Source organism: Streptomyces sp. NPDC048560, from assembly GCF_040650955.1.
Lineage (GTDB): Bacteria > Actinomycetota > Actinomycetes > Streptomycetales > Streptomycetaceae > Streptomyces.
In genome coordinates, this window is the sequence record NZ_JBEZIJ010000001.1 from 170,654 (window position 1) to 228,324 (window position 57,671).

The following is a 57,671-nucleotide window of genomic DNA, read 5'->3' on the forward strand; positions in this document are numbered from 1 at the left end:
CTCCAGGGAAGTCTTCTTAACTAGTAGACAGACAGTGCGTTTCTCGCCATCGCCCCATAGGGTGCGTTGGCGCGGCCCCACTGGGATCGGCGACCGGCATTCGGAGGAGGAAACGTGGCAGCACCCACAGGCGGACACCCATATGAGGGTGGCCAGCGGGTACCGGGTGAGCACGACGACAACCGTTTCAATTTCCCCTCCGCGCCCAGCAGACAGGGTGCGCAACAGCCTTATCAGCCGCAGCAGCCCTATCAGCAGCCGCAGGGCGCGCAGGGGTCCGACTGGCCCCAGCAGGGCTCGGACTGGCCGCAGCAGGGTTCGTGGCCGCAACAGCCCCAGCAGCCGTACGAATCGCCCCAGGCATCCCGTATTCAGCCGGTGCAGCCCCGGCGGGCCGCAGCCCCCGCGCCCGCGGCACACAATCCGCTGGTCCGTCCGTACGCCATGACAGGTGGCCGGACCCGGCCGCGTTACCAGCTCGCCATCGAAGCGCTGGTGAGCACCACGGCCGATCCGTCGCGGCTCCAGGGGCAGTTGCCCGAGCATCAGCGGATCTGCCGGCTCTGCGTGGAGATCAAGTCGGTGGCCGAGGTCTCGGCCCTTCTCTCGATCCCGCTCGGCGTTGCCCGGATTCTCGTCGCCGACCTGGCAGAGGCCGGACTCGTCGCTATCCATCAGCCCGGCGGCGACGAGTCCGCCGGCGGCCAACCTGACGTGACACTGCTCGAAAGGGTGCTCAGTGGACTTCGCAAGCTCTAGCGGCGGAGCGGCCCGCTCAACTACCTCGGCGAAGATCGTGGTGGCAGGGGGCTTCGGCGTGGGTAAGACCACGTTTGTCGGTGCCGTTTCGGAGATCAATCCGCTGCGCACCGAAGCCGTGATGACGTCCGCGTCCGCGGGCATCGACGACCTCACCCACACCGGGGACAAGACCACCACCACGGTGGCCATGGACTTCGGACGCATCACCCTGGACCAGGACCTGATCCTGTACCTCTTCGGCACCCCCGGACAGGACCGCTTCTGGTTCATGTGGGACGACCTCGTACGCGGCGCCATCGGCGCCGTCGTCCTCGTCGACACCCGCCGCCTCGCCGACTGCTTCCCCGCGGTCGACTACTTCGAGAACAGCGGCCTCCCCTTCGTCATCGCCCTCAACGGCTTCGACGGACACCAGCCCTACACCCCGGACGAGGTGCGCGAGGCCCTGCAGATCGGGCCGGACACCCCGATCCTGACCACGGACGCCCGCCACCGCGCGGACGCCAAGAGCGCGCTCATCACGCTGGTCGAGCACGCCCTCATGGCTCGCCTGCGCTGACGGTCCCGGTACGACGAAAGGCCCCGCACTCCGGAAGGAGTGCGGGGCCTTTCGCGCGCCCTGCGCGGGCGCCGGGTCGTTCTCAGCCCTGCCAGCTGTGCGGGGCGCGGAAGCCGGGCGTGCGCTCCAGACGGCGCCATCCGGCGGAGCTGCGGCCCCGGTGGGCGGCAGCGGTGGGCTGGGAGGCCGCGCGGGCGAGCAGGACGGCTGTGATGGCCGCAAGCTCCTCGGGGTCGGCGAGACCCTTCTCGACGCGCAGCACGGACTCGGCGGGAGTGATGCTCATGGGTGTGTCTCCGTCTTCTCGGCAGGATGGCGCCGGCTGGTGCGGGGGTGACCCGCGTTCGGCCGCGCTACTGCGGCGGGTTGCCGTGCTTACGGGACGGCAGATCCGCGTGCTTGTTGCGGAGCATGGCGAGCGAGGCGATCAGGATCTCGCGCGTCTCGGCGGGGTCGATGACGTCGTCGACCAGACCGCGCTCCGCGGCGTAGTACGGGTGCATGAGCTCGGCCTTGTACTCCTTGACCATGCGGGCCCGCATGGCTTCGGAGTCCTCGGCCTCCGCGATCTGGCGGCGGAAGATGACGTTGGCAGCGCCCTCCGCACCCATGACCGCGATCTCGTTGGTGGGCCACGCGTAGGTGAGGTCGGCGCCGATGGACTGCGAGTCCATGACGATGTACGCGCCGCCGTACGCCTTGCGCAGGATCAGGCTGATCCTCGGCACGGTGGCGTTGCAGTACGCGTAGAGCAGCTTCGCGCCGTGCCGGATGATGCCACCATGCTCCTGGTCGACGCCCGGGAGGAAGCCGGGTACGTCCAGCAGAGTGACGATCGGGATGTTGAAGGCGTCACACATCTGGACGAAACGAGCCGCCTTCTCGGAGGCCTCGATGTCCAGGACGCCCGCCATGGCCAGCGGCTGGTTGGCGACGATGCCGACCACCTGACCGTCGAGGCGGGCCAGCGCGCAGATGATGTTGCGGGCCCAGCGCTCGTGGATCTCCAGGTAGTCGCCGTCGTCGACGAGCTCCTCGATGACCTTGTGCATGTCGTACGGGCGGTTGCCGTCGGCCGGGACCAGGTCGAGCAGGGTGTCGCCGCGCCGGTCGGCCGGGTCGTCGCTCGTCGCCGTGGGCGGGTTCTCGCGGTTGTTGGAGGGCAGCATCCCGATCAGGTAGCGGACCTCGGCGATGCAGGTCTCCTCGTCGTCGTACGCGAAGTGCGCGACGCCCGAGGTCTCGGCGTGCACGTCCGCGCCACCGAGTCCGTTCTGGGTGATCTCCTCGCCGGTGACCGCCTTGACGACGTCCGGTCCGGTGATGAACATCTGCGAGGTCTCGCGGACCATGAAGACGAAGTCGGTGAGGGCGGGGCTGTAGGCCGCGCCGCCCGCGCAGGGGCCGAGCATCACGCTGATCTGCGGGATGACACCGGACGCGCGGGTGTTGCGCTGGAAGATGCCGCCGTATCCGGCGAGGGCGGAGACGCCCTCCTGGATACGGGCGCCGGCGCCGTCGTTCAGGGAGACCAGCGGAGCCCCGGCCGAGATGGCCATGTCCATGATCTTGTGGATCTTCGTGGCGTGGGCCTCGCCCAGCGCCCCGCCGAAGATCCGGAAGTCGTGGGCGTACACGAAGACCGTGCGGCCGTCGACGGTGCCCCAGCCGGTGATGACGCCGTCGGTGTACGGCTTCTTCGCCTCCAGGCCGAACCCGGTCGCCCGGTGCCTGCGCAGCTGCTCGACCTCCTTGAACGAACCCTCGTCGAGCAGCAGCGCGATGCGCTCGTGGGCGGTCAGCTTGCCCTTGGCGTGCTGGGCCTCGGTCGCGCGCTCACTCGGTCCCCGCCGGGCCTGCTCACGCAGGGCCAGCAGTTCGGCCACCCGGCCACGCGTGTCGCTCGGCTCGCTCGGGATCTCGTCCACAACGGTCATGTACTGAACCCTACGAAGCCCACCGCGCAAATCGTGCCGTCCGCTCCGTACAGTCTCCTGACCGGTTTCCTGGTGGGCCTCGACAGAACCCGAATGCCATGCAGCCGTTCCACCAGCTCACGGCCCTCCCGCTTTGTGGAGGGCCGACAAAGCCGGGAAAGTGGCGAGGGGCACACCGGGTGCCGGGCGTTTTAGGGAAACCCCACGGCACGGGCGCGGGACCGTGGCCCACGCCCGTGCCTGCGCACGGGTCAGCTGCCGCAGTGGAAGCGGGCGCCGCCCCAGTCCGCGTGGTCGTTCCCGTTGCCGTCGCCGCCGTCGCCGACGACGAGGTCGACGTACTTGGCACCGGTGACGTCGGCCGTCACCGTCCACGCGGCGTCGGTCGCGCGCAGTACGGGCGACCTCACCTTCTCCGTGCCGTCGGCCTCGACGGAGAACTGTACGGAACCGCGCGTCGGCTGCGCGTCGTCCACTCCCACCTCGGCGGTGAAGGAGGTGCACTTTCCGCCGAGGTAGTAGCGGACCTCCGCCGGGGCGTGGGTGCCGAGGCCCTTGGCGTAGGAGACTCCGCCGATCTTCAGCGGGGATCCGTCGCCGGTCCCGGTCTCACCGTTGGAGAGATCGCGCTCGACCGGCCCCCAGCCGTTCTCCGAGGCCGTCCAGTCCAGGTCACTGGCCCAGCTGTCCGCGGTGGGCGGCGGCGGCAGGGTCCGTACGGAGGTCTGCGCACCGAGCTCCCTGCCCGCTCCGCCCGCGGTGTACGTCACCCGCGAGCCCAGCGTGTAGGTCCGGTACGCGGCGTCGACCGGCGGGGTGACCCGCCAGCTGCCGGTGACCTCGGCGCCCGTGGCGACCGAATCGAAGGTGACGGGGCCCGCGGGCTCCGCCTGCCAGCCGTCGGGCAGCGTCAGCGCCATCTCGACGCCGGCCGCCGCGGTCGCCTCGTGGTTGGTGAACGTGGCGGCGACCGTGTTGGCGACGCCGGGCTCGAGCGTCCCGGCCTGCGCCGCGACGGTGAGCGTGCCGCACGCGGCCTGCTCGCCGGCCGGGGCGGGGCCGAGGTCGGTCACGGTGAAGCCGTCGAGCACGAAGTCGGCGCCGTCGGGTGCTCCACCGCGCTTGCGCAGGCCGGTCCAGGTGTCTCCGCAGCCCGCCGTGACGGTCTCGTCGAAGTGGGCGGTGGTGCGCTGCTGTCCGATGGCCGTGGTCCGCGTCTCGACGGAGTCGGGGTCGCCGCCCGCGTCGATCCGGTCGTAGCCCTCGACCCACTCGTAGGCCCCGGCATGGCTGGACTGGTAGTCGTACTCGATCCGGTAGCGCCGGCCGTCGGTCATCGGAACGGTCCAGGGAGCGGTCCGGTAGACGAGACCGGTGTTCTCCTCATGGGCCTTGAGTGACTCCTTGCCGCCCAGCACGTCGTCTACGGCCTTGCCGTTCCAGCCGGCCTGGGTGTACGGCGCGTGGAGCTGGGAGATGCTCGTGCGGGGGTCGGTGGAACCGCCCGCGTCACCCTTGAGGAAGGGGCCCCAGCCCTGGTCGACGTCCTCGAAGTCCTCGTACACGACGGTGCCGTCCCGGGTGGCCGGGGCGTTGGCGACGAGCCGTACGTCATCGGCCCGTACCGTCGCCGTGCCGCCCCTCGCCGCTTCGATGCGAAGCGTGGTGCGCCCGCTCGGCGGGGCGGTGAAGTTCACCTTGGCCCGCTGGAAGTAGCTGCCGTGCCAGTCCGACGCGGCCACCTGGTCCCGGGCTGTGGAGCGCTGCACGGTGACGGACTTCCCGCCGGCCGAGAGGGTGGTGGGCCGGCTCATGCCCGGTTCGACCTCGATGAGCGCGGAGGCGGTGTAGCGCCTGCCGGGCCGCAGACCCTCGATGTTCTGCGAGAGCGCCGCCGTGCCCGTGCCGGAGAGCTTCGCGCTGTTGCGGCCCTGGCCGTCGGTGTGACGGGCGGCGGTGCCGGTCTTCGACCAGGTGTCGAGCCCGTCGTCGTTGAAGCCCGGGTCGGCGACCGGGCCGCCCTCGCCCCACCGGGGGGCGGCGGGCTCCGGCGCCGCGCTCGGGTAGAGGACGTACGGCCGGCCGGCCGTGGCCTTCAGCGTGATCCTCCCGTCCACCGGGCGCACGGTGCCGGTCTTACTCCGGCCGTTGTCGGTGAGCTCGTAGACGGTGTACGCGCCGGTCGAGGGCACCGCCCAACTGCTCGTACCACCGGCCTTGCTGTAGTGGTAGAGCTTCTTGCCTCCGTCCCACGGCAGCAGGTAGTCCGTACCGCTGAGGACCTTGCGGCCGTCCGAGTAGAACGTCCGCCTGCCGTCCTCGACCGTGCCCCGGACCCCTCCGGTGAAGGTGATGTCTCCGGCCGCCTTGTCCCAGCGGATGATCCGCTGCTGCTGGAGGTACTTGGCGGGCAGGTTCTTCTGCCAGATGTTGTCGTAGAAGGTGTTCCAGTCCGTCTCGCCGGTCCAGCCCTCGAACTCCTCGATCGCCGTCTGGCCGAGGACCGGGTCGTTGTTCCAGACGTCCTTCTCGCCGTTGCGGATGAACCGGATGATCTGCGAGTTGAGGCCCTTGTTCGTGGCGCCGCCGTAGCTCAGGTCGTTGGCCCAGTGCGACCACAGCGAGGCGCGCTCGAACTTGTCGGCCCACTCGGTGCCGACGTTCCAGCCCTGCTTCCGCACGGCCTGCATGGTCTTGTCGGCGATCCAGCCGTGCGAGTAGTACACGTCGATGTAGAGCAGGCTGAGATTGCTGTCGGTCTCGTCGCGCAACTGCTGGAAGCGCCGGGCGAGATCACCGCTGTTGATGTCGCGGCGCTGGTCGATGTAGTAGCTCTGGTTGAGCCAGTTCCAGCCGGGCCTGGTCTTGTCGACGAGCTGCTCGTCGAACGCGTTCGCCTCGGGGTAGGACTCGGTGGCGTTGACGTGGACCCCGAACGCGGCGCCCCACCGCTTGCCCTGCCTGAGCAGCGTGTTGAGGTCCTTCAGCCCGCCGGCGCGCTTGTTGTAGTTGCCGCCGTAGTCCGGGTGCGCCGAGTCGTGCCCCTCGGAGCCGTACCCCTTCAGGACGGCCATCTGGCCGAGCCCGTCGGTGGCCAGCGAGATCCGCTTGACGTCGTCGAGCGTCCGGAGGAAAAGATGCGTAGCCTGGCTGGCGAAGTTGAACGGGATGTGGGTGATGACCCGGTCCGCGGTCTCCTCGCCGCCCGGCGCGGTGACGCCGATGGAGCGGAAGGCGACGGCGCCGTCCTGCCAGTCCACGGTGTCGTCGCCGTTGGCGTCGGGTGTGACGACGACCTTCGCCCACGGCAGATCCGCGCCGCTCTCGGGCTCCGGCGCACCGGCGCCCCGGTAGGTCCACTGCCCCGACCAGACGCCGACCCGGACGCTGCCGTCCGCCGCCTTGCGCGCCTGGTGCCAGAAGCGGGCGTCGTCGCCGCCGGTGGCCCCGGAGGGCTTGTCGTAGGAGGAGTTGGACTCGACGGCCGCGGCGAGCTTCCCGGTGTTGACGAGGGCGTACGCGGCGCCCACCGGCGTGGTGTCGGCCGCGCTCCCGGCGGTGACCTCGGCGAAGACGTCCGCGGTCTTCGTGGAGTCCGGGTCGAGGCGGGTGAACGCGGTGGCGGCCCCGTCGTCCGTGGAACCGACGGAGACCAGGTCGTGGCCGGGTATGTCGATGGTGCCGACGCGGAAGGCCTCGGTGTCGCGCACGGCGGTCACCTTGAAGGTGGTGGCGCGGCCGGAGACCTCGATGGAGGCGTCGATCTCGACGCCCGGCAGGTCGGGGAAGGCGAGCGTGTAGCGGGCGGCCGCGGCGGTGACCTCGGGGGCGCCCTTGAGCCGGACCGTGCGGGCGGCTCCGTTGAGGGTGACCTCGGTGACCGGCCGGGTGCTGCCGGCCAGCTGCTCGCCGCCGGCCTTGTCGGTGTACGACAGGACGCGCGGGAAGTCGTCGGCCACGGCGACCGACAGCTGCGCCGATGCGATGACGGCGGAGCCGGTGGCGTCGGCCGCGTCGGCGGCGGCGGGTGGGGAAGCGGCGGCTACCGCGGGGATGCTGGTCCCCACGAGCGCCAGGACGGCTGCTGAGGCGGCGGCTACAGCGCCCGCCGAAGTGAATCTTCGCGACATGTGGACTGAGTAGCCCTCCCGTCCGGACACCGTCAACGGAGGACGGCGCCGAGGGACTTACCAGTCCAACAACCGCTCTCCTTTAGTCCAAGTGGGGTGGGAGCGGGGTGGGGCCGAGCCGCGTTCGGTTCCTGTTCACCACGCGCAGGCGATTGAGGACAGGGCGTTACCAAATACCGTCTGTGGGCGCTGAGTTGTGAAGACATCCGAATTCTGAGAGCGCTCTCAGCCGTAACTCTTGACGCTCCGGCCGAGCATCGTGAGAGTAGTGCGCACCGCAGACGCCCCCACCGTGCCGGCCCCTCGAAACCCATGTCCGTCTGCGGCCCCCCACCGCTGGGAGAACCCCGTGATTTCACGCAGACTGTTCCTGTCGGGCGCCGCCGCGTCCGCGACCGCGCTCACCTATCCCCTCTGGGGAACCAGCCTGAGCCCGCGAGCCTCCGCCGCACCGGCGACCTGCGAACTGGCCCTGGAGAACCGCTCCCTGCCGGGCACCGTGAACGCGTACGTGACCGGCCACGAGCAGGGCACCGACCGCTGGGTGCTGCTGCGGGCCGACGGCAGCGTCTACCGCCCCGACTCCCCCGCAGCTCCGCAGACGCCGCTGCCGGTCGACTGCGCCATCCCGCTGAAGGGCGCGGGCGCGGGCCCGGTGGTTCTGACGCTTCCCCAGATGTACGGAGCGCGGGTCTACTTCGTGCGCGACGACAAGCTGGACTTCTTCCTCAACCCGGGTCCCTCGCTGGTCGAGCCGGCCTTCTCCACTCCCGCAGACCCCAACTACGGGCGGACCTGGTCGTTCTGCGAGTTCACCTTCAACCCGCAGCAGCTGTACGCGAACATCAGCTACGTCGACCTGGTGACCGCGCTGCCGATCGGCCTCAGTCTCCAGGGCGACGGCACGCACCTCGTCGCCCCCCTCCCGGACGGCGCCGTGCAGCGGATCGCCGACGACCTCACCGCGCAGGCCGCCTCCGACGGGCAGCCCTGGGACAAGCTGGTCACGCGGGGGCAGGACGGCAAGGTCCTGCGGGTCGTGTCGCCGCAGAACCTGATGGCGCCGTTCTTCGACCGGCCGGACGAGATGCCGTTCCGGGACCTGTTCACGGCGCAGATCGACGAGGTCTGGGCGAAGTACCGCTCGACCGATCTCAGGATCGACCTCCAGGGCGGCCGCGGCGCCCTGGCGGGGCGGGTCAGCGGTGACACGCTGACCTTCGAGGGCGGCCACACCTTCGCCCGGCCCACATCGAAGGACATCTTCACCTGCAACCACGGGCCTTTCACGAACAACCCGGGGGACTCCGACGACAAGAAGGCGCTGCTGGCCAGGATCGCGGCGGGCTTCAACCGCTCGATCATGCTCAGCCACCCGCAGCAGCCGAACGGCACCACGGTGGCGGACTACTACAGGGGCCCGGTGACCAACCACTGGTCGCGGGTCGTCCACGCGAACGCGCCGATCGGCTACGCCTTCCCCTACGACGACGTACGCCCGGACGGCGAGCCGGACGTGTCGGGCGCCGCGCACGACGGCAACCCGAGGCGCTTCACGGTGACCGTCGGGTCCTGACCCGCCCGCCCTCCCCGCGATGGTGCCCCCGTCCCGCCGGACGGGGGCACCTCCGCGTACGGCTCAGCAGCCGCCGCAGTTGTAGTACGTCACGTCCCAGTGGTTGCCCTCGTCCGCGTAGATGTTGCCGGAACCGGACTTGTACTGGGGAGCGCCGTCTCCGCGCAGACCTATGTAGCTGAAGACGCCGTGGACGTAGTTGTTGAGGCAGGTGGACTTGGAGAAGTCGAGCTTGTAGCCGTTCCAGTGCGAGTACGTGCCACCGGCGTGCCCGGTCTCGGTGCCGCCGGTGATGTTCAGCGCGCAGCCCGTGGCGCTCTTGAGGGTCTGGGCGCCCTGGGCGCTGGCCAGATTGAGCTGCTCGAACGACGTACAGGTGGAGACGTTCCGGTTGGAACAGCCGCCCGACGACGACCAGGTGATGTTGGAGGAGCGGAACATCGAGGTCGCCGTGGAGTGGCTGATCTTGGTGACGGCGAAGGCGTCGGTCGCACCTGTGACGACGCCGACGCCGGGGGCGAAGAAGGCGCCGAGTACGAGGGCCAGGGCGGTCAGGGCGGAGCGGAGCGTGGGGCGGTAGGACACGGGGGATTCCTCCTGCTCATGACAAATCAAAGTGAGGCGGCGGTACTGGCGGAGCAGGGAGATAGTGCCCGAGTTCTACGCGCGTCCGCCAGAGGGCGACGCGTGCGCCCGCGGCCGGAAGGGTGAATTCCGGACCGGCCTGGACCCTTGATGTTGAACTTTTAACTAGATTGGTCTACAGTCAATCTCGTTGAAGGTTAAACAACCATTCGACATCCGCTCGATCACGTCCCCCGAGGAGGAGCCATGGCTCTGTTCAACCGCAAGAACACCACCGCCCCCACCACCACCGCCACGCTCGCTGTGGACCCCGCACTGGCCGCTCTGACCGGCGACTACGTGATCGACCCGGCCCACAGCAGCATCGGATTCACCGTGCGCCACGCCATGGTCACCAACGTGCGCGGCTCCTTCGGTGAGCACGAGGGCACCCTGAAGCTGGACGGCGCGAACCCCTCGAACTCCGCGGCCTCGATCGACGTCACGATCGCCAGCATCGACACCGGCATCGCCGACCGCGACGGCCACCTGGTCAGCGGCGACTTCTTCGACGCCGAGGCGTTCCCGCTCATGTCCTTCCGTTCCACGGGCGCCGAGCAGCTCGGTGGCGACACGTACCGCGTCACCGGCGACCTCACCATCAAGGACGTCACGCGCCCGCTCTCCATCGACCTGGAGTTCAACGGCTCCGCCACCGACGTCTACGGCAACGAGCGCGTCGGCTTCGAGGGCGGCACGGACATCCTGCGGTCCGACTGGGGCCTGACCTGGAACGCGGCCCTGGAGACCGGCGGTGTGATGGTCAGCGACAAGGTGAAGCTGAACTTCGACATCTCCGCGATCAAGGCCGCTCCGCAGGCCTGATCCTCCCGGGGGCACCGCACGACCGAGCGCGCCCGCCTCCGCTCCCCACCGGGAGCGGGGCGGGCGCTCGTCGTGTGCGGTCCTCAGCGCCTGTACGCGGCCACCGCACCGCGGATGTCGTCGGCGATCAGGTCCGCGTTGATGGCCGCCGCCGCCTTCAGCCCGGCGCTCGCGGCACCGATGACCTGTTCCATCAGGTTGGCGACATTTCCGGCCACCCAGACCCCGGGGACGTCCGTGGCCCCGGACGGATCGGCGGCGACGTACGTGCCGACCACGTGCCCCGCGGCCTCCTGCTCGGTCGTCGCGAGCCCCAGGCTCCGCAGCACCTCCGACCGCGCCGTGAAGCGGGGCTGGACGACGACCGCCTCGCGGGCGATCACCCGCCCGCCGGCCAGGCGCACGCCGGTGAGCCGGTCACCGGTCACCTCCAGCCCGGCCACCTCCCCCTCCACGACAGCGATGCCCCGGGCGGCGAGCTGCTCGTTCTCCTCGTCGGCCGGTGCGGGTGCGGTGTGCCGGAAGAGCGTGACGTCCTCGCTCCACTGCCGCCACATCAGCGCCTGGTGCACGGCCATCGGGCTGACGGCGATGATGCCGATCGGGCGGTCCGCGACCTCCCAGCCGTGGCAGTACGGGCAGTGCAGCACCTCGCGGCCCCACCGTTCGGCCAGGCCCGGAACCGGGGGGAGCTCGTCGACCAGGCCGGTGGTCACCAGGAGCCGGCGGGCCACGACTGCGGTCCCGTCCTCCCGTACGACCCTGAAGCCCTCCCCTTCGCCGAGCTTCTCGGCGGACACCACCGTGCCCTCGGTGATCTCGGCGCCGTATCCGGCCGCCTCGGCCCGTCCGACGGCAAGGAGCTCCGAGGGCGGGGTGCCTTCGCGGCCCAGGTAGTTGTGCACGTGGGTGGCCGGCGCGTTGCGCGGCTCGCCCCCGTCGATCACCAGCACCGAGCGCCTCGCCCGGGAAAGGGCCACCGCCCCGCTCAGGCCGGCCGCTCCGCCGCCCACCACCACCACGTCGTACCGCCGCGCGTCGTCGTCCATACGAAACACCTCCATGACCCGGATGGTGCGGGAGGTCGGCCGCGGTGACAAGTTTGATTGCCGTATCGGCAAATACTCAGGAGTGGCTTGATCTAGTCGTCGGCTGTCGCGCCGATTGCCTGCTCCGACCAGATGACCTTGCCCGTGGGGGTGTACCGGGTGCCCCAGCGTTCGGCGAACTGCGCGACGAGGAAGAGTCCCCGCCCGCCCTCGTCGGTCGCCGCCGCGTAGCGCAGGTGCGGAGAGGTGCTGCTGGTGTCGGAGACCTCGCAGATGACGCTCCGGTCGTACAGCAGCCGCACCCGGATCGGTCCGGAGCCGTAGCGGATGGCGTTGGTGACCAGCTCGCTGAGGATGAGCTCGGTGACGAAGGCCTCCTCGTCCAGCCCTCGCTCGCCGAGCCAGCGGGCCACCTCCCTGCGCACCCCGGCGACCGCCGAGGGTTCGGGTGCCACGTCGAAATGCGCGACCCGGTCCGGATCCAGCCGGCGGGAGCGGGCCACCAGGAGGGCCACGTCGTCGGTGGGGCGGATGGGCAGGAGGGCGTCGATCACGTCGTCGCAGGTCTCCTCCGGCGTCCGGTCCCGGTGGGCGAGAGCCGTGCGCAGGATGTCGAGGCCGACGTCGAAGTCCCGGTCACGGCGTTCGACCAGGCCGTCGGTGTACAGGACCAGACGGCTTCCCTCGGGCACGGTGAACTCGGCCGACTCGAAGGGCATTCCGCCGATGCCGAGCGGCGGGCCCGTCGGCGTCCCGGGGAACTCCACCGTTCCGTCGGGCAGGACCAGCGCCGGCCCGGGGTGGCCCGCCCTGGCCATGCAGCACTTCCCCGAGACCCCGTCGTAGATCGCGTACAGACAGGTCGCCCCGGCGATCCCCACGTCGGAGCCGTCGTCCGTGCCGTCCTGGTCCATCCGGGCGACGAGCTCGTCGAGGTGGCCGAGGAGTTCGTCGGGCGGCAGGTCCAGCGTCGAGAAGTTGTGGACCGTGGTGCGGAGCCTGCCCATCGTGGCCGCCGCGTGCAGCCCGTGACCGACGACGTCGCCGACGACCAGGGCGACCCTGGCTCCGGACAGCGGGATCACGTCGAACCAGTCGCCGCCCACCCCCGCCTGGGCCGGGAGATAGCGGTAGGCCACGTCGAGGGCGCTCTGCTCGGGCACGCTCCTGGGCAGCAGGCTGCGCTGGAGTGCGACGGCGAGCTCGTGCTCGCGGGTGTAGCGGCGGGCGTTGTCGATGCTGACGGCCGCCCGTGCCACCAGTTCCTCGGCGAAGGAGAGGTCGTCCGCGTCGAAGGGCTCGGGATTCCCCGCGCGCCAGAAGTTCGCCATGCCGAGGATGACACCGCGCGCGTGCAGGGGGACGGAGATGAGCGAGTGGATGCCGTACGCCAGGACCTTCGCCCCGCTGTCGGGATCCCGCTGCCGCCAGCGTGACGCCGCGGAGAGGTCGGCCTCCATCCAGGTGTGTCCGGTGCTCGTGCCGAAGGCCCCGGCCGTGGTGGGCATGAAGGCCACGGCCTGGCCGACGGGGTAGAGCGGGTGATCGGGGTCGACGCCCGCGATGGCGGTGCGCCGCATCTCCAGCACGTCGCCCTTCGGCGGTGGCGGCTCCTCGCCGTGCAGGACGGCGTCGGCCAGGTCGACCGAGGCGAAGTCGGCGAATCCCGGTGTCGCCACCTCCGTCAGCTCCTCGGCCGTCCTGGTGACGTCGAGCGTGGTGCCGATCCGCTCCCCCGCCTCGTACAGGAGCAGCAGGCGCTCGCGTACCTGTTCCGCCGTGCCGGTGACGGCGCGCAGCTCGGTGGTGTCGCGGAGGGTGGCGACGGTACTGGAGGGTTCGCCCTGCGGGTCGGTGGGACGGAGGTTGACGGCCAGCAGCCGGTTGCCGGACCGCCGCACCTCGTCGGTGACGCGGCCGCCGGATGCCAGGAGTTCGGCGGTGCCGCCGTCCAGGCCGAGCTCGGTCACGAGGCGGCCCTCGGCGCCCGGAGGGAGGTCGAGGAGCCGGCGGGCCTCGTCGTTGGCGAGCTGCAGCCGGCCGTCGGCCCCGACGATGAGCACTCCCTCGCGTACCGCGTGGAGCACCGCGTCGTGGTGCTCGTACATCCGTGTCATCCCGGCCGGTCCGAGCCCGTGCGTCTGCCTGCCCAGGCGCCGGCTGACCAGCGCGGCGGCGCCCGCGGCGAGGACGAGTGCCACCACCGAGGCGCCGATGCTGAAGGGCAGGCTCCGGTCCGCCAGGTGCTCCACCGAGTCCACCGTGATGCCGACGGACACCAGCCCGGCGACCGATCCGTCCGACCGGACAACGGGCACCACGGAGGTGACCGCGAGACCGCTGGCCGCCTTGAAGGTCATGGTGAACGGCTCACCCTCCAGGGCCTGGCGGTACGGACCGATGATGCGCTCACCGATCAGCCGGGGCTCGGGGTGCGTGATCCGGATGGCGCGGCGGTCGGAGACGACCACGTAGTCGACATCGGCCTTCTCCCGCACCTGCTCGGTGAGCGGCTGGAGCTCGGCCGTGGGGTCGGGTCCGTCCATGGCCGCCACGATGCCCGGCGCGTGGGCGAAGGTCTCGGCGACGCCGAGCGTGTGGAGGCGGGCCTCCTGCATGGTGTCGCGCCGCCCCTGGACCACCAGCGCGACGGCCGCGGCCGCGACGAGGAGCACGACGAGCCCCAGCATGAGACAGAAGACCTGCCCGGCGACCGTGCGCACGCTGAACAGCGCCCGAAGGCCACCTCCCGGGGGGCGGTCCGCCCTGCCGGTGGTGCCTGCCCGGGCCCGCTCGGCCTGGGCCGCGCCCCCGTCACTGGGCCGATGAGGCCGCCGGACGGGGCGACGGAACCACGCCCGGAATCGACCGGAACCCCACATATAGTCAGGTTTAGCATGGATCACTGCGTTCCGACCGGCGCTTCCGGCCGCGCCGGGGACGCGCGAGCCCGGCGCGGCCGGAAGCGCCGGCCGGAACCAGGCGGCTCTAGAACCCGCCCCCGTCGAACCCTCCGCCCCCGAACCCTCCGCCGTCGCCGAAGCCGCCGAAGTCCGACGAGCTGAAGTCGGAGCCGGAGACGTCGCCGCCGCTCCATTCACCGCCGGAGCCCGCGCCGAAGTCCCCACCGCCGTACTCACCGGCGTACGCGGGGGTCGAGAGCATCGAGCCGAGCATCGTGCCCATCAGCAGACCCGGCAGCAGCCCGCCGCCGAAGTAACCGCCGGCCCAGGGGCCGTACGCCGGTCCCGCCTCCCAGTACGGGCGGCGGCGGCCGTCCCCGACGTCGACCGTGCGGCTCATCGGATCCTCGCCCTCGCGCAGCCTGACCTCGTCCGCACCGCAGACCGGGACCTCGCGGGCAGCGCCGCCGGACGGCGCCCACCGGGCGTCCGCCACCGAGGGGCCGTGGCGCGGGTCGAAGAAACAGGGCGGTCGGCGGGCGGGGAGGGCCGCGCCCGTTCTGCGCGCCTCAAGGACGGCGAGGGAGTAGCGGCCGTCCTCCAGGGCCTGCGTGACCCCGCGCACCTCGGAGGGGTGCCGGGCGCGCTCCATCCGGGTCTTGGCGCTCTCGTACGAGTCGAGTGCGCGCTCGTAGTCGGCGCGCATGGTGTCGTCGGCGCCCGGTTCCGCGGGATGGAAGTCGAGCCGTTCCAGGGTTTCGCCGTACGCGGTGATGTCCTCGTCGACGACGACCCGGAGCTTGTCGAGCGAGGCCCGCTCCTCTTCCTCCTTGCGGCGCCGGTTACGGCGGACGACGGTGTACGCACCCGCGCCGCCCGCCACGGCCACCGCGCCGAGCACGATCAGGCCGGTGGCGGAAGGTCCGGCGGCGCCGTCCGCATCCCCGCCGGACCAGGAGGCGGGCGCGTTGCCCCGGGCCTGGTCGACGGCCTGGTCGACGAAGGCGTTGAGCTGCGTCGCCGCGTCCGCGCCCGCGTCCTGGGTCTTCACGGACGCGACCAGGTTGTCGACCGCCCGGACCGTCATCACGCTGCGGTCGGCGCCCGCGTCGAACCCGTCACCGAGGCGGACCGCGTAGAGGCCGGTGATTCCGGTGTCGTTGCGCAGGTTGGCGAGCAGACCTTCTTCGGGGAAGTCCGAGGACTGCGGCAGAACGGCGACGAACACCGGTTTGTCGGCGTCCTTGATCTTCTTCTCCAGCGCGTCCGCCTCGGAGGCGGAGAGCTGGCCGGCCGCTGCCGGGTCGACGTACACCGGGCCCTGGCGCAGGGCCTGGGCGGCCTCGTCGATCGTGGCGGCGGCGGACGGCGCAGCGGGGGACATCGCCAGCACGGCCGCCGAAAGTATCAGCAGCAGACAGGCCCACAGTGGCGCGAACAGCCTCTTCCGCATACTCCGAAAATAACCCAAGTGGGCGCAAAATGCGCCACCCACTTGGGCTACTTCCGTCCTCGCAGGTGATTACGCGGCGCGGTACGCCGCGCGGAGCTTCGCGACCGCCCCCGTGAGATCACCGGAGAGCAGCAGGTGGTCGGCGTCCGCGAACGGCTTGGACACGGCCGCGGTCACCTCGCCCCCGATCCTCTCCTGGACCAGCAGCCTGGCCCGGTCCACGATCGCCTTGCCCTGCGCGGTCCTCCCCAGGCCCGCCTTCTCCGCGACGTGCGCGGCGACGGCGAGGGCGGAGAGGGTGAGGTCGCCGCCCGCCGGAGGCTTCTGCAGCGTGCTCAGGCCCCAGCCGTAGGGGAACTGCGGGTCGTAGGCCGCGTCGCCGACGTTGATCGGCACCTGGGCCTCGGACTTCGGCCAGGTCACCGGGAGCTGTCCGGTGAAGGGGCGCTTGCCGTAGAGAACGTCGGCCACGCCGTCGCCCTCGGTGCCCGGCAGCCAGGAAGCCACGAGGGCGTCGATGGCCCCGAGCCTGTCGCCGATGAGCTGCGGGCGTCCGGAGACGACCAGCACGGCGCACTTCATGGCGGCGCAGACCGTGTCCACGGCGGCCCGGTCGGCGGCCGTGAGCTCCAGGTCGTGGCCGTTGCCGACGTCACCGATGCCTTCGGCGTACGGGGTCTCGCCGACGACCACCACGCCGACGTCGTACCCGTCCGTCGGGGCCGAGGCGTCCTTGGAGTAGGCCACGGACGCCGGGTCGGCGGACGCCTTCCTCATGCCTTCCAGGATCGTCGTACCGGTGGTGATCCGGCCCGAGGCGCCCTGCCAGCTGACGGTCCAGCCGCCCGCCTGGTTTCCGAGGTCGTCGGCGTTGGATCCGGCGACGTACACCTTCTGGGTGGGCTTGACCGGGAGGACGGCCCCTTCGTTCTTGAGGAGCACCTGGGACTTGGCCGCGGCCTCGCGGGCCACCGCCCGGTGTCCGGCGGAGCCGACCTTGTCCAGGTTGGCCGGGTCGGAGTACGGCTTCTCGAAGAGTCCGAGGCGGAACTTCTGGGTCAGGATGCGGGAGACCGCGTCGTCGATCCGGGCCTCGCTGATCCGGCCCGCGGCGACCTCGTCCTGAAGCGTCCTGCTGAAGTCCTGGTACGCGGTCGGAACCATGATCATGTCGAGTCCGGCGTTGACCGACGTACGGACGTCACTGGCGTAGTCGCCGGGGATCTGGTCGATGGCCTGCCAGTCGCTGATGACGAAGCCCTTGAATCCCATGCGGTCCTTGAGGACCCCCTTGATCATCTCCGCGTGCGCGTGCATCTTCACCGGGCCGGCGTCGTCGCCGATGATGTCGAGGGAGGAGTAGGACGGCATGACCGTGCCGACGCCCCGGTCGACGGCCTCGGCGAACGGCGCGAGGTGCACCGCTTCCAGTTCCTCGCGGGTGACCTTCGTGATGCCCTGGTCGATCGTGTACGCGCCCGTGGTGGAGGAGCCGAACTCCGTCCCGCCGTCGCCGACGAAGTGCTTGGCGCTGGCCAGCACCTTGTCGTTGCGGTCCAGGTCCTTTCCTGAGGGGTTGCCCTGCATCCCCTTGATGACCGTCTCCATGGCTTCCACCAGGGCGGGGTCCTCGCCGTACGCCTCGTAGGAACGGCCCCAGCGCTCGTCGCGGGTCACGCAGACGCAGGGAGCGAAGTCCCAGGGGATGCCGGTCGCGCGGACCTCGCTCGCGGTGACCGCACCGGTCTTCTCGGCGAGCTTCGGGTCGCGGCCCGCGCCGATGCCGATGTTGTGCGGCATGATCGTCGAGCCGATCACGTTGTTGTGGCCGTGCACCGCGTCCACGCCGTAGATCAGCGGGATCTGGAAGCGGGTCGCCTGGGCGCGCAGCTGGTAGGCGTCGACCATCTTCGCCCAGGCCGCGGCCGTGTTCGGGGTGGGTACGGAGCCACCGCCGGAGAGCAGCGAGCCGAGGTCGTACGTGGCGATGTCGCCCTGCGACTTCAGCGCGTTGCGCTCGGCCTGGGTCATCTGGCCGGCCTTCTCGGCGGGCGACATGCGCGACACCAGGTCGGCGACGCGCTTCTTCACCGGAAGCCTCGTGTCCTGGTACGGGAGTCCGTGGGCGTCGATGACGACCTGCGGGTTCTCCTTGGGCGGCTTCGCGCCGGTGACGGTCAGTCCGACCGGGACCGTCTCCGCCGACTCGGCGTCCCCGTCCTTCGCGGTGGCCACGGTCACCGTGTGGGAGGTGCCGGAGGCGGTGCCCGCGGGGAAGGTGTGGGTGCCGGTGACCGGGGTGTAGTCGGCGCCCGACGCGCTGCCTCCCCCGGTCGTGTAGGCGACGGTGACGGGCTCCTCGATGGGGAGGGAGCCGGTGGTGGCGACGGAGATCCGGATGTCCGCCGAGGCCCCCTCCTTCACCGGGTGCACGGCCGAGTCGACGACGACGCTCGACTTCAGTGCCGGGTCGGGCTTCCCGTACAGCTCGACGCCGTCCATGGCGAACGCGCCGGGGGCGCCCGTCGGGAGCGTGACGGCGTAGCCCCACATCTCGTTGAGGCCGAGGACCTGGTCGATGCCGCCGACAGGCTGGTAGTCGGCCCGGTAGACGAAGTCCGCGAACGGGATCTCGATCAGGTGCCAGCCCTCCCAGTCGTCGGTGAAGGAGGTGGTCCACAGCTCGGACGCGCCGCCGTTGGCGCCGCCGTCCTTGATCTCGAAGTTGATCCGCTTGCCCGAACCGGGCGGCAGCGGCGCCTTGTTCTGCCCGTACCACCAGAAGCGGATGCCCTTGTGGGTGGTCCAGTTCTTCGGCGGCTGGTCCACGGCGAACTCGTGGCTGAGTCCGCCCCAGGCGCTGATGTCGTAGGTGCCCTCGAGGACCTTGGCGCCCTCGGGGGCGTCGGCCCGTTCCGCGAACTCCAGCTTCGGCTGGTCGTCGGCGTCGCCGCCCCAGGTGAAGAGGGAGTCGGCGGGCGGGTTGCCGAACGGGACCTCGCCCTCGAACCGGTCGACGAGGACCGGTGCGGGGTCTTCCGCCTCGGCCGCCGCGCTGGGGACGGCCCCGGCGAGCAGTCCGGCGAGGACGGTGACGGCGGCGAGTGCCGCGGTGGCCGGTCTCGCCCTGTGGCGGGCGCGGGCGTGCGGTGTGCGTGGCATTGCGGCTCCTGTGGCGACTGCGGGATCCGGGAGGTGGAGTGCGGAGTGAGCAGGGGAAGAGCCCGGGAAGGGCCGGTCGTTACGGCGCCGAGTGGCGCACGATCAGTTCGGTGGGGAGTACCACCGGTTCGTCCGGTACGGGGGTGCCGCCCAGGTGCGAGAGCAGCATCCGAGCCGCCGTCTCACCCATCCGACGGGTGGGCTGGCGCACGGTGGTCAGCGGCGGTTCGGTGTGCCTGGCCACCGGGATGTCGTCGAAGCCCACCACCGCCACGTCGTCAGGGACGCGGCGTCCCGCCGCGCGCAGGGCTCGCAGCGCGCCCACCGCACTGATGTCGTTGTGCGCGAACACCGAGTCGAACTCCGTCCCGGAGGAGAGGAGTTGCTCGACAGCGAGCCTGCCGCCGCGTTCGGTGAAGTCGCCTTGCGCGACCAGGGCGTCGGGCAGGACCGAGGCGAATCCCCGCGTCCGGTCCCGGACGCAGCCGAAGCCCCGGGGGCCCGTGACGACCAGTGGCCGGGTGTGCCCGGAGTCCCGCAGATGGCGGGCGGCCGAGGCGCCCCCCTCGTGGTTGGTGGTCACGACGGAGGGGAAGGCGGGGTGATGGCCGCGGTCGTCGATCAGCACGATCGGCAGGCCGGCCAGGTGCAGTTCGGTGAGGTGGCCGAGCGTGTTCTCCGGCTCCACCACGACGAGCCCGTCGAAGGCGCGCGCCGACACCTGACCGGTGAAGCGGCGCACGGAGTCGGCGCCGCGGTTGCAGGTGAAGAGCAGCAGTCCGTAGTCGGCGGCCTCGACCGTGTCGACGACTCCCTGGAGGAGTTCGCCCATCCACGGCCAGGTCAGCGAGGGCACCAGCATCCCGACCGTACGGCTGCTGCCGCGGGCCAGTCCGACGGCGCCCGAGCTGGGCACGTAGCCGAGACCCGCAATCACTTCCCGAACACGACCGGCTGTCGAACCGTCCACGTCCGCCTTGCCGTTGACGACTCTGGACACCGTTGTCTTGCTGACGCCGGCCGCCCGGGCCACATCGGCGATGGTGACGCGCAACAAGGCCTCCGGAGTCAAGGCGGGGCATGGCGGGGCGGGGCGGGAACGGCGGTTGCGGCACCGGTTCCGCAACCGCTGCCGGAACCGGTTCCGGCGTTGCGGCTGGAGTTAACCCCGCTGAAAAGGTGCCGTCAATACTTCACACCGGAATTGGTCCGTACCCATTCCCCCACCTGGCCGGACGCGTTGTCCGTTCACTTCATGAACATTGAGCCCTCTTGACGCGGACACGTAAGGGCGGTTTTCACTCACGCCACGATCGACGGCACACCCCCACACCTCTGCCGAGAAAGGCAGCAGCCATGATCCGAACCAGCAGAGCAGCGAGGGTCCTTCTCGCCACGGCGCTCGCGACCGCAGGTCTGGCCGGGCTCTCCTCCGGTACCGCCCAGGCCGCGGGCGAGAGCGTGAGCATCGCCCTGACCACCACGGACGACGCCGGTGGCCGCCATGTCACCCGTGGCCTCCAAGCCCAGGCACCGATCACTTTCGGCCCGGGGAACGGGGGTTCGGGCACCAACATCACGGTCGACGAGAACACCCGCTACCAGACCTTCACCGGCGGCGGCGCCTCGTTCACCGACACGGCCGCCTGGCTGATGAAGGGCAGCGGCGCGCTCAGCCAGGCGACCCGCGACGCGACGATGAGGAAGCTGTTCTCCCCCACCGAGGGCATCGGGCTCTCGTTCGTACGCAATCCGATGGGCGGATCCGACCTCGCACGGTTCGGCTACACCTACGACGACGTGCCGGCCGGGCAGACCGACCCGGACCTCGACCGCTTCTCCATCGCCCACGATCTGCAGGACGTGCTGCCCCTGACCCAGCAGGCCGAGCAGCTGAACCCCGCGCTGACGACGGTCGCCTCCCCGTGGACCGCCCCCGCCTGGATGAAGGACAGCGGGCAGCTGAACGGCGGCTGGCTGAAGGCGGAGAACTACGGCGCCTACGCCGACTACTTCGTGAAGTACCTCCAGGCGTACCAGGCCCAGGGCGTCACGGTCGACTACGTCACCGCGCAGAACGAACCCACCTGCTGCTCCGGCTACCCGTCCATGAGCTGGAACGGCTCGGGGCTCGCCTACTTCACCAAGAACGAGCTGCTGCCGAAGCTCCGGTCGGCGGGCCTGGCCACCAAGGTGCTGGCCCACGACTGGAACTGGGACACCTACGACGCGTACGCGGCGGCCACCGTGGACGACGCGGCCGTGCGCAGCCATCCCAACTTCGGCGGGATCGCCTGGCACGGGTACGGCGGCGACATCGCGAAGCAGACCGCCGTGCACGACCAGTACCCGGAGCTGGACGCCTTCCAGACAGAGCACTCGGGCGGCACCTGGATCGCCGACCAGCAGCGGGAGGACATGCTCAACATCATCGACTACACCCGGAACTGGGCGAAGTCGGTGACCAAGTGGTCGCTGGCCGTGGACCAGAACCGGGGCCCGCACAACGGTGGCTGCGGCACCTGCGACGGGCTGATCACCGTGCACAACGGGGACAGCAGGCACGGTCAGGTCGACTACACCGTCGAGTACTACACGATGGGTCACCTGACGAAGTTCGTACGCCCGGGCGCCGCCCGCATCGCGTCCACAGCCAGTTCGACGGTGCCCAACGTCGCCTGGCGCAACCCGGACGGCTCCAAGGCGCTGATCGCCTACAACGGCTCCACGTCCGCACAGCCGGTCACCGTCAACTGGGGCGGCCAGAAGTTCACGTACTCCCTCCCGGGCCGCACGTCGGCCACCTTCACCTGGTCCGGCACCCCGTCCGGCCCGACGGAGAGGTCGGGCGCCCTGACCGGAATCGGCGGCAAGTGCCTCGATGCCACGGGGAACAGCGGCGCGGACGGCACAGCGGTACAGATCTGGGACTGCACCGGTGCGTCCAACCAGCGCTGGACGCTGGCGGGCGACGGCTCGGTCCGGGTGCTCGGTGCCTGCCTGGACGTGACGTCGGGCTCGACGGCGAACGGGGCGAAGGTCCAGCTGTACACCTGCAACGGCACGGGGGCGCAGCGCTGGACGTACGACGCCGCGACCGGGGACCTCGTCAACACGGCCGCCGGCAAGTGCCTCGACGTGACGGACCAGTCATCGGCGAACGGGGCCCGCACCCAGATCTGGACCTGCACCGGAGCCGCCAACCAGAAGTGGCGGCTCCGGTGAACAGGCCTTCACCCGGAGGTGGGGTCCTAGTCCAGGGGCTCGACGCCGGCGCGCAGCAGACCGTAGGTGTACGCGTCCTCCAGTGACTGCCAGGAGGCCGCGATGATGTTCTCGGCCACGCCCACCGTCGACCAGTCGCCGGCTCCGTCACCCGTGGTGATCAGTACCCGGGTGGTGGAGTCGGTGCCGGTCGTTCCCTCCAGGATGCGGACCTTGTAGTCCACCAGCTCCAGCTTGGCCAGCTGCGGGTAGATCCGTTCCAGGCCCACGCGCAGCGCCCGGTCCAGTGCGTTGACCGGGCCGTTGCCCTCCGCGGTGGCGACGATCCGCTCACCCTTGGCCCAGAGCTTCACCGTCGCCTCGTTGGCGTGCGTGCCGTCGGGGCGGTCCTCGGTGATGACACGCCAGGACTCCGTACGGAAGTACCTGCGTGCCCGGCCCTCGACCTCGCTGCGCAGCAGCAGTTCGAACGAGGCGTCGGCCGCCTCGTAGGTGTAGCCCTGGAGTTCGCGCTCCTTGACCCGTGCCACGACCCGCCCGACGAGCTCGCGGTCGTCGCCGAGGTCGATGCCGAGCTCCTTGCCCTTCAGCTCGATCGAGGCGCGGCCCGCCATGTCGGAGACGAGCATGCGCATGGTGTTGCCGACGAGCTCGGGATCGATGTGCTGGTAGAGGTCCGGGTCCACCTTGATCGCGGAGGCGTGCAGTCCGGCCTTGTGGGCGAAGGCGGAGACACCGACGTAGGGCTGGTGGGTGGAGGGCGTCAGGTTGACGACCTCGGCGATGGCGTGCGAGATGCGGGTCATGTCGGCCAGCGCGCCCTCGGGCAGGACGGTCTTGCCGTACTTGAGTTCCAGGGCCGCGACGACGGGGAAGAGGTTGGCGTTGCCGACCCGCTCGCCGTAGCCGTTGGCCGTGCACTGGACGTGGGTGGCGCCCGCGTCGACGGCGGCGAGGGTGTTGGCCACGGCGCAGCCGGTGTCGTCCTGGGCGTGGATGCCGAGGCGGGCCCCGGTGTCCGCGAGGACGGTGGCGACCACGGCCTGGATCTGGGCAGGGAGCATTCCGCCGTTGGTGTCGCACAGGATGACGACGTCGGCGCCCGCCTCGGAGGCGGCCCGGACGACGGCCTTGGCGTACTCGGCGTTGGCGCGGTAGCCGTCGAAGAAGTGCTCGCAGTCGACGAAGACCCGCCGGCCCTGTTCGCGGAGGTGGGAGACGGTGTCGCGGACCATCTCCAGGTTCTCCTCCAGCGTGGTGCGCAGGGCCAGTTCCACATGACGGTCGTGGGACTTGGCGACCAGGGTGATCACCGGCGCCCCGGAGTCGAGGAGTGCCTTGACCTGCGGGTCGTCGGCGGCGCTGCCGCCCGCCCTGCGGGTCGCCCCGAACGCGACCAGCTGGGCGTGGGCGAAGTCGATCTCCTGGGCGGCGCGGGCGAAGAACTCCGTGTCGCGCGGGTTGGCGCCCGGCCAGCCGCCCTCGATGAAGCCGACGCCGAAGTCGTCCAGATGCCGGGCAATGGTCAGCTTGTCCGCGACCGTCAGGTTGATGCCTTCACGCTGTGCACCGTCGCGCAGTGTGGTGTCGAAGACATGGAAACTGTCGTCGGTGGCCTTGGCCTTGGTGGTCATGCTGTCTGACTCCTGTCGGATGAGTGGATCCGGACGATCGGGCTCCACTTGCCCCCATCATCCCGCGCGCGCCGCCCCGGCCGAGGTGAGGGCCGGAAAACGAAAAAACCTCTCGCGGGTGCGAGAGGTCTGCGCGCGGGTCTGGGGCACGATGGCCGCTCCGTACGTGGTGGTACGGGACGATCACTGCGGACCGGCGCGCCTGCTGCCAATAATCATGACGAACGAGGACACGGTCGCAGTCTTGCACAGCGCCGGTCCCCCTCCCGCGCCCGTCTCAGGATGCGGTCGTGACGTCCGTCGCAGCCGGCCCGCCCGACGGAGGCAGCAGCGCGTCCCGGAGGAACTCCCGCACATGGGAGAGGACCTGCCCCCGCCCCGTGCCCGGTATACCGACGGCGACATGGACGCTGAATCCGTCGAGGAGGGCCCGCAGCCGGGCGGCGAACCGGTCGGGGTCCACGGCACGGAACTCGCCGCGCGAGATCCCCTCGGCGAGCAGCGCCACCAGGTCGCGGTGCCAGGCACCCTCGATCGCGGCCTGCCGGCCGCGCGCGTCCGCGTCGGCGTTCTGCGAACGGTTCCAGACCTCCAGCCAGAGCGTCCAGTGGGGGTCGCGCGGCCCTTCGGGCAGGTAGAGGTCCACGTACGCGTCGAGCCGCTCGGCGGCGGATGCCTGCCGGGAGAGCAGCGCCCCGCGCTCGGCGCCGAGCCGCCCCTCGCTCCACTCCAGGGTCTGCAGCAGCAGTTCGTCCTTGGTCCGGAAGTAGTAGAGGAGGTGCCCGCTGCTCATCCCGACCTCGCGTCCGAGCCCGGCCATGGTCAGCCCGTCGAGCCCGCGCTCGGCGATGGTGGTCATGGCCGCGACGAGTACGGACTCCCGGGGCGGGGCGATGTTGCGCCGGCGGGCTGGTGGCCGGTTCATGCGGCGGCCGGTGCGCGGAGTATCTCGTTCACCTGTACGTTCTACCGGATCCGCGGCTCAGCCGTGCACGGCGGGCTGCTGCTGGGTGATGCAGTGGATGCCGCCCCCGCCCGCGAAGATCGCCCGGGCGTCGACGAGTTCCACGGTGCGGCCGGGGTGGAGACGTCGGAAGATCTCCGCGGCCTGCTCGTCGCGGGGGTCGTCGAAGGCGCACAGCACCACCCCGCCGTTGCAGAGGTAGTGGTTGATGTAGGAGTAGTCGACCCACTCGCCGTCCTCGTCCCGGACCACGGTGGGGGCGGGGACCTCGACGACCTCCAGCCGGCGGCCCCTGGCGTCCGTCTGCGACCTGAGCATCGCCACGTTCTCCCGGCAGAGGGCGTGGTCGGGGTGGGACGGGTCGGGCTGGGTGTGGGCGACGACCACTCCCGGGCCCGCGAAGGCGGCGACGATGTCGACGTGGCCCAGGGTGCCGTAGCCGTGGGGCGGGTAGTCACCGGTGAGGCCGCGCTCCAGCCAGATCGCCTTCGTGGTGCCGAGCCTGGCGTGGATCTCGGCCTCGACGCCGGCCCGGGACCATCCCGGGTTCCGCTCCGGGCCCAGCTGCACCGTCTCGGTGAGCAGTACGGTGCCCTCGCCGTCGACGTGGATGCCGCCGCCCTCGTTGACCAGCGGAGAGCTGTGTACGGGAACACCCGCGAGGTCCGCCACATGGCGGGCGATCTTCGCGTCGTGCTCCCAGGTGGCCCAGTCCTGGGCACCCCAGCCGTTGAACACCCAGTCGACGGCCGCGAGCCGGGTGCCGTCGGTGACGAAGGTGGGGCCGATGTCGCGCATCCAGGCGTCGTCCAGCTCGTGCTCGACCACCTCGATGTCCGGGCCGAGCAGCTCCCGGGCCTCCTCCGACCGGCCGGGGCCGGTGACCATGGTCACCGGCTCGAAGCGGCGTACGGCCCGGGCGACGGAGGCCCAGGCCCTGCGGGCCTCGGCGAGGTCGTCACCGGAGAAGGTGGCGTTGGGGCCCGGCCACGCCATCCAGGTCCGCTCGTGCGGGGCCCACTCGGGCGGCATACGGAAGCTCATGTCGTCTTACTCCAAAGGGCGGTTGCGGGATGGCGCTTAGAGGAAGTAGAGGCGGTTGAGGGAGACCGAGTCGGCCGGATCCGAGCGCACCGGAGCGCCGTCCAGCGTGACCAGACCGCTCTCCCCGTCGACGCCCACCTTTCCGGTCCGGGAGTTGAGGCGCAGGTCCGCCGGGCCGATGCCCCGGGTGCCGCTCACGGCGACCCTGCGGCGCCGGGTGGGCATCAGGTCGGAGCCCAGATCGGTCGCGGCCTTGGCCACGAAGGCCACCGAGATGTCCGCCGGAGTCGTCCCGTAGGCACCGAACTGCGGTCCCAGGACCAGCGGTTCGCAGGTGTCGGTCGCGGCGTTGGGGTCGCCCGTCACCCCGTACGCCGGAAAGCCCGACTTCAGTACGAGCTGCGGCTTCGCCCCGAAGAACTGCGGTTTCCACAGCACGATGTCGGCGAGTTTGCCCACCTCGATCGAACCGATCTCGTGCGCGAGGCCGTGGGCCAGGGCGGGGTTGATCGTGAGCTTCGCGAGGTAGCGCAGGACACGGGCGTTGTCGTCGTGCGGGCCGTCGCCCTCCAGCGGCCCCCGTTCGGCCTTCATCTTCCCGGCCATCGCGAAGGTGCGCCGTACGGTCTCGCCCGCACGCCCCATCCCCTGCGCGTCCGAGGAGGTGATGCCGATCGCCCCGAGGTCGTGCAGCACGTCCTCGGCGCCCATCGTGCCCGCCCTGATCCGGTCCCTCGCCATGGCGGCGTCGCCGGGCAGGTCGGTCTTGAGGTCGTGCACGGAGACGATCATGCCGTAGTGCTCGGCCACCGCGTCCCGGCCAAAGGGCAGGGTCGGGTTGGTGGAGGAGCCGATGACGTTGGGCACGCCCGCCATCTTCAGCACGTTCGGCACGTGACCGCCGCCGCAGCCCTCGATGTGGAAGGCGTGGATGGTCCGGCCGTCCAGGACGCTCAGGGTGTCCTCGACCGACAGGCACTCGTTCAGCCCGTCACTGTGCAGGGCGACCTGCACATCGTGCTCCTCGGCCACGCGCAGAGCCGTGTCGAGCGCACGCGTGTGGGCGCCCATGTCCTCGTGGACCTTGAAACCGGACGCGCCGCCCTCGGCCAGCGCCTCCACCAGCGGAGCGGCGTCGGACGACGAACCCCGGGCCAGGAAGCCGATGTTGACCGGCCAGGCGTCGAAGGCGTTGAAGGCGTGGCGCAGCGCCCACGGCGAGTTGACGCCGACCCCCCACACCGGGCCGAACTCCTGGCCGATGACGGTGGTGACGCCGGAGGCGAGCGAGGCCTCCATGATGCGCGGCGAGAGCAGGTGGACATGGGTGTCCACGGCGCCGGCGGTGGCGATCATGCCCTCGCCGGAGACGATGCTGGTCCCGGTGCCGACGACGACGTCGACACCGTCGAGGGTGTCCGGGTTCCCGGCCCGCCCGATCGCGTGGATCCGGCCCTCACGGATCCCGATGGAGACCTTGCGGATCCCCAGGACTGCGTCGATGACCAGCACGTTGCTGATGACGACGTCGCAGGTGTCGCGTACGGCTGCCGCCTTCAGATGCAGTCCGTCCCGCGCGGTCTTGCCGAACCCGGCGAGGAACTCGTCGCCCTGGCGCTGCGAGTCCGATTCGACGCGCACCACCAGACCGGAGTCGCCGAGGACGACCCGGTCCCCGGCGCGCGGTCCGTGGACCGAGGCGTATTCGTAGGGGTCCATCAGGCGTCCTCCGCTCCGAGATAGCCGCAGGCCGCCGCGCGCCGCAGGGCCTCTTCCTTCGCTCCGGGGGCGTCCAGCGGGCCGTCGACCAGGCCCGCGAAGCCGATCGCGATCCGCGCGCCCCCGATCGGCACGAGGCCGACCTCGGCGCCGCCGCCCGGGTCGAAGCGCACCGACGATCCGGCGGGCACCGACAGCCTCATGCCGTAGGCCGCGGCCCGGTCGAAGTCCAGCCGTGGGTTGGCCTCGAAGAAGTGGAAGTGCGACGTGACGCTGACCGGGACGGTGGCGGTGTTGCGCACGGTCAGCCGCAGCGCGGGCTCGGGCACGGCGTGCGGCGGAGCGGGCAGTACGGCGCCGGGCGCCCCGTCCCCGAGGCCGCCGCCCCCGATGGGCGCGGACACGACCGCGAGCCGGGAGCCGTCGTCGAAGACGGCCTCGACATGGACCTCGGTGACCACGTCCGCCACTCCGGGCAGGACGTCGTCGGGCCCCAGTACGGCGCGCGCGGCCTCGATGGCCTCCGCGAGCCGCCGCCCGTCCCGGGCCGCCTCGCAGACGGTGTCCGCGATCAGCGCGGTGGCTTCGGGGACGTTGAGCCTCAGCCCGCGCGCCCGGCGCGCCCGCGCCAGTTCCGCGGCTCCGAAGAGCAGCAGCCGGTCCCGCTCGGTCGGGGTCAGTCTCATGTCGTCACACCTCCGGGTTAGAACGTCACTCTAACCACGAGCTTCTAGGTGGGGAAGCCATAGCTGCGCAATTTCGGTGAGACTTTGAGCAGCGCTCTAATTGCCGGGCGCGCCTGTGCGGCGGAAATCGACCCGTCGGGGACACGACTCAGGCGCCGTACTCATCCGTACGGCGCCTGAGCGGCGGGCAGCTTGGCCGGCCTGGAGGAGGAACAGCGGGGCGGCCCGGAGAGCCTCCCGCGAGCCCTTACCGAGCCGGACCGGAGGCCCTAGCCGAGCGGGTGCATCCAGCCGTGGGTGTCCTCGGCGATGCCGCGCTGGATGTCCAGCAGGCGGTCACGCAGCTTCATCGTGACCTCGCCGGGTGCGCCGTCGCCCTGGACCCACTCGCCCTGGGCGGACTTGACGGTGCCGACGGGCGTGATGACCGCGGCGGTGCCGCAGGCGAAGACCTCGGTCAGGGTGCCGTTCGCGGTGTCGGCCTTCCACTGGTCGATGGAGACGCGGCCCTCCTCGGCCTCGTAGCCGAGGTCACCGGCGACCTTGAGCAGCGAGTCGCGGGTGATGCCGGCGAGCAGCGAGCCGGTGAGCTCGGGAGTGACGATGCGCGTCGTGCCGTCCTCCTGCCCGTACACGAAGTACAGGTTCATGCCGCCGAGCTCCTCGACCCACTTGTGCTCGACCGCGTCCAGGTAGGCGACCTGGTCGCAGCCCTGCTCGGCGGCCTCGGCCTGGGCCAGCAGGGACGCCGCGTAGTTGCCGCCGGTCTTGGCGTCGCCCATGCCGCCGGGGACGGCGCGGACACGGTTCTCGGAGAGCCAGATGGAGACGGGCTTCACGCCACCGGGGAAGTAGGCGCCGGCGGGCGAGGCGATGACGATGAAGAGGTACTCGTTCGCGGGCCGCACGCCCAGGCCGACCTCGGCCGCGATCATGAACGGGCGCAGGTAGAGCGACTCCTCGCCGCCGTGCTCCGGAACCCATGCCTTGTCCTGCTGCACGAGGGCGTCGCAGGCCGCGATGAACGTCTCGACCGGGAGCTCGGGCATCGCGAGCCGGGCGGCGGACCGCTGGAAGCGCTCGGCGTTGGCCTGGGGACGGAAGCTGGCCACGGTGCCGTCGGGCTGGCGGTACGCCTTCAGGCCCTCGAAGATCTCCTGCGCGTAGTGCAGGGTCATGTTGGCCGGGTCCATCGACAGCGGGCCGTACGGGACGAGCTGGGCGTCGTGCCAGCCCCTGCCCTCCGTCCACCTGATCGTCACCATGTGATCGGTGAAGTGGCGGCCGAAGCCGGGGCTGACCAGGATCGCCTCGCGCTCCGCGTCGGACAGCGGGTTCGAGGAGGGCTTGAGCTCGATCGTGGGCGTCGTCATGAGTGCGTGTCCTTCACCGGTCTTGTGTGTGATGGACCGCGCTCACACCCTCCGCCGCCCGACAGATACCAGAGAGGTCTTAGGACGTCCGAGCAATGCCACGAGCCACGGCCCCGCGTTCGATTATCTCCCGGGGGCGGCCGTGCACGAAATGACGTGAGTGCGGTCCAGGGTCGATGGTGGCACCCGGAGAGCGCACAGGAGAAGCCGCCGGGTGCGTTGCGACCCGGCGGCTTCGAAGTGGAGTCGTCGGGTCAGCTCGCTACTCGTACCGCGAGGGCGTCGCCGATCTCGTCGGTGGTACGGGTGCGAGCCCCGTCGCGCTCCGCGAGATCGGCGGAGACGGCGTCCTCGATGCGCACGGCCTCGGTCTCGTAGCCGAGGTGACGCAGCAGGAGGGCGACGGAGAGGATCGTGGCGGTCGGGTCGGCCTTGCCCTGGCCCGCGATGTCGGGGGCAGAACCGTGGACCGGCTCGAACATCGACGGGAACGTGCCCGTCGGGTTGATGTTGCCGGAGGCTGCCAGGCCGATTCCGCCGGTCACGGCGGCGGCGAGGTCCGTGAGGATGTCACCGAAGAGGTTGTCGGTGACGATGACGTCGAAGCGCTCCGGCTGGGTGACGAAGAAGATCGTCGCGGCGTCGACGTGCAGGTAGTCGGTGGTGACCTCGGGGTACTCGGTCGCGACCTCGTCGAAGATGTTCTTCCACATGTGGCCGGCGTACACCAGCACGTTGTTCTTGTGGACCAGCGTCAGCTTCTTGCGCGGACGGGCCTTCGCCCGCTCGAAGGCGTCACGGACGACGCGCTCGACGCCGTACGCGGTGTTGATGCTGACCTCGGTGGCGACCTCGTGCTCCGTGCCCGTGCGGAGCGAGCCGCCGTTGCCCGTGTACGGGCCCTCGGTGCCCTCGCGCACGACCACGAAGTCGATGTCGGGGCGGCCGGCGAGCGGGGTCGCGGTGTTCGGGAAGAGCTTCGAGGGGCGCAGGTTGATGAAGTGGTCGAAGGCGAAACGCAGCTTCAGCAGGAGCCCCCGCTCCAGCACGCCGGACGGCACGGACGGATCACCGATCGCACCGAGCAGGAGGGCGTCGTGGCCCTTGAGCGCTTCCAGCTCCGCGTCCGGGAGGGTTTCACCGGTGCGGTGCCAGCGCTGGGCACCAAGGTCGTACTCCTTGGTCTCCAGCTTCACGTCCTGCGGGAGAACAGCGTTGAGGACCTTGAGGCCCTGGGCCACGACCTCCTGGCCGATACCGTCACCGGGGATCACTGCGAGATTGATGCTGCGAGACATATCGGCACCCTACTGTTCGTCCCAGCCCATGACATCCGTTGTCCGCGATACGGACAGTGCGCGTCATGGGCCCGGGCGCGGGCCCGGCCCTCAGTGGCCGGTGGAGCCGCCGTTGTCCCGGCGGTCGAGAGCCCTCTGGAGTGCGGCGGCGGCGTTCTTGCGCTCGGACTCGGTGGGGCGGTGGGTGTGGCGGACGCGGCGGGCAGTGGTCTCGGCCATGATGGATCGACTCCTTGAGATCGCGAGGATTTCGAGATCGAGATTCGAGATCGGGATTTCGAGGCGCCGGAAGGGGCGGGGAGCGTGCCGCAGGGGTTACCTGCTCAGGGGCACGCGCTCACAACCGCCGTTCGCTCGATGGAGCGAGTCGTTCGGCTTCTACAAAGCTAGGACAGGTGCGCCGTTCTGTCTCCACAATTACTCGGACTTCCTACTATCTGAGACGGCGGCACCGGAACGGGGCCCTCCGGACTCCTGGACGCCGGCCACCCCGAGCAGCCGCAGCCGCGCGTACGTCTCACCGGGCGGTCAGAGGATGTCGCCGTCGCGCCAGTCGAAGAGGAGCGCGCCCGCATGCGGGTCCGGACCACCGCGTACGTACGTGCCGCCTTCCTCGTCCGGCAGGGGCAGCGGGCCCCGGGGGCCGAGGGCCGAGATCCCGCCGGTCCAGACGTCCCAGCCCCGGGACGCGTACAGGCCGGCTCCCGACTCGGACGCGGAAAGCGCCCCGAAGGCGTACGCCCGGTCGACGACGTCCTCCAGCGCGGCCATCACCCGGCCACCGAGCCCCTCGCGCCGCCGGTCGGCGCGGACGGCCACTCCCTCGACGTACCCGACGCGGTAGGAGCGGCCCGCCTGCACCACCCGCCGCTGGACCACGGCGCCGTGGGCGAGGAGGTCACCGCCTTCCCCGCGTACGAGCACGTGGACCCCGCCCAGGGTGTGGTCCCAGTCCTCGTCGCCGAATTCCCCGTCGAAGGCCGTGTCCAGGAACGCCCGGATGCCGCCGAGGAGGGACGGGGTCAGCTCGTAAGTGTGTGCGGTGCGGAGCCCGGCCGGAGGGGTCATGGGTCCCAGCCTGCCAGGACGCCCCCTGTCCGGCGGTTCCGCCGGACAGGGGGCGCAGAGGGGCCGGCTGAGAGGTCAGTACACCGTGACGCCGTAGGCGGCCAGCGCCTCCTTGACCGGCTGGTGGATCGCGGAGCCGCTCGTGCCGGTGCAGCCGGAGCTGCCCGAGTGGATACCGAGGGCCACGGAGCCGGCGAAGTGCGCGCCGCCGCTGTCGCCGCCGGCCGAGCAGGCGGTGGTGCGGACCATGCCGTACACGGGGCCGTCACCGTAGTTCACGGTCACGTTGACCGCGGTGACGGTGCCGCTGGTCACCTTGGTGGTGGAGCCGCTCTTTTTGATGGCCTGGCCCACCACCGCGTCGGCCGCGGAGGCGATGTCCTGGAAGCTGCCGTTGTGGAGGTTGACGTTTCCGGCGGGCGCGGAGCCGTCGGTGTAGCGGACGATGCCGTAGTCGTTGGTCGGGAAGCTCGTGCCCTCCCGGACGCCGATCACCGCTCCGCCCGACGTCGCGGACCAGTTGGCGGAGATGTTGGTGCAGTGGCCCGCGGTCACGAAGTAGCGGGCGCTGTTCTTCGTGACGTTGAAGGCAGCCGAGCAGCGGCTCCCGCCGCCGTAGATGGCGCTGCCGCCGGCGACCTCGCGGTGGAAGACGCCAGGCACCCTGGCGATACGGACGGCTCCGTCGAGCCGGTTCGCGACGGCCTTGACGCGCGCCATCTCCCGTGCGGAGACCGACTCGTCGGCCTCCACGGCGACCTGGTTGGTCCGGGGGTCGATGCCCCAGGAGGTGCCGGTGATCTTCGCACCGGCCTCCAGTGCATCCACGGCGGCTTCGAGGTCCGCCGCGCTGCGTGTCACCCGGCGCACGGTGGCCCCGGCGGCACGGGCCTGTTCGGCGGCGCGGTCGCTGGTGACCGTGACGACGAGGCCGCCGGTTTTCGCGTCGAGGTAGCTGCCCGCGCTGTCCGCGCCGAGCTGCCGTTCGAGCGTGGCGTCCATCGCGTACGCGGCCGGAGCGGGGGTGGCGCTCGCGGCGGGAACGGCCTCGGCCCCGGCGGGGGTCGCGCCGAGGCCGAGGGTCGCGCCGACGAGCAGGGAAACGCCGATGCGCGCACGAAGGGTGCGTCTCATGGGGGGAGCTCCTTCTCGGATGACGTGTGGGGACGTACGTACCGAGCAAGGAATTTGACATGCCCATTACCTATGCCGCAAGGGTGCGTGGCCTGATCCGGCGGTCATGGCGTCCTGGGCGCACATGGAAACCGCCCCCCGGCCGGCTGGGGGGCCGGACGGGGGGCGGGACTCGGGGTGGGGCTGCCTGCGCGGCGCCCCGGGCGGGTCAGCCCTGGTGGGGGTAGGTGTAGTCGGTCGGCGGGACCAGCGTCTCCTTGATGGCGCGGGTCAGCGTCCAGCGCTGCAGGTTCTGCGGCGCGCCGGCCTTGTCGTTCGTGCCCGAGGCACGGCCGCCGCCGAAGGGCTGCTGGCCGACGACGGCGCCGGTCGACTTGTCGTTGATGTAGAAGTTGCCCGCGGCGTACCGCAGCTTCTCCATCGTGTGGGCCGCGGCGGCACGGTCGTTGGAGATGACCGCACCCGTCAGCGCGTAGTCCGAGGCGGACTCCATCTGCTCCAGCATGGCGTCGTAGTTCTCGTCCTCGTACACGTGGACCGCGAGGATCGGGCCGAAGTACTCGGTCGTGAAGACCTCGTTCTCCGGGTCGGTGCAGGCGATGACGGTCGGGCGGACGAAGTAGCCGACCGAGTCGTCGTACGTACCGCCCGCGACGATCGTGCAGGTCGGGTCGGCCTCGGCACGGTCGATCGCGGCCTTGTTCTTGGCGAAGGAACGCTCGTCGATCACGGCGCCGATGAAGTTCGACAGGTCGGTGACGTCACCCATGGTGATGCCGTCGACCTCGGCCGCGAAGGCCTCCTTGAAACCGGAGTTCCAGATGGAGGCCGGGACGTACGCCCGCGAGGACGCCGAGCACTTCTGGCCCTGGTACTCGAACGAGCCACGCGTCAGCGCGGTCTTCAGAATCGCGTGGTCGGCGCTGGGGTGGGCGACGACGAAGTCCTTGCCGCCGGTCTCACCGACCAGACGCGGATACGTGCGGTACTTGGCGATGTTGTTGCCGACCGTCTTCCACAGGTGCTGGAAGGTCGGGGTCGAACCGGTGAAGTGGATGCCGGCCAGATCGCGGTGGTTCAGGGCCACCTCGGAGACGGCGATGCCGTCGCCGGTCACCAGGTTGATGACGCCCTTCGGCAGACCGGCCTCCTCCAGGAGCTGCATCAGCAGCACGGCGGCGTGGGTCTGCGTGGGGGACGGCTTCCAGACCACCACGTTGCCCATGAGGGCGGGGGCGGTGGGCAGGTTGCCCGCGATGGCCGTGAAGTTGAACGGCGTGATCGCGTAGACGAAGCCCTCAAGCGGGCGGTGGTCCATGCGGTTCCACACGCCCGGCGAGTTGGCCGGGGGCTGCTCGGCGAGGATCTGGCGCGCGTAGTGCACGTTGAAGCGCCAGAAGTCGACGAGTTCACAGGGGGTGTCGATCTCGGCCTGCTGCGCGGTCTTCGACTGGCCGAGCATCGTGGAGGCGGCCAGCGTCTCGCGCCACGGACCGGCGAGGAGCTCCGCCGCACGCAGGATGATCGCGGCGCGGTCGTCGAAGGCCATCGCGCGCCACGCCGGGGCGGCGGCGAGGGCGGCGTCGATCGCGTCCTGCGCGTCCTGCTCCGTGGCACCGGCGAAGGTACCGATGACGGCCTGGTGGTTGTGCGGCTGTACGACGTCGAAGCGCTCGCCGCCGCCCATCCGCTTCTCGCCGCCGATGGTCATCGGCAGGTCGATCGGGTTCTCGGCGAGCTCCTTGAGCTTCACTTCGAGGCGGAGGCGCTCGGGCGATCCGGGGGCGTAGGAACGGACCGGCTCGTTGACCGGCGCGGGGACCTGGGTGACAGCGTCCATGAGTGCCTTGTCTCCTAGTGTCAGAGGGGGTGTGGGTCAGCCGGGCAGGTCAGCCCTTGGTGAGGATGGAACGGCCGAAGAACAGGAGGTTGGCCGGCTTCTCCGCGAGGCGGCGCATGAAGTAGCCGTACCAGTCGGTGCCGTACGCCGTGTAGACGCGCATACGGTGGCCCTCGGCCGCGAGCCGGATCTGCTCGTCGCTGCGGATGCCGTACAGCATCTGGAACTCGTACTCGTCCAGTTTGCGCCCTGCCTTGCGGGCGAGCTCCTGGGTGATCGCGATCAGACGGGGGTCGTGGGACCCGATCATCGGGTAGCCCTCGCCGTCCATCAGGATCTTGATGATGCGGACGAACGCCTTGTCGATCTCGGCCTTGTCCTGGTACGCCACGGAGGCGGGCTCCTTGTAGGCGCCCTTCACGATGCGGACGCGGCTGCCGGCGGCGGCCAGGCGGCGGGCGTCGTCCTCGGTGCGGAACAGGTACGCCTGGATGACGCAGCCGGTCTGCGGGAAGTCCTTCCGCAGCTCCTCGTGGATGGCGAACATCGAGTCGAGGGTGGTGTGGTCCTCGGCGTCCAGCGTGACCGTGGTGCCGATCGTGGCGGCGGCCTCGACGACGGGGCGCACGTTGGCGAGGGCCAGCTCGTGGCCCCCGTCCAGCGCCTGGCCGAACATCGAGAGCTTGACGGACATCTCGGCCCTGGTTCCGAGGCCGAGCTCCTTGAGCCGGCCGATCAGCTCCAGGTAGGCGTCGCGAGCGGCGGCGGCCTGCTCGGGCGTGGTGATGTCCTCGCCCACGACGTCGAGGGTGACCTCCAGGCCCTTGCCTGTGGCGTCCTTGACGATCGGGACGACCTGCTCGACGGTCTCACCGGCGATGAACCGGTCGACGACCTGCTTCGTGCCCGGCGCTGCCGAGATGAAACGACGCATCTTGTCGCTGCGTGACGCGGCGAGAATCACGGGACCCAGCACGGGGCACCTCCACGGAATGAACGAACGAGGCTGTAGAGGTACGAAGTGACACGGACCGGTACAGCACGGAGAACCACCGTGAAATCTAAGGATCTCTCCGATCCTGTGCCATCGACACCTGTCACGCATCTGAGGCCGCGACCTCAGACATATGTCTGAGGGAGTGCGAGAATGAGGGAGTGAAGGGCGATTACCAGGAGCTGGTCGACGAGATCTCCGCACTGCTCGGCGCTCCGGCGACCCTGGAGAACCGGGACTTCGGTCTGGTCGCCTTCGGGGCCCACAACAGCGACGACGACACGGAGATGGACCCGGTCCGCACCCGGTCGATCCTGACCCGGCGCTCCACCCCGGCCGTCCGCGCCTGGTTCGAGGGCTTCGGCATCGCCCGCGCCACCGGCCCCGTCCGCATTCCGGCCGCCCCGGAAGCCGGTGTCTTCCGCGGCCGGATCTGCCTCCCGGTACGCCATCGGGGTGTCGTGCTCGGTTACGTGTGGCTGCTCGACGCGGACCCGGGCCCGACCGACGAACAGCTGACAGCGGCGATGGACGCGGCGTCCCGGATCGGGGCACTGCTCTCCGACGAGGCGCGCGCGGGCACGGACCTGTCCCGCGAGTTCGGCGCGGTCCTCACCGCGGGACGCGGCTGGCAGCGCGACATGGCGGTGGCCGCGCTGCGTGAGGCGCTCGGCCCGGACGCGGACGGGCTGCACACGGTGGTGTGCGTGAGCCCCTGGGCCGATGAGTCCCCATCCGTACGTACGGTGCCGTCGGCGGCAGCCCTGTCCACGGTCGCGAACCCGGCGGGGGGTGCCCCCTCGGGGGGCGCGCCTTCGCCGGAGCCGGATTCCGCGTCGGGCACGGTGGCGGGCACCGTGTCGCTGGCCGCGCTGGTCAGGCTGCGCTCGTCCGACGTCCTGGACCCCGCGACGGCTGCCGCGGAGCGGCTGCGCTCCGCGGCGGGTGCGGCGGCCACCGCCGGAATCGCGGTGCCGCGCCGCGGCCTGGCCGAGCTCGCCGTCTCCTGGCACGAGGCGGTGTCCGCCTCCCGCGCGGCCACGGCCGAGACCCGCTTCGGTATGACCGCCGACTGGCGGGCCATCGGCCCGTACCGGCTGCTCACCTCGCTCCCCCGGCCCGCGGACTCCGTCCCGGACCCTGCGGTGCGCACCCTGCTCACCCCGCCGCACGGCGAACTGGCCCGCACCGCCGAGGTGTTCCTCGACTGCGCGGGCCAGGCCGGCCGGACGGCGGCCGAGCTGGGCATCCACCGTCAGACGCTCTACTACCGGCTCTCCCGCGTGCACCAGCTCACGGGGCTCGATCTGAACGACGGCGAGGACCGGCTGCTGCTGCACATGGCCCTGAAGGCGGCACGGCTCTAGCGGGCCCCGGGCCGGCGCCCGGCTGTCTGCCGGCTAGGCGTCTTCCGCCGGCAGTTCGACGATCGGCCGGTCGCTGACCGTGGCCGTCATGACCACGGGCGCGTCCCCGTCGCTGTGTCCGGCGCCCACCGCCACCCACCGCCGCACGGCCTCGGGTCCCTCGACGGTCACCGGCCCCCAGACCGTCAGGTCGCCGTAGCAGTCCTGTGCCAGCAGCGCGTCGAACAGTGGCGGCAACGGTGCTCCCCGCTGCTTACGGAACAGCGGCACATGCATGGCCACCCTGCGGTGGCCGCCCCAACGGCCGTCCAACTCCCGCACCAGCAGCGCGAGATGGGCTTCGGCTGCGCCCACGGCCTCGTTCCATTCGGGCTCGTACAGCCCGGTCAGCGCTTCGCCCTCCCACAGCGGCAGGACCCGGAAGCCCTCACCGCGGGTCGTGGTCCACTCCCCCGTGGCCGGATCACCCACGGCCACCGTCGGCCCGGCCGCCGGGACCTGCCCGGCCAGCAGCGCGTCGATGTCGGCGACCGCGCGTCCGACGTCGAACTCCTCCCCCGCCCTGGCGGTCACAGCGCGGCCCGGTCCATCGGGCGCGGCAGCGCCTGGAGCGCCCCCGCCTCGCGCAGCCGCAGGTTGGCCCGGAGCACCGTCTCGGCGTCGCCGGGCCCGGCGATCTCCAGGAGCACGCCCTGGGAGCCCACCTGCTTGCGGGCGGCCGTGAGGTCGTCGGGCAGCAGGGCGGCGCGGGCCGAGGAGAGGTAGCCGGCCCAGCCGACGGACGGCTCGTCGGGGGTGAACCCCCCGTCGTCCTCCAGGGCGTCGAGCACGTCGTCGTCGCTCACGCCTCCGAAGTCCGCCTCCCACACCTCGGCGACGGCCGTCAGCAGTGCGACGTCGGGCACCTTCGCGCCTTCCGGCGACCGGATGCCGATGACGACCGCCTGGAGCAGGTACTCCGACGTGCCGCCGCCCCGACCGCTGACCTCCACCTTCCACCCGGGCGCACCCGCCGCCACGAACTGCGTACTGGTGCCCGTGCGGTCCGACCAGCCGTCCGCGGCCTGCGCCGCGCGGACTGCGGCGAGGAGGGAGTCCTCGTCCGGCCGCAGGGCGGTGGCGGGCCCGGAGCCGGGCACGTTCCGCCAGGGTCCGTCGCCTCCCGTGCCGGCGCAGGCCTCGGGCAGCAGCCCGCCCAGCCGGTCGAGCGTCTGCTTCCAGCGTCGGGCCAGCGCCTCCGCCGACTCCTGCCTGGGACCCCAGAATCCCCGCACCACACGCCGCATGTCCTGCCTCCGTACCTCGTGCCGCTCTCTTCCTCAGGTCCAGCCGCTGTCACCCTAGGGTGTGCCGTTACCCGTCACGCTCGATCCGATTCCCGACGCATCCGCGAAACCTCGTGCCGGGGAGCGCCTTCAGGACTTCTTCGGGCCCGCGATCTTGTTCTGCGGGGTGGGTATGACCGTGATCGGCAGCCCCGCGTCCCGGAAGGCCTTGCGCGCGGCCTTGGCCACCTCCGGGTTGGAGAAGTGCCACTCGATGGCCCGGCCGCCCGAGGCGTCGACCTGGCGCTGTGCCTCGTCGACGAACTTCTTGCGGCCCGACTCGGTGAGCGTGCCGGGATCGTTCTTGGACAGATAGCTGTCGTAACCGTTCTTCGCTTCGAGGAACGTCTGCCGGCCGGAGTCCCAGCCGTCGTACTCCACGGCGGGCACACCTTCGTCGGGATGCGGCACGACGTACTCGCTGCCCCGGTTGGTGCCGGTGATCTGCTCCTGGTAGCGGAGCCAGGACTCGTTCTTCCAGTTGGGCGGCGGGTTGCGGTCGCGGCCGGCCCAGTAGCCGTCACCGAGGTCGGCGTCGCCCAGGGTGGGCGTGTCGAGGTCGTCGGCCCAGTCCGGCGGGTTGTAGTTGCGGGGATCCGACGTGTCGTTGGGATCGGGGTCCGGGTACTTCTTCTTGTCGAGTTCGGCCTGGCGCGCACGCTCGGGCTCCTCGGCCCGCTTCTGTTCGAGGTGGGCCGCCCGCTCCTGGTCGCGGGCCTCCTTCGCCTTGGCCTTGGCCGCCTCGTCGCAGCCGCTCTCGGCGAGGATCACCCGGTCGGGCGGTCCCGACGCGAGTACGCCGGTGCCGGAGCCGGCGACTCCGCCGGTGCCGCCGTAGTGCACCCCGGGGCCGAAGGCGATGGTGCAGCCGGTCCTCCGCGCCGCGTCCTCGGCCGCGTCCGCCGCCTCGTCGGCCTGCTCGGCGGCCTCCCGGACCCCGTCGATGTCGCCTGCCTCGGCGGCCTTGCGGGCCCGGCGGGCGGCGTCGCCCGCGTCGGCGGCGGCCTCGGCCACCTCGTCCGCGACCCTGCCGATCTTGCCGAGTGCGCCGACCTTGCCGATGACCTTCGCGACGTCGTAGCCGGGGATGAACATCGAGCCGACGTTCCAGATCACGTCGGTGACGGCCCGGGTCTTCTCCCCGTTGTTCCAGCGGTCCCGTACCTCGTCGCCGACGAAGATGTCGTCGCCGACCTTGATCACGGTGTTGAGCGACGCCCCGCCCCAGTCACCGAGCGCTCCGAGGTAGTCGCCGTCGCCCCACTTGTCCGCGGCGTCCTTGGAGTCCTCCACCCACTGGTCACCCAGCTGCCGGCCGTAGTCGGCGATGCCTGACCAGGTCTCGGGCTTGAACAGGTCGATGATGCCGGTGATGTCGCCCCAGATGCCGTCAACGAACACACCCTTGACGACCTGCGTGGTGCGGTCCCAGGCGCAGCCGAAGAAGCCCCAGCCGCCGCAGTCCTCCTCCTCCGCCTTTTCCTCGCCGTCGTCGCCCCCGTCACCCTCGTCCGCCGCCGGGATGTCGTCGTACGTCGCCTCGGGCTCGTCGCTGGTCTCGGGGTAGGTGTCGTCGCCCTCGGCCCCGCCGGGCCCGCCCGTCGTATCGCCGCCGCCGGGCCCGCCCGTCGTATCGCCGCCGGGGCCACCGTCGGCGCCACCTGTGCCGGTGGCACCTCCCGCACCGGTCGAACCTCCCGCACCGGCACCGCCCGTGGCCCCGGTGCCGCCGGACGCCCCGTCAGCGCCCCCGGCCCCCGTGGCCCCGCCGTCGGCGCCCCCCGCGCCGGAACCGGAACCCGATCCGGAACCCGATCCGGAGCCGGAGCCGGATCCCGAACCGGTCCCGCCCGTCACCGTCGAGCCCTCGTCGGCGCCCCCCGTGACGCCGCCGTCCTGGCCCTGGCCCGCCTCCACCGTGTTGCCGCCGTCGCCGCCCGCCGGGCACGCCGTGCCCGTGACCGAGCAGATCGCCGACCGGAAGCCGTCCGCCATGGAACCGCCGACGCCCGTGACCAGCAGGGCCACCACGATGGCGGCGACCAGCATGACCAGCCCGACGTACTCCACCGCCGACTGCCCGCGGTCGCGCCGCCAGGTGATCATGTGCGGGAGGGAGAACTCCGGTTTGTCCTCACGCTCGCGCACCGGCAGCCGGAACCACTCCCGGCTCTGCGGCCGGCTGAGGAAGACCAGGATCAGTACCGGCAGGAACAGCTGCGTGAAGCCGTGCACCGACCCGTCGGCGATGTTGCCGATGCCGCCGAGCAGCAGCCACACCTGAACGGCGAGCAGACCCCACCAGACACGCCGGCCACCGCTCCAGGCCCGCCGCGCGAGCAGCCAGCCGGCCACCCCCGGCAGCGCCGCGTACACGAGGATCCCGAGGAGCCGGGCACCCATCGCGTCGGCGGCCAGCGCGGACCCGAGCAGGCCGAACCCGCCCAGAGCCGTCGCAGCGAGGAGGACGTGGACCAGCAGGCGGGCCGCGCCCAGCGCACGCGGCATCTCGCGCAGCCCCGACCCCGGCGCGGGGAGGGCCCCGCCGGGTATGCCACCGATGGCAGACATGCCTGACCCCAACCAGTGCAGCAGGTAAGCGAAATGAGGAACCCTCACGCTAGGCCCGGACACGGCACGGAGTCGTGGGCCCCAGGGCCCAACCAGGGGCCCACAACCGCCGGGCCACGGCAGAGCGGGGACCTGGGAGCGGCGACCACCTCAGGCGCACATATCGCTGGCGCGCGGGACCTCGGTCGGCGAGGCTGGGCACATGCTGCTTCCGCCGGGCCACGAGAAGGCCGAACTGATCGAGGTCGTGCGCATCACCGACCCGACGAGGCACCTCGGCTCGCACGACCTGACCGGCGAGGAGGTCGCCCTCTGGGCGGCGCCTCAGGTCGAGCGGATCGTGGGACTGATCAGGTCACTGCCGGGCAGCGAACTGCATCGCTGTTTCGTCCCGGGCTGGGGCATCCGGATGCACAGCGGGAGCGACCACCTCTTACAGATCGCCTTCTGCTTCCGCTGCCACGGCGCCCGCGTGTGGGGACCCATCGTTCCCGCCGGCCGGAAGGCGATCAGCGGCTTCGACCCGGACAGCCCTCCTGGCAGGGAACTACTGGAAGCGTTCCGCGACGCCGGGCGGGGGAAGCGGACAGGCGCCTGACACGACGGACAGCGCCCCGGGCCGTGACGGGCCTGGGCGATCCGGCCCGCGCGTACGGCTTTCAGACCGCCCGTCAGGTCCCGCGCGGAAGGGGCGGACCCGCTGCCGGTCATCCACCGGACCGTCACGCCGCCCCGGGCAGATCCCTCGCGCTCTCCCGTAAACGCCACGTACCCGGCATGTAGACGCCCGTGCCGGACGAGTGTCTACATGCCGGGTACGTGGCCCGAGCTGCGGAGGATCAGTCGGTGAGGTTCACCGAACGGGCCGAGGCGGCACCGATCTCCTCGGCGATGTCGGTCAGCACCGACTGCGGAACGGTGTCGTCGACGGTGAGGACGACCAGCGCCTCGCCGCCCACGTCCGCCCGCGAGACCTGCATACCCGCGATGTTGAGTCCGGCCTCACCGAGGATGCGGCCGACCGCGCCGACGACACCCGGACGGTCCTGGTAACGGAGCACGACCATGTGGTCGGCGAGCGCCAGGTCGACGTCGTAGTCGCCGATGGCCACGATCTTCTGGAGGTGCTTGGGTCCGGCCAGCGTGCCGGAGACCGCGACCTCCTCGCCGCTCGACAGCGTGCCGCGGACGGTCACCACGTTGCGGTGGTCCGGCGACTCGGAGCTGGTGGTGAGGCGCACCTCGACACCACGCTCCTGAGCGAAGAGCGGGGCGTTGACGTAGCTCACGGTCTCGTCGACGACGTCCTCGAACACGCCCTTGAGCGCGGAGAGTTCGAGCACCTTCACGTCGTGCTGCGTGATCTCGCCGTACACCTCGACGTCGAGGCGGGCCGCGACCTCGCCCGCGAGAGCGGTGAAGATCCGGCCGAGCTTCTCGGCGAGCGGCAGTCCGGGACGGACGTCCTCGGCGATGACACCGCCCTGGACGTTGACCGCGTCCGGTACGAGCTCGCCGGCGAGTGCCAGGCGTACGGACTTGGCGACCGCGATGCCCGCCTTCTCCTGGGCCTCGTCGGTGGAGGCACCGAGGTGCGGGGTGCAGACCACCTGGTCGAACTGGAACAGCGGGGAGTCCGTGCAGGGCTCCTTCGTGTACACGTCCAGACCTGCGCCGGCGACACGGCCCTCCTTGAGGGCGGAGGCGAGCGCCTCCTCGTCGACGATGCCGCCGCGGGCGGCGTTGACGATGCGCACGGAGGGCTTCACCTTGTGCAGCGCCTCGTCACCGATGAGACCGAGCGTCTCCGGCGTCTTGGGGAGGTGCACCGTGATGAAGTCGGCGACCTCGAGGAGCTCGTCGAGGGTGAGGAGCTTGACGCCCATCTGCGCGGCGCGTGCCGGCTGCACATAGGGGTCGTACGCGACGATCTTCATGCCGAAGGCCGACATGCGCTGCGCGACGAGGACACCGATGCGGCCGAGGCCGACGACGCCGAGGACCTTCTCGCTGAGCTCGACGCCCGTGTACTTGGAGCGCTTCCACTCGCCGTTCTTCAGGGCGGTGTTGGCCTGCGGGATGTTACGCGCCGTGGCGACGAGCAGACCGCACGCGAGTTCGGCGGCGGTGACGATGTTGGAGGTCGGTGCGTTGACGACCATCACGCCGGCCTTGGTGGCCGCGGAGACGTCGACGTTGTCCAGACCGACACCGGCGCGGGCGACGACCCGCAGCTTCTTGGCCGCGGCGATGGCTTCGGCGTCGACCTTGGTCGCGGAGCGCACCAGGATGGCGTCGACATCGGCGATCGCGGGGAGGAGTACGGCGCGGTCCGCGCCGTTGCAGTGCCGGATCTCGAAATCCGGACCCAGAGCGTCGACCGTTGCGGGCGACAGCTCTTCAGCGATGAGTACGACAGGTTTCGAGCTCACGAGAGTCCTCACATGTCCAGTGCGGACGGCCGTCCCGACGGCCGCAGGCGGTGGAGGGGCTAGCCGCGTGGAGACGCACGACACTGTGGGCCCTGACGCGTGTATGTGTTGAGAAGTGTAGTCATGCGACGGCGCACCTAATGCGCCCCGATGGAAGGATCACCCACACGAGGGTGGACGACTTGTACACACATTCGATGCAGCCGCTTCCACCTCCGCTGTCCGCAGTGACACGGGAGCCGGGGCGGGCGGTGTGCCGAGGGGGCGGGCCATGGGCCCGCCCCCTCGGCGGAGGACTTACGCGTCCTCGTCGTTCACCCAGCTCATGAGCTTGCGCAGCTCACGGCCCGTGGTCTCCAGCAGGTGGTCGCTGTCGGCCTTCTTGTACTCGTTGTACTTGGGCAGACCGTTGTGGTACTCGGCCATCCAGGCGTTGGCGAAGGTGCCGTCCTGGATCTCGGTGAGGACCTTCTTCATCTCGGCCTTGGTGGCGTCCGTGATGATCCGCGGGCCGGTGACGTAGTCGCCCCACTCGGCGGTCTCCGAGATGGACCAGCGCATCTTCTCCAGGCCGCCCTCGTACATGAGGTCCACGATGAGCTTCAGCTCGTGGAGGCACTCGAAGTAGGCGATCTCCGGCTGGTAGCCGGCCTCGGTCAGGGTCTCGAAACCGGCCTTGACCAGGGCGGCGGTGCCACCGCAGAGGACGGCCTGCTCACCGAACAGGTCGGTCTCGGTCTCCTCGGTGAAGGTCGTCTTGATGACGCCGGCGCGGGTGCCGCCGATGCCCTTCGCGTACGAGAGGGCGAGGGCCAGGCCCTTGCCGGTGGCGTCCTGCTCGACGGCCACGATGCACGGGACGCCGCGGCCCTCCTCGTACTGGCGGCGCACCAGGTGACCCGGGCCCTTGGGGGCGACCATGCAGACGTCGACGTTGGCCGGCGGCTTGATGAAGCCGAAGCGGATGTTCAGTCCGTGGCCGAAGAAGAGCGCGTCGCCGTCCTTGAGGTTGTCCTTGACGGACTCCTCGTAGACCTGCGCCTGGATCGGGTCCGGGACGAGGATCATGATGACGTCGGCCTCGGCGGCGGCCTCGGAAGGCGTCACCACGCGCAGGCCCTGCTCCTCGGCCTTGGCCTTGGACTTCGAGCCCTCGTGCAGACCGACGCGGACGTCGACGCCGGAGTCACGCAGCGACAGCGCGTGGGCGTGGCCCTGGCTGCCGTAACCGAGAACCGCGACCTTGCGGCCCTGGATGATGGACAGGTCGGCATCGTCGTCGTAGAACAGCTCGGCCACTGGGTCTTCTCCTTGGTGTGCAGGTGTTGCGTCCCACCGTACGGCGGGGTGCGTCGATTACGTTGTCGGGTCTCGCCATGCGAGCGGCGGGGCGGCGGCGGACCGCCGGTTCCTACGCCGAGCGGTCGAGCGCGCGCAGGGAGCGGTCGGTGATCGACCGTGAGCCCCGCCCTATGGCGATGGTGCCGGACTGGACGAGCTCCTTGATGCCGAACTGCTCCAGCATCTTGAGCATGGCCTCCAGCTTGTCGGCTCCTCCTGTCGCCTCGATCGTGACGGCCTCGGGGGAGACGTCCACGGTCTTGGCGCGGAACAGCGAGACGATCTCGACGATCTGGGAGCGGGTCTCGTTGTCGGCGCGGACCTTCACCAGGACGAGCTCGCGCTGGATCGCAGCGCTGGGCTCGAGTTCGACGATCTTCAGGACGTTGACCAGCTTGTTCAGCTGCTTGGTCACCTGCTCCAGGGGCAGGTCCTCGACACTCACCACGATGGTGATGCGGGAGATGTCGGGGTGCTCGGTGGTACCGACCGCGAGTGAGTCGATATTGAAGCCGCGCCGGGAGAACAGAGCCGTGATCCGGGCGAGGACACCCGGCTTGTTCTCGACCAGGACGGAGAGTGTGTGCTTGGTGGACATGAAGTCGGTCTCTCTCTGTCTCTCAGTCGTCTTCGTTGTCGCCGAAGTCGGGGCGGACACCGCGGGCGGCCATGACCTCGTCGTTGGAGGTGCCGGCGGCGACCATCGGGTACACCATGGCGTCCTCGTGGACGATGAAGTCGATCACGACGGGGCGGTCGTTGATGGAGTTGGCCTCTTCGATGACCTTGTCCAGGTCGGCGGGGTCCTCGCAGCGGATCGCGTAGCAGCCCATGGCCTCGGACAGCTTGACGAAGTCCGGCACCCGGGTGCCCTTCGCCGGAGCGCCGTCGGTGTCGGCGCCGGAGTGCAGCACGGTGTTGGAGTACCGCTGGTTGTAGAAGAGGGTCTGCCACTGGCGGACCATCCCGAGCGCGCCGTTGTTGATGATCGCGACCTTGATCGGGATGTTGTTGAGCGCGCAGGTGGTGAGTTCCTGGTTGGTCATCTGGAAGCAGCCGTCGCCGTCGATCGCCCAGACCGTGCGCTCCGGCCTGCCCGCCTTGGCGCCCATCGCCGCCGGGACCGCGTATCCCATGGTTCCGGCGCCGCCGCTGTTCAGCCAGGTGGCGGGCTTCTCGTAGTCGATGAAGTGGGCGGCCCACATCTGGTGCTGGCCGACGCCCGCCGCGAAGATCGTGCCCTCGGGGGCGAGCTGGCCGACCCGCTGGATGACCTGCTGCGGGGAGAGACTGCCGTCCTCCGGCAGGTCGTATCCGAGCGGGTACGTGTCGCGCCAGCGGTTGAGGTCCTTCCACCAGGCCTCGTAGTCGCCCGTGTTGCCCTCGGTGTGCTCGGCCTGGACGGCCTGGACGAGGTCGGCCAGGACCTCGCGGGCGTCCCCGACGATCGGGACGTCGGCTGCGCGGTTCTTGCCGATCTCGGCCGGGTCGATGTCGGCGTGGACGATCTTCGCGAACGGCGCAAAGCTGTCCAGCTTGCCGGTGACACGGTCGTCGAAGCGGGCTCCGAGGGCGACGATCAGGTCGGCCTTCTGCAGCGCGGTGACGGCGGTGACCGCACCGTGCATACCCGGCATCCCCACGTGCAGCGGGTGGCTGTCGGGGAATGCGCCGAGCGCCATCAGTGTGGTGGTGACGGGCGCTCCGGTGAGCTCGGCGAGGACCTTCAGCTCGCCGCTGGCCCCCGCCTTGATGACGCCGCCGCCGACGTACAGCACGGGGCGCTTCGCCTGCGTGATGAGTTTGGCGGCCTCGCGGATCTGCTTGGCGTGCGGCTTGGTGACGGGCCGGTAGCCGGGCAGGTCCTGGGTGGGCGGCCAGCTGAAGGTGGTCCGCGCCTGGAGTGCGTCCTTGGCGATGTCGACGAGGACCGGGCCGGGGCGGCCGGTGGACGCGATGTGGAACGCCTCGGCGATGGTGTGCGGGATGTCCTCGGCCTTGGTGACCAGGAAGTTGTGCTTCGTGATCGGCATCGTGATGCCGCAGATGTCGGCTTCCTGGAAGGCGTCCGTGCCGATCGCCTTGGAGGCGACCTGGCCGGTGATCGCGACCAGCGGCACCGAGTCCATGTGCGCGTCGGCGATCGGCGTGACGAGGTTGGTCGCCCCTGGTCCCGAGGTGACCATGCAGACACCGACCTTGCCGGTCGCCTGTGCGTAACCGGTGGCGGCGTGGCCGGCCCCCTGCTCGTGACGGACCAGGATGTGGCGGACCCGGGTGGAGTCCATCAGCGGGTCGTACGCCGGGAGGATACAACCGCCTGGGAGGCCGAATACGGTGTCGGCGCCGACTTCCTCGAGAGAACGGATGAGGGACTGCGCGCCCGTGAGGTGCTCAACGGAGGCGGAGGACGGTCCGTTGTGACGGGCCCGCGGCTGCGGGTGGTGGGCCCCGGTGGCCTGCTCGGTCATCGGCATTCTCTTCTCGAAGCTGAGGGTTTTTGCGGGGTTTTGGGAAGATCCGGTGCAACAAAAAACCCCCCGTGCCGTGAGGCAAGCGAGGGGAGCGCGCCGGTGCGGTCTGCAGAGTGTCGTCGAGGGACCCTGCTTCAGCCGACGCGCTTTCCAAGTACGAGAATTCGGGTGCGCATGGCATTGACCCTCTCTCCGGCACGCGTACGGTGTCAAGTAGGTGGGACGGGCGTCTCAGAATGTGAGCCGCTGAGCAGCGGGATCGAGCCGCCCGCCATGACGGGCTGAGCTGCCGGACTGCCTGGTACGGGGAACTCTCCCCGCACCAGGGCCCGCCGTAGCCGGTACTCGTCGAGCGGCCCGGAGAAGGCCATCCCCTGGCCGTGCGTACAGCCCATCGCGCGGAGCGCGAGGACCTGTTCCGGTACGTCGACGCCGTCGGCCACGGACTGCATCCCGAGGTCGCAGGCGATCCGCAGCAGACCGCTCGTGATCTTGTGCAGCCGGGCGGACTCCACCACCCCTTCGACGAGGCCCCGGTCCAGCTTCAGCACGTCGATGGGGAGCCTGCGCAGGGCGTTGATCGCCGCGTAGCCGCTGCCGAAGCCGTCCAGTGCGATCCGCACGCCCAGGCGGCGCAGCGCGACCAGCCGCTGCTCCAGGTCGTCGAAGGAGATCCGGGGGTCGCTGTCCGCGACCTCGATCATCAGGGCGCCGGACGGCAGCCCGTACCGGGTCAGGAGCGCCTCGATGGATCCGAAGGGCAGCGCCCGGTCGAGCAGCCGGCCTGCGGAGAGCCGTACGGAGACGGAGACCGGATGGCCGGCCCTCGCCCGGTCGGCAGCCTGCTCCACGGCCGCCTCCAGGAGCCAGCGGCCGAGCTCCGCCGTGCGGTCGCTGTCGTCGGAGACCCGGAGGAATTCGGCGGGGGTGAAGAGAATGCCCTGCGCCGAGCGCCAGCGCGCCTGCGCCGCGACGGCGGCGACGGTGCCGCTGGCCAGATGGACGACCGGCTGGTGCAGCAGGGCGAACTCGCCGTCCCGCAGGGCGGTACGCAGCCGGGCGGCCAGCTCCGAGCGGCGTACGACGTCGGCCTGCATCTGCGGGGCGTACAGCTCGACCCGGTCCTTGCCGCCCGCCTTGGCGCGGTACATGGCGAGGTCCGCGTTGCGCATGAGGTCGGTGGGGGTGATTGCGGGCTCCGCGAACGCGACGCCGATGGAGGCGGCCACCCTGACCTCGCTGGCCCCGATGCGGTACGGCTGGGAGAGCGTGAGGCGCAGCCGGTCGGCGATCTCGTGCACCTGGTACTCACGGGCGCCCTGGTCGCGGGTGCCGTCGCCGACGATGAGCGCGGCGAACTCGTCGCCGCCGAGACGGGCCGCGGTGTCCCCGGCCCGTACGGACTCGGCGAGGCGGCGGGCCGCCTGGATGAGGAGTTCGTCACCGGCCTGGTGCCCGATGGTGTCGTTGACCGCCTTGAAGCCGTCGAGGTCGATGAACAGGACGGCGGTGCCCGAGTCGCCCGAGCGCCGGCCGGCGAGTGCGCGGCGGACCCGGTCGGTGAACAGGGCGCGGTTGGGCAGGTCGGTGAGCGGATCGTGCTCGGCGTTGTGCTGCAACTGGGCCTGGAGCCTGACCCGCTCGGTCACGTCCCGGCTGTTCAGGAGCAGGCCGCCCTGGTGCCGGTTGACGGTCGACTCGACGTTGAGCCAGTCGCCGGTGCCCGACCTGAAGCGGCACTCGATGCGGGTGGTGGGCTCCTCGTGGGGCGGGGCGGCCAGGAAGCGCCGCAGCTCGTGGACGACCCGGCCGAGGTCCTCGGGGTGGATGATCGAGGCCAGCTCCGAGCCGACGAGATCGTCCGCCTCGCGCCCGTACACCCCGGCGGCCGCGGGACTGACGTAGCGCAGTATGCCGGTGGGGGCGGCGATCATGATGACGTCGCTCGACCCCTGCACCAGCGAGCGGAAGTGGTTCTCCTTCTGCGCCAGCTCCTGGGTGAGCGAGATGTTGTCGAGGAGCATGATGCCCTGCCGGACGACCAGGGCGAGCACGACCGTGCAGCCGGTGAAGATCACCACCCGGTCGACCCTGCGGCCCTCCACCACCGTGTACAGGATGCCCAGGGTGCAGACCGCCGCGGCCAGGTAGGGCGTCAGCGCGGCCAGCGAGCCCGCGATGGGGCGGCTGGTCGTACGCGTCGCCGTGGATCCGGGCCGCGCCGTTTCGGGTTCGCTGCGCCGGGCGCCCCAGGGGGCGTACGCGAGCAGGAGGGAACCGGTGAACCAGCCCGCGTCGAGCAACTGCCCGGAGTGGTACGTCGAGCGGAGCAGCGGCGAGGTGAACACCGTGTCGCACAGGACGGTGAGGGCGAGCGCGGCGACGGCCGTGTTCACCGCGGAGCGGTTGATGCTGGACCGCCGGAAGTGCAGGGCGAGCACCATGGAGACCAGCACGATGTCGAGCAGCGGATAGGCGAGGGAGAGAGCGGCCACGGCCACGCTCCCGCCCTCCACGTCGGCGACATGGGCCGTGTGGGCCAGGGCCAGGCTCCAGGAGAGCGTCAGCAGCGATCCACCGATCAGCCAGGAGTCCAGCGCCAGGCAGACCCAGCCGGCCCGGGTGACGGGGCGCTTGGCGAGGACCAGGAGCCCGACGATGGCGGGCGGTGCGAAGCAGAGGAAGAAGAGATCGGCGAGGGACGGCGAGGGCACCGGGAGGCCGAGCACCACCTCGTACCACCCCCAGACCGCGTTGCCGCAGGCGGCCATGAGGGAGGAGAGCGAGAACAGCAGCCAGGCGGGCCGGAACTCACTGGCGCCTGCCCGCGCGTAGAGGAAGCACGAGATCGCTGCGGCCAGGGCCGCGATGCTGAGTCCGAAATCACCCATGAAAAGGGCCACTTGCTCGGAGCCCCAGCCGACGGAGGCGCCGAGGGCGTATCCGGCGCAGACCGCGGCCAGGGCGATCCGGCCGCGCCGGCCCGAACTCTCGGCCGTGACCGACTGCCGGGAGAGCCGGGCCCCGACGGTGCTCACCGTAGAGCTCCCCGGGTCGCGTCCCGCACCCCCGGAGTCCGGCCCGCCGCTCGCCGTGGACGCGGGCGGGGCGGAGTCCTGTCCGGCGTCAGTACCGATGACTGCCATCGCCCGCCCTGCCGCGTCGGATCGTCTCTCCATTGGCCGCACATCGCCCGTCGCCCCCTCGCGTTCTACTTCCTCCCCCGCGTCGCCCCTTCCACGACGCAGCCCCCCGGTCTGGACGATACACCAGACCCGTCACTCAGGGACATAGTTCATCTACTCTGCGTGACGGCCTGCGGCATTACGGGCACCCGCTGCGATGAACGTACTCCGGAGCGTGTTCAGCCGGTGGTGAGTACGACGTTTCGCACCGGCTCGCCCGCGGCGAAGCGGGTGAGCTGTCCTGCCAGCAGACGCTTGGCCCTGGGCAGGAACGCCGAGGTGCTGCCGCCCACATGAGGAGTGATCAGGACATGGGGAGCATGCCAGAGAGGGTGGCCGGCGGGCAGCGGTTCGGGGTCGGTGACATCGAGTGCGGCGCGCAGCCGGCCGCACTCGAGTTCGGACAACAGGGCATCGGTGTCCACGACTTGCCCCCTGGCGACGTTGACGAGAAGCGCGCCGTCCCGCATCGCCTTGAGGAACTCCGCCCCCACCAGGCCCTGGGTGGACGCGTTGAGCGGGGTGGACAGAATGACGATGTCGGCCTGGGGCAGCAAGGCGGGCAGGTCGTCGAGCGTGTGTACGGGGCCGCGTGCTGTCGTCCGCGCAGAGCGCGCGACGCGCGCCACCCGCGCGCACTCGAAGGGTTCGAGCCGGTCCTCGATGGCCGAGCCGATCGATCCGTACCCGACGATGAGCACCGACTTGTCGGCGAGCGCGGGGTAGAAGCCCGCCCGCCACTCCTCCTCGTCCTGGCCGCGCACGAAGCCGGGGAGTCCTCGCAGCGAGGCGAGGATCAGGGTGAGGGCCAATTCGGCCGTGGACGCCTCGTGAACTCCCTTGGCGTTGCAGAGGCGTACGCCGGCGGGAAGCAGGCCGAGGCCGGGCTCCACGTGGTCGATCCCGGCGGAGAGCGTCTGCACGACCTGCACCGCGCTCATGGCGTCGAGCGGCCGGACCGCGATCTGCGGGCCCTTCATGTACGGAACGACGTAGAAGGCACACTGCGCCGGGTCGGCGGGGAAGTCCGGTCCGCCGTCCCAGAAGTGGTAGTCGAGCCCCTCGGGGAGCCCCTCGATCTCATCGGCCGGAATCGGCAGCCATACGTCCGTGGCGGTCGTCGAAGTCATGCTCAGGAGGCTAGGCGACGGCTGCTCGGCGGCGCCGGGCGGGCAGAGGTTACTTTTGGGGTGCGGTGTGGTCCCGTGACCGCGGGACCGAGGGAGGGTTCAGGGAGTTGGAGCGCAGGACTATCGGTGCGGCGGCGCTCGCCGTGGGCGCGGTCGGGCTGGGCTGTATGCCGATGAGCTGGGCGTACAACACGTCGCAGCAGCGTGGCGACCGCTCGGTGCGGACGGTGCACGCGGCGCTCGACGCGGGTGTCCAGCTGCTCGACACGGCGGACATGTACGGACCCTTCACCAACGAGCTGCTCGTGGGCAGGGCGCTCAAGGGACGGCGGAGCGAGGTCTTCCTCTCCACCAAGGGCGGGCTCCTGGTGGGAGACCAGCACATCGTCGCCAACGGCCGTCCCGGCTATGTGCGGCGCGCCTGCGACGCCTCGCTGCGGCGGCTGCAGACCGATGTGATCGACCTGTACCAACTGCACCGGGCCGACCCCGAGGTACCGGTCGAGGAGACCTGGGGGGCGATGGCGGATCTGGTCGCGGCGGGGAAGGTGCGGTCGCTCGGTCTCTGCGCGGTGGGGGCGCGCGCCTCGCGCAGGACGGGCTCGCGGCTGCACGACGGAACGATCCGCCAACTGGAGCGTGTCCAGCAGGTCTTCCCGGTCAGCGCGGTCGAGGCGGAGCTTTCCGTGTGGTCGCCCGAGGCGCTGGAGTCGTTGCTGCCGTGGTGCACGGCGCGCGGTGTGGGGCTGCTGGCCGCCATGCCCCTGGGCAACGGTTATCTGACGGGGACGCTGACGCCGGGCCAGGGCTTCGAACCGGACGATCCGCGGGCCAGGCACCCGCGCTTCACGGCCGAGATGATGGCGGCGAACCAGCCTGTGGTGTCCGGCCTCCGGCGGATCGCGGAACGTCATGGCGCCACTCCGGCGCAGGTGGCGCTGGCGTGGGTGCTGCGGCAGGGGCCGCACGTGGTGCCGGTGCCCGGCGCGAAGCGCGAGGAGTGGGCGGTGGAGAACGCGGGCGCCGCACGGCTGGAGCTCGATGACGCGGATCTCGCGGAGATCGCGGGGCTGCCGAGGGCGCGCGGGTCGTGGGACTGAGTCCGCCGCGAGAGAATTGGCCGGGACCGGGAACCCCGGACGGGGCTGCGGTGTAGGAACAGTAGTCGTGCGGCCGTCGAAAGGATCGTTGCTGTGTTCGGATCTGTTCTCTCCCCCGTTGTGCGCAAAGGGATGGTGGCCGCACTGGCCACGGCCTCGCTGCTGGTCTCCGCCGCCTGCTCGTCCGAGGACGGCTCGGGAGGTACGGGAGGCCGCGAGGGCGACTCGTCGCCGCCGTCCGCCGCCTCGTCCGCTCCCTCCGCCTCCGCGACGCCCTCGGACCTGCCGCCCGCCAAGGGGTCGGTGACGGTCGTATCCACCCTCACGGAGGGGCTGGCGAGCCCGTGGGGCCTGGCCGCGCTGCCCGGCGGCGACCTGTTGGTGGCCTCCCGCGACGACGGCACGATCACCAGGATCGACGGCGGGAGCGGGAAGAAGACGCTGCTGGGCTCGGTGCCCGGGGTGTCGCCCGGCGGTGAGGGCGGGCTGCTCGGTCTGGCCGTCCCGGCGACGTTCGGCGCGGACGGTCTGGTGTACGCGTACTTCACCACCGCGTCCGACAACCGCATCGCCCGGATGCTGTACGACGAGCGGAAGCCGGCCGGCCGGCAGCTGGGCGCCCCGGACACGATCCTGCGGGGCATCCCGAAGGGCGCCGTCCACAACGGCGGCCGGATCGCCTTCGGCCCGGACCGCATGTTGTACGCGGGCACCGGAGAGACAGGTGACACCGGGCTGGCCCAGGACAGGAAGTCGCTGGGCGGCAAGATCCTTCGCATGACTCCGGACGGTGAGCCGGTGCACGGCAACCCGGAGGCCGACTCGGTGGTGTATTCGTACGGGCACCGCAACGTGCAGGGCCTGGCCTGGGACGGACAGAAGCGGCTCTGGGCGGCCGAGTTCGGCCAGGACACCTGGGACGAGCTGAACCGGATCGAGCCGGGCAGGAATTACGGCTGGCCCGACGTGGAGGGCAAGAAGGGCGAAGAGGGGTTCGTCGACCCGGTGGCCCAGTGGAAGACGGAGGAGGCCTCACCGAGCGGGATCGCGTTCGTCGGCGGATCGGTCTGGATGGCTGGACTGCGCGGCGAGCGACTGTGGCGCATCCCGCTCTCGGGCAAGGCCGGCCAGGAACCGCTGGCGGCACCGCAGTCCTTCCTCGAAGGGAAGGACGGCCGGCTGCGGACCGTGCTCGCCGCGGGCGGCGACAGACTGTGGCTGGTCACCAGCAACACGGACGGCCGCGCCACCCCGAAGCCGGGGGACGACAGGATTCTCCTCCTGGACGTGCGCTAGGGCGTGCGCACCGGGCGTCGCGGCGCCGGCGGCAGTCCGGCGTCAGGGTGCGCTTCGCACGGGGTAGAGGCGGAGACGGTGGGCGAGGGCAGCCGCCTCACCCCGGCTGGATACGCCCAGCTTGGCAAGGATGTTGGACACGTGCACGCTCGCGGTCTTCGGTGAGATGTAGAGCTCCTCGGCGATCTTCCGGTTGCTGTGTCCGGCGGCCACCAGCCGGTGCACGTCCTGCTCGCGCGGTGTCAGTCCGAGGGACTCGACAGCGGCGGCCGCGGGGTCCCGCTCGTCCATGGCATCGGCACCTGCGGCGTCCGGGCCTGCCGCTCCGCCGGCGGCCGGGACGAGAACGGCCGGGTGGACCTGCGGTTCGGGGGCGCGCTCGGGAGCGGTGAGGGGGATGCGGGCCCGGCCGGCCAGGAGCTCGATGGTCTCGATGAGCGGACGTGCCCCGAGCCGTAGAGCGGTGGCGTGGGCCTCGCGCAGCAGCGGCGCCGCCGAGGAGCGGTCGCCCTGGGCGGTGAGGAGTGCTTCCGCCCAGCGGAAGCGGATCTGGGCCATCTCGTAGGGCCGCTGGAGCGGAGCGAACGCGTTCGCGGTGCGGGACCAGTGGCCGGGGGTGTCGGTTCCCTCGGCGCGGGCCAGTTCCGCTTCGACGAACACACCGTAGGCGGCCCATATGGGGACGATCATCGGCAGCTGTCTGAGGTGGGTGCGGATCTGCTCCAGGATCGCGGGACGGCCCGGGTCGGCGGCGGGCAGGCCCCGTGCGTCGGCCTCCGCCGCCGCTGCGACATGAAGCAGCGGGAGGGCGTAGCGCTGGGTGCCGGGCGGGAACCCGAGTTCGGCCTGTGCCCGGAAAGCCGCCCGCGCCTCGGGCAGGCGGCCCTGCTGGGCGGCGAGGGACATGGCGTGGCGGGTGGGGGTGATCACATGCTGGGGCTGCGGATCGAGGTGGCCGAAGTGACGTCGGGTGAGCGCGAGTTGCACCTCCGCCTCGGCGTAGTCGCCACGGGCGACGGCGAGTTCGGCGCGGCGGGCGGCGACGAGGCCGCGTGCCTTGCGGGAGCGGGCGATCAGGGCGGCCGCGTCGGCGGCCGCGGCGCTCTCGTCCCAGTGCCCGAGGGAGAAGAAGGACTGCGACTGGTTGGAGCGGACCCATGCCTCGGTGTCGGCGATGCCGTGGCTGTGGCAGACCTCGATGCCGTGGTCGGCGGCGGCCACGGCTTCCAGGGAGCGGCCCATGGATTCGAGGGTGGAGGGGAGGTTGATGCTCGACCGGCCCATGATCGGGACGAGGTGCAGTTCCTCGGCGCGGTCGCGGACGGCGTACAGCTCGGATATGCCTTCGTCCACGCCGCCGGCGTCGGCGACGAGCCAGCCGCGGGTGAGGCGGGCGTACAGCTCGATGTGTTCGTCTCCGACGAGCTTGGCGTACTCCACCGCCCGGTCGGCGGCGGCGAGCGTCTCGGCTCCGGGCCGGTGCAGGGCGCCCCAGCCGGCGACGCTGGCGAGGACCTCGGCGTGCACGACGGACGGGGGCAGACCACGGACGAGGTCCTGGGCGAGGGCCAGTTCCTCCCAGCCGTCGCCGCGGGTGAGGTCCTGCACCAGACGGGAGCGCTGCACCAGGAACCAGGCGGCGCGCAGCGGGTCGGCCTCGCCGTCCAGGATCCGCAGGGCCTGCTTGGAGATGGCCAGGGCCCTTTCACGGTCGCCTCCGAAGCGGGCGGCGACGGTGGCCTCGGCCATCAGGTCCAGGTAGCGGAGCGAGGTGGTCGCGGGGTCGCATCCGCAGGCCGGGTAGGCCTCCGCGTAGTCGAGGGGGCGCAGGGTGTTCCGTACGTCTTCGGGTACGTCGTCCCAGAGCTCCATGGCCCGTTCCAGCAGCCGGAACTGTTCGGAGTGGGCGTAGCGGCGGCGGGCCTCCACGGAGGCCTCCAGTACGGCGGGCAGGGCCTTCGCGGCGTCACGGGCCACGTACCAGTAGCTGGCGAGGCGGGTGGCTCGCTCGTCGTCGCGGACGAGGGTGGGATCGGCTTCCAGGGCTTCGGCGTAACGGCGGTTGAGGCGGGAGCGCTCGCCGGGCAGCAGGTCGTCGCTGACGGCTTCGCGGACGAGGGAGTGCCGGAAGCGGTATCCGCCGGTGTCGGGGGCGGGGAGCAGCAGGTTGGCGCCCACGGCGGTGCGCAGCGCCTCGATGAGGTCGTCGTCGGTCAGTCCGGCGACGGCGGCGAGCAGTTCGTGCTCGACGGTGGAGCCGCCTTCGGCGACGATCCTGGCGATCTTCTGGGCGTCGTCGGACAGCGCTTCCACCCGTACGAGGAGCAGGTCACGCAGGGAGTCGGAGAGCCCGGAGCTGTCGCCGCAGCATTCGAGGCTCCGGGCGAGCTCCTCGACGAAGAAGGCGTTTCCGTCGGAGCGGTCGAAGATCTCGTCGACGAGCGCGGCTTCCGGGGCGGCCGCGAGGATCCCGGTGAGCTGGCGGCGGACCTCTGCGCGGGTGAAGCGTGCGAGTTCGACGCGGTGGACGGTGCGGAGCCGGTCCATCTCGGCGAGGAGGGGGCGCAGGGGGTGCCGGCGGTGGATGTCGTCGGCGCGGTAGGTGCCGATGACCGTGAGGCGGCCGCTGCGCAGGGTGCGGAACAGGTAGGCGAGGAGGTGCCGGGTGGACGCGTCGGCCCAGTGCAGGTCTTCGAGGACGAGGACGAGGGCGCGCTCGGCGGAGAGGCGTTCCAGGAGCCGGGCGGTGAGTTCGAAGAGTCGGGCGGTGCCGTGCTCGTCGTTCGGCTCGCGGCCGGTCTCGCCGAGTTCGGGCAGCAGGCGGGCCAGTTCGCCCTCCTGGCCCGCCAGTGCCTCGGTCAGTTCGTCCGGCAGGACGCGGCGCAGCGCGCGCAGGGCCGTGGAGAACGGGGCGAACGGCAGTCCGTCCGCACCGATTTCGACGCAGCCGCCGATGGCGACGACGGCCTCGCGGCGGCCGGCCACCGCGAGGAACTCCTCGACCAGGCGGGTCTTGCCGACGCCCGCCTCGCCCCCGATGAGCAGCGCCTGCGGCTCACCGCCCGAAGCCCGCGCGAGTGCGTCGGTGAGCAGGGCGAGTTCGTCGGCGCGGCCGATGAACACGGGGCTGACGGACATGGTCTCCACGTCGCCGAGCATCGCACACGGGTCCGGTGCCGCGTCAGCCGGAAGGCGGACCGCCATCGCTACGCGGCGTGGACGAAGCGGCTCGGGTCCTGCGCACTCACCCGCCCCTCGGCGGCCTTCCGTTCACTGCGGCGTGCCGCGCGACGGGCCAGTACCGCCTCCCGCACCAGGCGCCGCTCCTCGGCCAGGCGGATCAGTTCGGCGGACCGGATCTGGTGGAGTTCGTACTCGTACATGGCTGACTCCCTGGTGGTGACGGCCCGTGAGGCCTTGACCGGCCGGTGGCCGGGGGCCGGTTCCGGCCGTGCACCAACTGTCGTTCGCCAGGGGGTGTCGCCGCATCG

42 protein-coding genes (1 of these 42 cut by a window edge) are annotated in these 57,671 nt (G+C 71.0%); 10 read left to right on the top strand and 32 right to left on the bottom strand.

The window, feature by feature from the left end; all coding sequences use genetic code 11:
* The 3 genes from AB0C82_RS00775 to AB0C82_RS00785 form a co-directional block, all read left to right on the top strand.
* Positions 1 to 24: the final stretch of a roadblock/LC7 domain-containing protein gene (locus AB0C82_RS00775; protein ID WP_124272100.1), read on the top strand. Its footprint begins 390 nt before the window's first position; only the last 24 of its 414 coding nucleotides appear in the window; the start codon falls outside the window, past its left edge; it ends in the stop codon at positions 22 to 24.
* A 90-nt stretch (positions 25 to 114) separates the two neighbouring features.
* Complete coding sequence (locus tag AB0C82_RS00780; protein WP_362834885.1) at positions 115 to 759, top strand: DUF742 domain-containing protein; 645 nt, start codon at positions 115 to 117, stop codon at positions 757 to 759.
* A complete protein-coding gene (locus AB0C82_RS00785; RefSeq protein ID WP_014048542.1) occupies positions 740 to 1,321 on the top strand; it encodes an ATP/GTP-binding protein in 582 nt (193 codons plus the stop codon). Before AB0C82_RS00780 ends, AB0C82_RS00785 begins: the two co-directional genes overlap by 20 nt.
* A gap of 82 nt (positions 1,322 to 1,403) precedes the next feature.
* On the opposite strand, the gene AB0C82_RS00790 is transcribed toward AB0C82_RS00785, so the two are convergent.
* The 3 genes from AB0C82_RS00790 to AB0C82_RS00800 form a co-directional block, all read right to left on the bottom strand.
* Complete coding sequence (locus tag AB0C82_RS00790) at positions 1,404 to 1,607, bottom strand: acyl-CoA carboxylase subunit epsilon (protein WP_362834888.1); 204 nt, start codon at positions 1,605 to 1,607, stop codon at positions 1,404 to 1,406.
* Between the two features lie 67 nt (positions 1,608 to 1,674).
* Positions 1,675 to 3,258, bottom strand: coding sequence for an acyl-CoA carboxylase subunit beta (locus tag AB0C82_RS00795; protein WP_362834890.1), 1,584 nt, complete (start codon positions 3,256 to 3,258; stop codon positions 1,675 to 1,677).
* Positions 3,259 to 3,509: 251 nt separating this feature from the next.
* Entirely contained in the window at positions 3,510 to 7,388 is a 3,879-nt protein-coding gene (locus AB0C82_RS00800; protein WP_362834892.1) for an endo-alpha-N-acetylgalactosaminidase family protein, read from the bottom strand.
* A 349-nt stretch (positions 7,389 to 7,737) separates the two neighbouring features.
* Here AB0C82_RS00800 and AB0C82_RS00805 point away from each other — a divergent pair, with 349 nt between their 5' ends.
* Positions 7,738 to 8,964 (top strand): glycoside hydrolase family 64 protein, encoded by a 1,227-nt coding sequence (locus AB0C82_RS00805; protein WP_362834894.1) that lies wholly within the window; start codon positions 7,738 to 7,740, stop codon positions 8,962 to 8,964.
* 63 nt (positions 8,965 to 9,027) lie between these two features.
* On the opposite strand, the gene AB0C82_RS00810 is transcribed toward AB0C82_RS00805, so the two are convergent.
* Positions 9,028 to 9,549: a hypothetical protein gene (locus AB0C82_RS00810; RefSeq protein WP_362834896.1), complete on the bottom strand. Its 522-nt coding sequence runs from the start codon at positions 9,547 to 9,549 to the stop codon at positions 9,028 to 9,030.
* Positions 9,550 to 9,795: 246 nt separating this feature from the next.
* On the opposite strand from AB0C82_RS00810, the gene AB0C82_RS00815 reads away from it, so the two are divergent.
* Entirely contained in the window at positions 9,796 to 10,413 is a 618-nt protein-coding gene (locus tag AB0C82_RS00815) for a YceI family protein (protein WP_362834898.1), read from the top strand.
* An 83-nt stretch (positions 10,414 to 10,496) separates the two neighbouring features.
* On the opposite strand, the gene AB0C82_RS00820 is transcribed toward AB0C82_RS00815, so the two are convergent.
* The 5 genes from AB0C82_RS00820 to AB0C82_RS00840 all read right to left on the bottom strand — a co-directional run bounded on the left by AB0C82_RS00820 (position 10,497) and on the right by AB0C82_RS00840 (position 20,034).
* Positions 10,497 to 11,477, bottom strand: coding sequence for an NAD(P)/FAD-dependent oxidoreductase (locus AB0C82_RS00820; RefSeq protein WP_362834900.1), 981 nt, complete (start codon positions 11,475 to 11,477; stop codon positions 10,497 to 10,499).
* Positions 11,478 to 11,554: 77 nt separating this feature from the next.
* Positions 11,555 to 14,152, bottom strand: a complete 2,598-nt coding sequence (locus AB0C82_RS00825) for a SpoIIE family protein phosphatase (RefSeq protein ID WP_362836951.1) — start codon at positions 14,150 to 14,152, stop codon at positions 11,555 to 11,557.
* Positions 14,153 to 14,450: 298 nt separating this feature from the next.
* Complete coding sequence (locus tag AB0C82_RS00830; RefSeq protein ID WP_362834902.1) at positions 14,451 to 15,818, bottom strand: hypothetical protein; 1,368 nt, start codon at positions 15,816 to 15,818, stop codon at positions 14,451 to 14,453.
* A 69-nt stretch (positions 15,819 to 15,887) separates the two neighbouring features.
* A complete protein-coding gene (locus AB0C82_RS00835) occupies positions 15,888 to 18,980 on the bottom strand; it encodes a glycoside hydrolase family 3 N-terminal domain-containing protein (protein ID WP_362834904.1) in 3,093 nt (1,030 codons plus the stop codon).
* Positions 18,981 to 19,059: 79 nt separating this feature from the next.
* Positions 19,060 to 20,034 carry a LacI family DNA-binding transcriptional regulator gene (locus AB0C82_RS00840; RefSeq protein WP_362834906.1) on the bottom strand — a complete coding sequence of 325 codons (975 nt, stop codon included), beginning with the start codon at positions 20,032 to 20,034 and terminating at the stop codon, positions 19,060 to 19,062.
* A 302-nt stretch (positions 20,035 to 20,336) separates the two neighbouring features.
* Here AB0C82_RS00840 and AB0C82_RS00845 point away from each other — a divergent pair, with 302 nt between their 5' ends.
* The gene (locus AB0C82_RS00845; protein ID WP_362834908.1) at positions 20,337 to 22,205 is read left to right on the top strand and encodes a lectin; all 1,869 of its coding nucleotides are present in this window, start codon (positions 20,337 to 20,339) and stop codon (positions 22,203 to 22,205) included.
* Positions 22,206 to 22,231: 26 nt separating this feature from the next.
* On the opposite strand, the gene cimA is transcribed toward AB0C82_RS00845, so the two are convergent.
* The 12 genes from cimA to AB0C82_RS00905 form a co-directional block, all read right to left on the bottom strand.
* On the bottom strand, positions 22,232 to 23,839 hold the full coding sequence (cimA, locus tag AB0C82_RS00850) for a citramalate synthase (RefSeq protein WP_362834910.1): 1,608 nt from the start codon (positions 23,837 to 23,839) through the stop codon (positions 22,232 to 22,234).
* 277 nt (positions 23,840 to 24,116) lie between these two features.
* Positions 24,117 to 24,764: a TetR/AcrR family transcriptional regulator gene (locus AB0C82_RS00855; RefSeq protein WP_362834912.1), complete on the bottom strand. Its 648-nt coding sequence runs from the start codon at positions 24,762 to 24,764 to the stop codon at positions 24,117 to 24,119.
* Positions 24,765 to 24,821: 57 nt separating this feature from the next.
* Positions 24,822 to 25,847 (bottom strand): agmatine deiminase family protein, encoded by a 1,026-nt coding sequence (locus AB0C82_RS00860; protein WP_362834914.1) that lies wholly within the window; start codon positions 25,845 to 25,847, stop codon positions 24,822 to 24,824.
* Positions 25,848 to 25,883: 36 nt separating this feature from the next.
* Positions 25,884 to 27,566, bottom strand: a complete 1,683-nt coding sequence (locus tag AB0C82_RS00865; RefSeq protein WP_362834916.1) for an urease subunit alpha — start codon at positions 27,564 to 27,566, stop codon at positions 25,884 to 25,886.
* Positions 27,566 to 28,252, bottom strand: coding sequence for an urease subunit gamma (gene ureA / locus AB0C82_RS00870; RefSeq protein ID WP_362834918.1), 687 nt, complete (start codon positions 28,250 to 28,252; stop codon positions 27,566 to 27,568). Before ureA ends, AB0C82_RS00865 begins: the two co-directional genes overlap by 1 nt.
* Positions 28,253 to 28,521: 269 nt before the next feature.
* Positions 28,522 to 29,625 (bottom strand): branched-chain amino acid aminotransferase, encoded by a 1,104-nt coding sequence (locus AB0C82_RS00875; protein WP_362834920.1) that lies wholly within the window; start codon positions 29,623 to 29,625, stop codon positions 28,522 to 28,524.
* Between the two features lie 254 nt (positions 29,626 to 29,879).
* The gene (locus AB0C82_RS00880) at positions 29,880 to 30,923 is read right to left on the bottom strand and encodes a 3-isopropylmalate dehydrogenase (protein WP_362834922.1); all 1,044 of its coding nucleotides are present in this window, start codon (positions 30,921 to 30,923) and stop codon (positions 29,880 to 29,882) included.
* 90 nt (positions 30,924 to 31,013) lie between these two features.
* The gene (locus AB0C82_RS00885) at positions 31,014 to 31,142 is read right to left on the bottom strand and encodes a hypothetical protein (RefSeq protein WP_362834924.1); all 129 of its coding nucleotides are present in this window, start codon (positions 31,140 to 31,142) and stop codon (positions 31,014 to 31,016) included.
* A gap of 309 nt (positions 31,143 to 31,451) precedes the next feature.
* Positions 31,452 to 31,991, bottom strand: coding sequence for a GNAT family N-acetyltransferase (locus tag AB0C82_RS00890; RefSeq protein ID WP_362834926.1), 540 nt, complete (start codon positions 31,989 to 31,991; stop codon positions 31,452 to 31,454).
* 75 nt (positions 31,992 to 32,066) lie between these two features.
* Positions 32,067 to 33,125: a S1 family peptidase gene (locus AB0C82_RS00895; protein WP_362834928.1), complete on the bottom strand. Its 1,059-nt coding sequence runs from the start codon at positions 33,123 to 33,125 to the stop codon at positions 32,067 to 32,069.
* A gap of 208 nt (positions 33,126 to 33,333) precedes the next feature.
* Positions 33,334 to 34,965: an L-glutamate gamma-semialdehyde dehydrogenase gene (gene pruA / locus AB0C82_RS00900; protein WP_362834930.1), complete on the bottom strand. Its 1,632-nt coding sequence runs from the start codon at positions 34,963 to 34,965 to the stop codon at positions 33,334 to 33,336.
* A 49-nt stretch (positions 34,966 to 35,014) separates the two neighbouring features.
* Positions 35,015 to 35,941, bottom strand: a complete 927-nt coding sequence (locus AB0C82_RS00905) for a proline dehydrogenase family protein (RefSeq protein ID WP_362834932.1) — start codon at positions 35,939 to 35,941, stop codon at positions 35,015 to 35,017.
* A 179-nt stretch (positions 35,942 to 36,120) separates the two neighbouring features.
* On the opposite strand from AB0C82_RS00905, the gene AB0C82_RS00910 reads away from it, so the two are divergent.
* Positions 36,121 to 37,326 (top strand): helix-turn-helix domain-containing protein, encoded by a 1,206-nt coding sequence (locus AB0C82_RS00910; protein ID WP_362834934.1) that lies wholly within the window; start codon positions 36,121 to 36,123, stop codon positions 37,324 to 37,326.
* 33 nt (positions 37,327 to 37,359) lie between these two features.
* Here AB0C82_RS00910 and AB0C82_RS00915 read toward each other — a convergent pair whose 3' ends face one another.
* The 3 genes from AB0C82_RS00915 to AB0C82_RS00925 form a co-directional block, all read right to left on the bottom strand.
* Positions 37,360 to 37,899, bottom strand: coding sequence for a hypothetical protein (locus AB0C82_RS00915; protein ID WP_362834936.1), 540 nt, complete (start codon positions 37,897 to 37,899; stop codon positions 37,360 to 37,362).
* Entirely contained in the window at positions 37,896 to 38,612 is a 717-nt protein-coding gene (locus AB0C82_RS00920) for a hypothetical protein (RefSeq protein WP_362834938.1), read from the bottom strand. The genes AB0C82_RS00915 and AB0C82_RS00920 overlap by 4 nt, the downstream gene beginning before the upstream one ends.
* 129 nt (positions 38,613 to 38,741) lie before the next feature.
* On the bottom strand, positions 38,742 to 41,222 hold the full coding sequence (locus tag AB0C82_RS00925; RefSeq protein ID WP_362834940.1) for a Tox-REase-5 domain-containing protein: 2,481 nt from the start codon (positions 41,220 to 41,222) through the stop codon (positions 38,742 to 38,744).
* A gap of 202 nt (positions 41,223 to 41,424) precedes the next feature.
* Here AB0C82_RS00925 and AB0C82_RS00930 point away from each other — a divergent pair, with 202 nt between their 5' ends.
* Positions 41,425 to 41,820: a hypothetical protein gene (locus AB0C82_RS00930; RefSeq protein ID WP_362834942.1), complete on the top strand. Its 396-nt coding sequence runs from the start codon at positions 41,425 to 41,427 to the stop codon at positions 41,818 to 41,820.
* 241 nt (positions 41,821 to 42,061) lie between these two features.
* Here AB0C82_RS00930 and serA read toward each other — a convergent pair whose 3' ends face one another.
* From serA to AB0C82_RS00960, 6 genes are all read right to left on the bottom strand, one after another.
* Positions 42,062 to 43,654: a phosphoglycerate dehydrogenase gene (gene serA, locus AB0C82_RS00935; RefSeq protein ID WP_362834944.1), complete on the bottom strand. Its 1,593-nt coding sequence runs from the start codon at positions 43,652 to 43,654 to the stop codon at positions 42,062 to 42,064.
* 297 nt (positions 43,655 to 43,951) lie between these two features.
* Positions 43,952 to 44,953: a ketol-acid reductoisomerase gene (gene ilvC, locus AB0C82_RS00940; RefSeq protein WP_362834946.1), complete on the bottom strand. Its 1,002-nt coding sequence runs from the start codon at positions 44,951 to 44,953 to the stop codon at positions 43,952 to 43,954.
* 112 nt (positions 44,954 to 45,065) lie between these two features.
* Complete coding sequence (ilvN, locus tag AB0C82_RS00945) at positions 45,066 to 45,593, bottom strand: acetolactate synthase small subunit (protein WP_362834948.1); 528 nt, start codon at positions 45,591 to 45,593, stop codon at positions 45,066 to 45,068.
* 22 nt (positions 45,594 to 45,615) lie between these two features.
* Complete coding sequence (locus AB0C82_RS00950; RefSeq protein WP_362834950.1) at positions 45,616 to 47,472, bottom strand: acetolactate synthase large subunit; 1,857 nt, start codon at positions 47,470 to 47,472, stop codon at positions 45,616 to 45,618.
* Between the two features lie 206 nt (positions 47,473 to 47,678).
* Entirely contained in the window at positions 47,679 to 50,507 is a 2,829-nt protein-coding gene (locus tag AB0C82_RS00955) for an EAL domain-containing protein (protein ID WP_362834952.1), read from the bottom strand.
* A 326-nt stretch (positions 50,508 to 50,833) separates the two neighbouring features.
* A complete protein-coding gene (locus AB0C82_RS00960; RefSeq protein ID WP_362834954.1) occupies positions 50,834 to 51,784 on the bottom strand; it encodes a 2-hydroxyacid dehydrogenase in 951 nt (316 codons plus the stop codon).
* Between the two features lie 143 nt (positions 51,785 to 51,927).
* On the opposite strand from AB0C82_RS00960, the gene AB0C82_RS00965 reads away from it, so the two are divergent.
* Positions 51,928 to 52,884, top strand: a complete 957-nt coding sequence (locus AB0C82_RS00965; RefSeq protein WP_362836953.1) for an aldo/keto reductase — start codon at positions 51,928 to 51,930, stop codon at positions 52,882 to 52,884.
* Between the two features lie 132 nt (positions 52,885 to 53,016).
* Positions 53,017 to 54,180 (top strand): PQQ-dependent sugar dehydrogenase, encoded by a 1,164-nt coding sequence (locus AB0C82_RS00970; RefSeq protein WP_362836955.1) that lies wholly within the window; start codon positions 53,017 to 53,019, stop codon positions 54,178 to 54,180.
* 42 nt (positions 54,181 to 54,222) lie between these two features.
* On the opposite strand, the gene AB0C82_RS00975 is transcribed toward AB0C82_RS00970, so the two are convergent.
* Positions 54,223 to 57,339 (bottom strand): AAA family ATPase, encoded by a 3,117-nt coding sequence (locus AB0C82_RS00975; protein WP_362834956.1) that lies wholly within the window; start codon positions 57,337 to 57,339, stop codon positions 54,223 to 54,225.
* 47 nt (positions 57,340 to 57,386) lie between these two features.
* Positions 57,387 to 57,563, bottom strand: coding sequence for a hypothetical protein (locus AB0C82_RS00980; RefSeq protein WP_362834958.1), 177 nt, complete (start codon positions 57,561 to 57,563; stop codon positions 57,387 to 57,389).
* Positions 57,564 to 57,671: the final 108 nt, after the last annotated feature.

Coding starts and splice junctions, on each gene's coding strand:
- AB0C82_RS00790 (WP_362834888.1), bottom strand. CDS start 1,607: ATGAGCATCACTCCCGCCGAGTCCGTGCTGCGCGTCGAGAAGGGTCTC.
- AB0C82_RS00795 (WP_362834890.1), bottom strand. CDS start 3,258: ATGACCGTTGTGGACGAGATCCCGAGCGAGCCGAGCGACACGCGTGGC.
- AB0C82_RS00800 (WP_362834892.1), bottom strand. CDS start 7,388: ATGTCGCGAAGATTCACTTCGGCGGGCGCTGTAGCCGCCGCCTCAGCA.
- AB0C82_RS00815 (WP_362834898.1), top strand. CDS start 9,796: ATGGCTCTGTTCAACCGCAAGAACACCACCGCCCCCACCACCACCGCC.
- AB0C82_RS00820 (WP_362834900.1), bottom strand. CDS start 11,477: ATGGAGGTGTTTCGTATGGACGACGACGCGCGGCGGTACGACGTGGTG.
- AB0C82_RS00825 (WP_362836951.1), bottom strand. CDS start 14,152: ATGCTGGGGCTCGTCGTGCTCCTCGTCGCGGCCGCGGCCGTCGCGCTG.
- AB0C82_RS00830 (WP_362834902.1), bottom strand. CDS start 15,818: ATGCGGAAGAGGCTGTTCGCGCCACTGTGGGCCTGTCTGCTGCTGATA.
- AB0C82_RS00835 (WP_362834904.1), bottom strand. CDS start 18,980: ATGCCACGCACACCGCACGCCCGCGCCCGCCACAGGGCGAGACCGGCC.
- AB0C82_RS00845 (WP_362834908.1), top strand. CDS start 20,337: ATGATCCGAACCAGCAGAGCAGCGAGGGTCCTTCTCGCCACGGCGCTC.
- cimA (WP_362834910.1), bottom strand. CDS start 23,839: ATGACCACCAAGGCCAAGGCCACCGACGACAGTTTCCATGTCTTCGAC.
- AB0C82_RS00855 (WP_362834912.1), bottom strand. CDS start 24,764: ATGAACCGGCCACCAGCCCGCCGGCGCAACATCGCCCCGCCCCGGGAG.
- AB0C82_RS00860 (WP_362834914.1), bottom strand. CDS start 25,847: ATGAGCTTCCGTATGCCGCCCGAGTGGGCCCCGCACGAGCGGACCTGG.
- AB0C82_RS00865 (WP_362834916.1), bottom strand. CDS start 27,566: ATGGACCCCTACGAATACGCCTCGGTCCACGGACCGCGCGCCGGGGAC.
- ureA (WP_362834918.1), bottom strand. CDS start 28,252: ATGAGACTGACCCCGACCGAGCGGGACCGGCTGCTGCTCTTCGGAGCC.
- AB0C82_RS00875 (WP_362834920.1), bottom strand. CDS start 29,625: ATGACGACGCCCACGATCGAGCTCAAGCCCTCCTCGAACCCGCTGTCC.
- AB0C82_RS00880 (WP_362834922.1), bottom strand. CDS start 30,923: ATGTCTCGCAGCATCAATCTCGCAGTGATCCCCGGTGACGGTATCGGC.
- AB0C82_RS00885 (WP_362834924.1), bottom strand. CDS start 31,142: ATGGCCGAGACCACTGCCCGCCGCGTCCGCCACACCCACCGCCCCACC.
- AB0C82_RS00890 (WP_362834926.1), bottom strand. CDS start 31,991: ATGACCCCTCCGGCCGGGCTCCGCACCGCACACACTTACGAGCTGACC.
- AB0C82_RS00895 (WP_362834928.1), bottom strand. CDS start 33,125: ATGAGACGCACCCTTCGTGCGCGCATCGGCGTTTCCCTGCTCGTCGGC.
- pruA (WP_362834930.1), bottom strand. CDS start 34,965: ATGGACGCTGTCACCCAGGTCCCCGCGCCGGTCAACGAGCCGGTCCGT.
- AB0C82_RS00920 (WP_362834938.1), bottom strand. CDS start 38,612: ATGCGGCGTGTGGTGCGGGGATTCTGGGGTCCCAGGCAGGAGTCGGCG.
- AB0C82_RS00925 (WP_362834940.1), bottom strand. CDS start 41,222: ATGTCTGCCATCGGTGGCATACCCGGCGGGGCCCTCCCCGCGCCGGGG.
- AB0C82_RS00930 (WP_362834942.1), top strand. CDS start 41,425: ATGCTGCTTCCGCCGGGCCACGAGAAGGCCGAACTGATCGAGGTCGTG.
- ilvN (WP_362834948.1), bottom strand. CDS start 45,593: ATGTCCACCAAGCACACACTCTCCGTCCTGGTCGAGAACAAGCCGGGT.
- AB0C82_RS00950 (WP_362834950.1), bottom strand. CDS start 47,472: ATGCCGATGACCGAGCAGGCCACCGGGGCCCACCACCCGCAGCCGCGG.
- AB0C82_RS00960 (WP_362834954.1), bottom strand. CDS start 51,784: ATGACTTCGACGACCGCCACGGACGTATGGCTGCCGATTCCGGCCGAT.
- AB0C82_RS00970 (WP_362836955.1), top strand. CDS start 53,017: ATGGTGGCCGCACTGGCCACGGCCTCGCTGCTGGTCTCCGCCGCCTGC.
- AB0C82_RS00975 (WP_362834956.1), bottom strand. CDS start 57,339: ATGCTCGGCGACGTGGAGACCATGTCCGTCAGCCCCGTGTTCATCGGC.
- AB0C82_RS00980 (WP_362834958.1), bottom strand. CDS start 57,563: ATGTACGAGTACGAACTCCACCAGATCCGGTCCGCCGAACTGATCCGC.